The following is a 56708-nucleotide window of genomic DNA, read 5'->3' as shown; positions in this document are numbered from 1 at the left end:
AGATTGACCTTGAACTCGATGGTCAGCACGCCGGAATTTTCCGGCATCAGCGAGAACGCGGCGTAGCCGCAAGCCGAGTCCAGTGCGGTCGAAATCACGCCGGCATGCAGGAAACCATGCTGCTGCGTGAGTGCGGCCGAATAGGGCATTTCGATCTCGATGATGCCCGGCGTCACAAGCGTCAGTTCGGCGCCGATGGTCGCCATCGCCTGCTGGCGCGCGAACGACGCCCTGACGCGGTCCTCATAATCGGGTGCGGGTACGATCTTTGCTGCCATGGCCATCGCCCTGATTTATCTGCAAAGCTTATCGCAGACGCCTGAACGCCACGCAAATGCTTTTGCTGCACTGCAGCAAAGCACTCAGTTCAACAGGAGCAGCGACGCGTTGAGCAAGGTGGCGAAGGCTACCCACGCGGCATAGGGCGCAAACAGCCAGCCGGAAACCCGGTCGCGGTTCCACACCGTGGCTATGAACAGCGGAATGCTGGCGAGAAGAGCCAGGATCACGACCAGTGCCGGCCCCATCTGTTTGGCGCCGAAGAAAGTCGGCGACCACGCGAAGTTCAGAACAAGCTGGAGGGCCCAGATCTTCATCGCGGCGGCTGCTCGTTCCCGCTCCCATGTCCGCCAGCCGGCCACGGCGATCAGCACATAGAGGAGCGTCCAGGCCGGCGCGAAGACCCAGTTGGGCGGGTTGAAGGGCGGCTTGGCGAGCGAGGCATACCATTCACCCGGCAGCGTCGCATAGCCGATCAACAGGCCGCCGCCGAGCACCAGAAGGAGGAAAAGCGAAGCGACACATATCTTTGCAAGAATTCTACCCCGTCTGGCGGCCGACGCCGCGCATCTGCAACTGGAGCGCTATGTCAGCCTGTCAATCGCAGCGTCAATTCGCCCGACGCAGCGCACAGAAATAGAAGCCGTCGGTGCCGCTCAGAGCCGGCGACAGCGAGATATCGCTTGTCTTGCCGATCCGGGCGGCCGCTGCGTGACCGGGGAAGCTGGCATCCCAGAGCGCGCGATGATCGACCGGAACGAAGCCCTTGTGCCGTTCGCGAAAGGCGGCGATCTGCTCGCCATTCTCCTCGTCGAACACCGAACAGGTGATGTAGACCAGCAGGCCGCCGGGTTTGACATAGGCCTTGGCCGCGTCGAGGATCGCCGACTGCTCGCCCTTGCGGGCATCGAGCTGTCTCTGCGTCAGCCGCCATTTGGCGTCGGGACGGCGCCGCCAGGTGCCGCTGCCGGTGCAGGGCGCATCCACCAGCACGATGTCCATGTGGCCTGCGAGGGGGCTGAGCTCGGCCGGCTTGGTGACGACCTGGACGTTGCGGTTTTCCGAACGGCGGATGCGGTCGAAGATCGGTGCCAGCCGCGCCTTTTCGGCATCATGGGCGAAGACCTGGCCTTTGTTGGCCATCGCCGCCGACAGCGCCAGCGTCTTGCCGCCGGCGCCGGCGCAGAAATCGAGCACCTGCATCCCGGCTTGCGCGCCGGCAAGGGCGGCAACGATCTGCGAGCCTTCGTCCTGGACCTCGAACCAGCCTTTCTGGAAGGCCGGCTCGGCCTGTACGTTCGGGTGCCTGCCGTCGCCGTCGATGGGCGGGATGCGAATGCCTTGCAGAGCGATAGCGGCCGGTTTGGCGCCGGTGTCGGCCAATTCAACCAGCACCTTGGCGCGGTCGGACTGCAGCGTGTTGACCCTGATGTCGAGCGGCGGGCGGGTCGCCAGGGCCGCCCCTTCCGCAACCCAGTCTGCGCCAAAGGCTCGTTCGAACAACGGCGCGCACCAGTCGGGTATGTCCGCCCGCACCGCCTCCGGCGCGTCTTCAGGCCCGCGCTCGGCCAGCGCCTGCAACTCGGCGGCGCTGAGCAGCGGCGGCGCGAACTTGTCACCTTCGAGCGCATCGTTGAGCGATTGCGGCGTCTGGCCCCATTCGATAAGCAACGCGCCGAAGCCGATGGCGCGGGGCGTGTCTTCACCCAAAAGCCAGCCGGCGGAACGCTTGTGGCGCAGCGCGTCGTAGACGATGTTGCCGATCGCCGCGCGGTCGCCGCCGCCGGCAAAACGATGCGACAGGCCCCAATCCTTCAGCGCATCGGCCACCGGCCGGTGGCGCCGGCCAATGTCGTCCAGCACTTCAATGGCTGCCGCCAGCCGTCCGCCCAGTCGCATTCGTCATTCCATCTATCGAGCACAGTATCTTTCGGCCTGCTCTTAGAGCGTTTCGCGTCGAGATTGAACCCCGCTTGAATTTCGCGGCGACGAGGCCTTCCGCTCGCGGCCGACGATTTTCCCCGCCGGCAAATGTCCGCCCGCCGGCGATAACAAATCTCAAATATATGCAAGGTCTCTAATGTTGGTAACTGGCCGCCGTAAGCACGATCTGTGGCGCAATTGCTCAGCTTTCCAAGCTTTTGCGTTGGGAATACTCTTTGCGCCATGATTCGCGGCGCGGAAAAGCGGACCGACGGATCGATGCGAGGAGAGGGCAATGAAAACGTATCTTGCGGAAGTTCTAGGGACATTTCTATTGGTGTTTATCGGCACGGCGTCGGTGGCGACGGGTGGCTTTCTTGCCGACTTGCCGCTGGGCCAGGAAGCCATCGGCCTGGCGTTCGGCATCGGCCTGATTGCGGCGGCTTACGCGGTGGGTCCCATCTCAGGCGCACATCTCAACCCGGCCGTCACGCTCGGCGTCTTCCTTGCCGGCCGGCTGCCGGCCAAGGATGTGATTCCTTACTGGATCGCGCAGATCATCGGCGCCATTCTGGCCTCGCTGGCGCTGTGGATCATCGTCTCCGGCCAGACCGGCGGGCACACCACCGGTTTCGGCGCCAATGGCTGGGACGTGGCGAAATGGGGGACGAGTTCGGCCTTCCTGTGGGAGCTGATCGGCACCTTCACCTTCGTCACCGTCATCCTCGGCGTCACCGCCGAGAAGCACTCGACGGCGTTCGCCGGCCTGGTCATCGGCCTGACGCTGGCCGGACTGCACTTCGCAATGATCCCGGTGACCGGCACCTCGCTCAATCCGGCGCGTTCGATCGGCCCGGCGCTGTTTACCGGCGGCGCAGCCCTCAGCCAGCTTTGGCTGTTCATCGTTGCGCCGCTGATCGGCGGCGCAATCGCTGGCGTCGTCGCCAAGGCACGCATCTTCGAAAAGGTCTGATTTCGAAGCCTGCGAAAACGAAGGGCGCGGGCCTCGGCCCGCGCCCTTCGTTTGGGAGGTTGCATCAGGCAGCGATGTCGAAACGGTCGGCGTTCATCACCTTGGTCCACGCCTTGACGAAATCGCCAACGAATTTCTGCCCGGCATCCGCCGACCCGTAGACCTCGGCCAGCGCGCGCAGCTGCGCATGCGAGCCGAAGATCAGGTCGGCGCGTGTGGCGGTCCACCTGACTGCCCTGGTCTTGCGGTCGCGTGCTTCGTAGACCTCATGCGAGCCCGGCTCGGAGGCCGGATCCCAGATGGTGCTCATCGAGAGCAGGTTGACGAAGAAGTCGTTCGTCAGCGTGCCCGGCCTGTCGGTCAACACACCATGCTTCGAGCCGCCGGTGTTGGCGCCGAGCACGCGCAGGCCACCAACCAGCACCGTCATCTCCGGCGCCGTCAGGTTGAGCAGTTGCGCCCGGTCGACCAGCATGGCTTCGACCGACATGGGCGGTTTGCCACTGACATAGTTGCGGAAGCCGTCAATTTTCGGCTCGAGCGCCGCAAAGGAATGGACGTCCGTCTGCGCCTGCGAGGCGTCGGTGCGGCCGGGCGTGAAGGGAACCTTCACCGCATTGCCGCCATCCGTTGCGGCTTTCTCGACCGCGGCGACGCCGCCGAGCACGATGAGGTCGGCCAGCGAGACCTTCTTGCCGCCTGCGTTGAACTCGTTCTGGATGGCTTCGAGCTTCGCCAGCACGGTGGCCAGTTCGACAGGCTGGTTGACCTCCCAGTCCTTCTGCGGCGCCAGGCGAATGCGCGCGCCATTGGCGCCGCCGCGCTTGTCGGAGTTTCGGAAGGTCGAGGCCGAGGCCCAGGCGGTCGAGACCAATTGCGAAACGCTGAGGCCCGAAGCCAGGATCTTGGCCTTCAGCAATGCGATATCCTGGTCGCTGACCAGCTCATGGTCGACGGCCGGAACCGGATCCTGCCAGATCAGCTCTTCCTTCGGCACCAGCGGGCCGAGATACCGCACGACCGGCCCCATGTCGCGATGGGTGAGCTTGTACCAGGCACGGGCGAAGGCATCGGCGAACTGCTCCGGATGCTCATGGAAGCGGCGCGAGATCTTCTCATAGGCCGGGTCGGCCCGCAGCGCGAGGTCGGTGGTCAGCATTGCCGGCGCATGACGCTTCGAGGGATTGTGCGCGTCCGGCACCGTGACCGCGCCAGAGCCGCCCTTCGGTGTCCACTGATGGGCGCCGGCCGGGCTCTTGGTCAGCTCCCATTCGAAGTTGAACAGATTGTCGAAGAAGTTGTTGCTCCACTTGGTCGGCGTCGTCGTCCAGGTAACTTCGAGGCCGGATGTGATCGCATCGCCGGCAATGCCAGTGGCATGCTTGCTCGACCAGCCGAGGCCCTGCGCCTCGATGCCCGCGCCTTCCGGCTCGGCGCCGACCAGTGTTGCATCACCGGCGCCATGGGTCTTGCCGAATGTGTGGCCGCCGGCGATCAGTGCCACGGTTTCCTCATCGTTCATTGCCATGCGCGCGAAGGTCTCGCGGATGTCGCGGGCCGAGGCCAGCGGATCCGGCTTGCCGTTCGGCCCTTCCGGGTTGACGTAGATCAGGCCCATCTGCACCGCGCCGAGATGGCCGTGCAACTCACGGTCGCCGGAATAGCGCTTGTCGTCGAGCCACTTGGTTTCCGAACCCCAGTCGACATCCTGCTCGGGCTCCCAGACATCGGCGCGGCCACCGGCGAAGCCAAAGGTCTTGAAGCCCATCGATTCCAGCGCGACGTTGCCGGTGAGAATCAACAGGTCGGCCCAGGAGATCTTGCGGCCGTATTTCTGCTTGACCGGCCACAAAAGCCGGCGCGCCTTGTCGAGATTGGCGTTGTCCGGCCAGCTGTTCAGCGGCGCGAAACGCTGCTGGCCCGCACCGGCGCCACCCCGGCCGTCGCCGATGCGATAGGTGCCGGCGCTGTGCCAGGCCATGCGGATGAACAGCGGCCCGTAATGGCCGAAATCGGCCGGCCACCAATCCTGCGAATCCGTCATCACCTTGTGCAAATCCTCGATCACCGCGTCGAGGTCGAGCGTCTTGAACTCCGCGGCGTAGTCGAAAGCTTCGCCCATCGGGTCCGAAAGGCTCGACTGCTGGTGGAGAACGCCGATGTCGAGCTGGTTCGGCCACCAGTCGCGGTTGGTCCTGGCGGAGGTTCCATGCGCGACCGGGCATTTGCCGGCGCTGTTGTCGTCGGTCATCGCGTCCATCTTGGCCTCCGAATTGCTGATTTATGTGTTGTTTTTTCCGGGCCGGCCGGGAGCCGCGCCACTCTGGAATGGTTCCAGACTAAGCCGTCTCTTCGATAAAAACAAATTGCCTTTCCTGTTTGTTGCGATAGGCTTTCCTTATGATTGGCTTGACCGTGCGGCAGATGCAATACTTCGAGGCTTTGGCGCAAACGCTGCATTTCGGCCGCGCCGCAAAACTTGCCGGCGTCAGCCAGCCGGCGCTGTCCGCGCAGATCGCCGAGATGGAGCAAAGGCTGAACTGCCGGCTGTTCGAGCGCGGCGGCAAGACGGTGCGGATGACGGAAGAGGCGGAAGCGCTGCTGCCACGCATCGAGCGCATCCTGCGCGACATCAGTGATGTCGAGACGACGGCCCGGCGCGGCCGCCCGGCCATGGAAGGCCGCTTCCGGCTGGGCATCATCCCGACCGTGGCACCCTATCTGCTGCCGCATGTATTGCCGGAACTGAAACGGCATTTTCCGTCCCTGCAACTCGAACTGCGCGAAGCAGTCACCGCATCGCTAGTCGAGGACACGGCAACCGGACGGCTCGACGCCTTCATCGCCGCGCTGCCGCTCGACCAGCCCGGCCTGGTCACCGAAGAACTGTTCGCCGACCGCTTCTTCCTCGCCGTGCCAGCCGGAGATCCAGCCTTCGCCTCGCCACCGGTGCCGCCGGAAAGCCCGGCGCTGGAGCGGCTGATGCTTTTGGAGGAAGGCCACTGCCTGCGCGAACAGGCGCTCGCGCTCTGCGGCAGCGTGCGCCCGGTGGCAATGGCAAGCTATGGCGCCACCAGCCTGACGACGCTCTTGCAGATGGTAGCGCATGGTCTCGGCGTCACGCTCATCCCCGAAATGGCGGCAAGGCCGGCCAGCGCCATGCCGGACCTCAAGATCGTGCCGTTCCAGGAGCCAATGCCGCAACGCACGATCTGCCTGGCCTGGCGCCGCAATAAGGTGCGGCATGATGAGTGCGTCGAGTTGGCGAAGATCATTCGCGGGCTGGGTGGGGTGGTGATGGGGGTGTGAGTCGTTTGGGTCTTGGATGTCGCCTTGGGAACCCCGAAAAGCTCAAATCAGGCGCGTTCGAGAATACCCGCCTTGATGGCTGGTCGCCAGATCGCACCAAAGCCTCAAGGGATAAATACCAGAAAAACATACGTAAAAAATACAACGGCATGGACGATTCCGGTCAGGAAGGTCGTCCTTTCGTTGCTAAAGCTTACGCCGCATATGAAAAGCGCTAAAACCAAAAGTACTGCGTCAGCTTCCGGGAGCCCCAGGGTCAACCCTCGTCCCGTAAGCAGGCTGGCTGCTGCGACCGCAGGTATCGTCAAACCAATCGTGGCGCAAGCCGAACCCATTGCGACATTCAGGCCGCGCTGCAGCTCATTGTTGAGTGAAGCGCGAACCGCCGAAATGGCTTCCGGCATCAAAACCAGACCCGCGATCATTGCCCCCACAATGCTGTCAGCCTGGGTCACCTGGTAAGCAACGAGCGCATTTTCAACACTTGCGGCGACCTGCTCGGCGAGCATGACAATTCCGATCAGTCCGATTACCAGGAGCAGAGCGCTGGAAGAGATGCTTTTGTGAGGGGCGGTTCGCGCCGAAAGGTCGTGTGCCAGTCCTTCGATGAAATCGTCCCGATGCCGGATTGTCTGCGCGAACACAAAGCTTGCATAGAGCAGCACGGAAAGAACGCTTACCAGGCCAAGCTGAGCTGCCGAAAATGTGCCGGGATCGGTGGTCCGCGTGTAGGTCGGCAGGATAAGCGTCATGACGGTCAGTGCGGCCAGAACCGCCAGATATGCGCTGGTCCCTTGCCGGACAATTGCCTGCTTGCGATGCCGCCAGCCGCCAAACGTGAGACACGTCCCCACAACGCCGGTGGAGGCAATCATCACCGTCGAGAAGACGGACTCACGTGCAAGCGTGGGGTTGTTCTCTCCATGCAGCATCATGGAAACGATGATCGACACCTCGATTGCCGTTACGGCAAAAGTCAGCACCAATGTGCCGTAGGGTTCCCCCACACGGTGGGCCACCGCCTCGCGTGATCGAGCACCACGAAAATAGTGATGAACATGATCGCACTCGAGAGCGCTCCGACGAGAATCCTGACGCTCGGCGAACCTTCGTCCACCGGTAGCCCGCTGGCTCTGACCGCAACGGCCAGTGCCAGCGCGGCCAAAGGCATCGCATAGGAAGTCGCTGATCGTGCGAAACCAGTCATTCAAGCCCCAATGCGTTCGGCGAACCTTGCGGAAGCCTGTCGAGCACCCCAGTGTCGTTTCGAAGCCGGGCAGTCCCGTCCCCCGGCGTTCAACCCTCAAGCCGTCTTCTGCACCACCAGCCCCAGTTCCTCCACCATCGCCTCGCGCATCAGAAACTTCTGCGGTTTTCCCGTCACCGTCATCGGCAGTTCGGTGCGGAAGCGGATGTAGCGGGGGATTTTGTAGTGGGCGATCTGGCCGGCGCAGAAATTCTTGATCTCCTGCTCGGTGGCGATCTGGTTGGGCTTCAGCACGATCCAGGCGCACAGCTCCTCGCCATATTTGGCGTCGGGAATGCCGAACACCTGCACCTCCTTGACCTTGGGATGGCGGTAGAGGAATTCCTCGACCTCTCTGGGATAGACGTTTTCGCCGCCGCGGATAACCATGTCCTTGACCCGGCCGACGATGTTGCAATAGCCCTCGGCATCTATGGTGGCGAGGTCGCCGGTGTGCATCCAGCCATCGGCGTCGATCGCCTCGCGGGTTTTTTCCGCGTCGTCCCAATAACCCTTCATCACGGAATAGCCGCGTGTGCAAAGCTCCCCGGGCGTGCCGATTGCGACGGTGGCGCCATCGGCGTCGATGGCCTTGACCTCGACATGCGGGTGGATGCGGCCGACCGTGGAGACGCGCTTTTCCAGCGGGTCGTCGACGCTGCTCTGGAACGACACCGGGCTGGTCTCGGTCATGCCGTAGGCGATGGTCACCTCTTCCATATGCATCAGCGACACCACCTTCTTCATCACCTCGATCGGGCATGGTGAGCCCGCCATGATGCCGGTGCGCAGGCTGGAGAGATCGAAGCTGGCGAAATCCGCATGGTCGAGCATGGCGACGAACATGGTCGGTACGCCGTAGAGGCCGGTGCAGCGTTCCTGCGCCACCGCCTTCAGCGTGGCGCCGGCGTCAAAACCCTCGCCCGGGAAAACCATGGTCGCGCCCTTGGTGACGCAGCCCATCGTGCCCATCGACATGCCGAAGCAGTGATAGAGCGGCACCGGGATGCAGAGCCGGTCGTCGACGGTGAGCCTGATTGCCGCGGTGACGAAATTGCCGTTGTTGACGATGTTGGTGTGGGTCAGCGTCGCGCCCTTGGGCGCGCCCGTCGTGCCTGATGTGAACTGGATGTTGATGGCTTCGCCCGGCTTCAGCCCTTCGGAGATGCGGTCGAGGCTGTCATGCTCGTCACGGCCGGCCATCGACAGCACGTCGGCGAAATTGAACATGCCGGGCGAGTTGTCATCGCCCATGCGGATGACGATCTTCAGCGCCGGCAATTTCTGCGCCTTGAGCTTGCCGGGGGTGGCCTTGGCGAGCTCCGGCGCCAGCGTCTCGATCATGCCGAGATAGTCGGAGGTCTTGAAACTGGCGGCGGTGACCAGCGCCTTGCAGCCGACCTTGTTGAGGGCATATTCGAGCTCGGTCAGCCGGTAGGCCGGGTTGATGTTGACCAGGATCAGGCCGATGCGAGCGGTGGCGAATTGGGTGACCAGCCATTCCCAGCGGTTGGGCGACCAGATGCCGACACGGTCGCCTTTTTCGAGGCCGAGCGCCAGGAAGCCGGCGGCGAGCGTATCGACCGTGTCCGACAATTCGCTCCAGGTGAAGCGCTTGTCCTGGCCGACGAAGACGGCAGCATCCTGCGTGGCGTATCTGCCGACCGTGTCGGAGAAAAGCTGGGGGATCGTCTTGTCGAGCAGCGGCGGGGTGCGCTCGCCGGAGACATGCGCGCGGCCGTCGAGCGGGGCGATGAACGCCCTGCCGCGCCCGCGCAGATTGGTGGCGTTCTTGAGCTCGTCGAGATTGATCGCCATCGCCGTCTCCTCCCGATGAGTGAGCCTAGCAGCCTGATGGGATGGTGGAAAGTAGAGGCGGTTCCCCTCCCCCTCGCGGGGAGGGTGCCTCGCGAAGCGAGGCGGTGGGGTCCTCGGCGAAGTGCTCGACTTCCTTGCTCACGGTCGACCCGGCTTGGGTCGTCTCGCGTCGAGCACTGCCGGAGCGACCCCACCCGTCCATCCGCCTTTGGCGGCTGTCCACCCTCCCCTCAAGGGGGAGGGAGCGCGCTCATCTTCGCGGCTATTTCCCGCACTAGCGCCTCATCCGCAGCAGCACGATCTTTCCTGGCAGCCACGAGGCAGGCCTGCGACTTCAGCACAACCCCATCGGCCAGCACCTTGAGATGGTTGGCGCGTAGGGTCGAGCCGGTGGTGGTGATGTCGACGATGACATCGGCAAGGCCTGCCGCCGGCGCGCCTTCGGTAGCGCCGAGGCTTTCGACGATGCGGTAAACCTGGATGCCGTGCTTTTGCGAGAAGAATTGTTGCGTCAGCCGCCAGTATTTGGTTGCGATCCTCAGCCGCCTGCCGTGGCGCTGGCGGAAATCGGCGGCGACATCGTCGAGATCGGCCATGGTATCGACGTCGAGCCAGATGCCGGGCACCGCGACCACGACATCGGCATGGCCGAAGCCGAGGCGAGCGACGATTTCGGCGCGCGCTTCCCAGTCGGCGAGGTTTTCGCGCAGCAGATCCTCGCCGGTAATGCCGAGGTCGACCGAACCTTGCCCAATCTCGCCGGCGATTTCGGACGCCGACAGGAACGCGACCTCGATGCCCTCGGCGCCGTCGATGCGGGCGCGGTACTGGCGCTCATCGCCGGGCAGGCTGACGGCGAGTCCGGCTTTGGCCAACACTTCCAGCGCCTGCTCCTTGAGCCGGCCTTTCGATGGGATCGCCAGCGTGATCATTGCGGCTCTCCCCGCAGCGCTTCGATGCGGTCGAGCCAGACGGAGAAGCCGACGCCGGGGATCGGCGTCTTGGCGCCGAGCAGGGTCAGCAGCCGGTCGTAGCGACCGCCGCCGGCCAGCGGCCGCTCGCCACCAAGTGCTGCGATCTCGAAGACGATGCCGGTGTAGTAATCCAGCGGACGGCCGAAGGCAGCGTCGTAGCGGATCGTCTTTGCAGGCAGGCCATGTGCCTCGATGGCTTTGGCGCGGGCGGCGAATTTTTCCAGCGCCGCGCCCAGCGAAAGCCCGGCAGAGGCCGCAAAACTTTCGAGCGCAGCACTCGCGCCGTCGAGCGGCACGTCGATGGCGAGAAAATCCCTGAGCGCCGCAAACGCTTCGTTCGACAACCGCACGCTGCGCAGTTCGGCCTTTTCGATCAGCCGCCGGGCAATGTCCGCCGGCGCGCGCCCGCCGGAGCCCGACAGGCCGGCCTCTTCCATGCCGCCGGCGATGTGGGCGGAAAGCGCTTCGAGATCGCCATCGAGCACAAGGGCCGCGACATCGCCGTCAAGCTGACCGTTGCGCGGCGGGTTGGCGAGATCGGCGAGTGCTGCCTGCAGCATCGGCGCCGAGCCGAAGGCGCGCGCAAGCCGCATGCGCCAGCCGCGCGGCAAGCCGAGTGCTGCCAGCACCGCCTCGAAGATGGTCTGGTCGCCGAGCGTGATCGCAAGAGGTTGCGCCGGCAGCACCAGCTGCAGCAGCGCGTGCGCATCGGCCAGCGAACGCGCATCGGCCTCGGCCGTATCGCGGTCGCCGAGATCCTCGATGCCGGCCTGAAAGAACTCGTTGCCGCCCTCGCGGCGCTGGCGGAACACTTCGCCGAGATAGCAATAGCGGCGCGGCGTGCCGGCCTGCGAGGCGATGTGGTCGAGGCAGACGGGGATGGTGAATTCGGGCCGCAGACACAGCGTCTTGCCGGTCTCGCTTTCGGTGAGAAAGATGCGGCGGCGCAGATCCTCGCCGGCCATATCGAGGAATGGTTCGGCCGGCTGCAGCACCGCGACCTCAACCGCATGGGTGTTGCGGGTGGCGAAGAGCTTGGTGATTTCGGATGCGATGGCGGGATAGCAGGAGGTCATGCGTGGCGCGAGGCACCCCCCTCTGGCCTGCCGGCCATCTCCCCCTCAAGGGGGGAGATTGGCAGCTCGGAGCGCAGCGCCTCTTCTTCAACGCCGGAGATTGGCGAAACCATGCGCGACATCCAATCTCCCCCCTTGAGGGGGAGATGGCCGGCAGGCCAGAGGGGGGCGTTCAAGCGCCACCCTTCGCACGGTCAGCGGCCTGCACCGCCAAAATCTTCCTCACCTCGGCGACCAGCTCTCCCTCCGCCACCGTCACCTGCGCCGGGCGGGCAGCCCGCCATTCAGCGTTGTCGGCGATTTCAGCGGACATGCGCGCGCCTTCGATCAGATCCTTGATCTGCAACTCGCCCTTGGCGCGCTCATCGCCGCCCTGGATGATCGCGACCGGGCTACCGCGGCGGTCGGCGTATTTCAGCTGCGCCTTCATGCCGGCGCCGCCGAGATACATCTCTGAGCGGATGCCGGCCGCGCGCAGATCGGCCACCATCTTCTGGTAGCGACCGAGGCTTTCCGTATCCTTGTCCATCACCAGCACGACGACCGGCGCGATGACATCGGTGGTGTCCAGCTCGCCGAGGTTCTTCAGCGCCGTCATCAGGCGGGAGACGCCGATCGAAAAGCCGGTCGCCGGCACCGGCTCGCCACGGAAGCGCGAGACCAGCCCGTCATAGCGGCCGCCACCGCCGACCGAACCGAAGCGCACGATCTGGCCGTCTTCGTTGGGGATTTCGGCGAGCAATTCGGCTTCGAAGACCGGGCCGGTGTAGTATTCGAGGCCGCGCACGACGGAGCGGTCCATGGCGATGCGATCTTCGCCATATCCGGCCGCCCTGACCAGGGCTTCAATCGTCGCGAGCTCGCCGACGCCTTCTTGGTAAGTCGAGTTCGAGCTCACTATGGAAACCTGGTCGACCTGTGCGTTCCTTGCCGTGGCGAGAAGAACTGCTTCAGCTTGCCCGTCGTCCAAACCAGCGCCCTTGGCGAAGTCGCCCTCGCCTTCCTTGCCGCCATCCCATCGGCCCGGCCCAAGCAGAAGCTTCACGCTTTCCGGCCCGAGCTTGTCCAGCTTGTCGATGGCGCGCAGCACGGTCAGCCGGCGGCCGGCATTGTTGTCACCGCCAAGGCCGATCGCCTCCAGCACGCCGTCAAGCACCTTGCGGTTGTTGACGCGAATGACGTAGTCGCCGCGCTTGATGCCGAGCGCTTGCATCACGTCGGCCATCATCATGGCCATCTCGGCGTCGGCTGCGACGCCCGGCGTACCGATCGTGTCGGCGTCGAACTGCATGAACTGGCGGAAGCGGCCCGGGCCGGGCTTTTCGTTGCGGAACACCCAGCCGGAGCGGTAGCTGCGATAGGGTTTCGGCAGCTTCTCAAAATTCTCGGCGACGTAGCGCGCTGTCGGCGCAGTCAAATCGTAGCGCAGCGACAGCCACTGCTCGTCATCGTCCTGGAAAGAAAATACGCCCTCATTAGGCCGGTCCTGGTCGGGCAGGAACTTGCCGAGCGCATCGGTGTATTCGATCAGCGGCTGGTCGGCCGGCTCGAAACCGTAGAGCTCATAGACCGAACGGATCGTCGCCATCATCTTCTCGACGGCGCGGATATCGTCGGCGCTGCGGTCGGCAAAGCCGCGCGGCAGCCGCGCTTTCGTCTTTTCCGATTTGTCGGCCATGGGATGGGTCTTTTCGCTTAGTAATCGATGACTTGTTTGGAGTGGGCGTGTCCTAACCGAAGCGGCTTGGTGCGGCAAGGGTTTGCGCTCTTTCCTTCTCCTTCGAAACAAAACGCACCGAAAGGAAACAATTCCGCCATCGGCGCGGCATCGTGCCGACACAATCAGAGCCGATAAGCGCGCCGAAACAAAGGGTTGGGCCATGACTGCCGCACACAAGTTCGACATCAGAGACGACGGCTTGCATGAAGTCCGGTTGCGGCCGGCCGAGAACCGTGCGCCGGTGACGGCGAGCCCCGGTCCGTTTGAGGTCACCGCCGACGAGCGCAAGGGTTCCACCATACGCGAGGCGCTGATGACCGGATTGCTGGTGATTTATCCGGTATTTGCGGCACTGGCGGCGATTGTGGCGGGATTGTTCCTGACTGGCGCCAGCGGGACGTGAGTTCCTTACCCTCCCCCTTGTGGGGTGGGTCGACGCGTAGCGTCGGGGTGGGGGTGCGGCGCCAAGATACCCCCACCCGCGCCTTCGGCGCGACCTCCCCACAAGGGGGAGGTAGGGGGACAGCGCCCTACTTCGGCCTCTTAAAGGCCTTGCGTTCCTTCTCCACCTGCTCCCGGCAAACACACCCCTCGAGATGGTCGTTGACCAGACCCATCGCTTGCATGAAGGCATAGACCGTCGTCGGTCCGACAAAGCTCCAGCCGCGATTTTTCAACTCCTTCGAAATCCTGATCGAGACCCCTGTCGTCGGGTTGGCGCGTAGATGCGCCATGTCCACCACCGCCGGCCGCTCCTCCGGCCCCGGCTCGAACTTCCAGAACCAGGCGGCCAGCGAACCGAACTCGTCGACCATTTCGCACGCCCGTTTGGCGTTGTTGATGGTCGAGACGATCTTGCCGCGGTGACGGATGATGCCGGCATTGGCGACCAGGCGCTCGACATCCTCGTCGGTGAAGGCGGCGACCTTGTCGAAGTCGAAACCGGCGAAGGCCTCGCGGAAATTCTCGCGCTTGCGCAGAATGGTCAGCCAGGACAGGCCGGACTGAAAGCCTTCCAGGCAGATTTTTTCGAACAGCCTGCGGTCGTCGGCGACCGGCCGGCCCCATTCATGGTCGTGGTAGTGCAGATAGTCCGGCAGATTGCCGTGCCAGAAGCAGCGCGTGATCCCGTCGGAGCCGGTAAGCAGTCCGGTGTTGTCTTGCGCCATGGCCGATCCATCCGTTAACGCGCTTTCGCGCTGCATTTACCGCGGCTTTACCAGATTCCTGAACCCGGCGGTAACCACACCAAAAGGTTTACTGACAAAGCGGCATTTTACCCATTCCGATTCATGTTTCGGTTGCCGCTTCGCGCCAAGGATCGCGCAACCGGGGGCAAGTTCCGCCTCCGTCCGTTCGACGATCAAGGTGCGTTCCGATGAAGATCTTTTTGCGTTCCGTGCTCGGCGCCGTGGCCATTCTGGCCGCCGGCGTCACCTCGTCTGCCGCCAACGACCGCTATGCCGACAGGCCGCCGGTTATGGTGAGCCCCGACCTTTCAGCGCCCTGGGTGCTGCAGCTTGGCCGCGCGCCCGGCATCGTGCGGCAGAGCCGACAGGTGGTCCAACAGCCGCGCGTTCGCTATGCGCAGCCGGCGCGACCCGATCGGGTGCGCACTGCTTCCGTGCAGGCGCCGGCCAAGCGCGTGGTGATGCGGCCGCAGATCAATCCGCTCTACCTGCCGCAGGAAGTCGCCTATGACGGCCCGCAGAAGCCGGGCACGATCGTCATCGATACGACGCAGAACTTCCTGTTCCTGGTCGAGAAGAACGGCAAGGCGCGGCGCTATGGCGTCGGCACCGGCAAGCCTGGGTTCGAATGGTCTGGCACGCACAAGATCACCAACAAGCGCGTCTGGCCGGACTGGCGCCCGCCAGCGGAGATGATCAAGCGCGAGGCCGCCAAGGGCCGCTACCTCCCGACCTATCTGGCCGGTGGCGAAGAAAACCCGCTCGGCGCCCGCGCGCTCTATCTCGGCACGACGGAATACCGCATCCACGGCACCAACCAGCCATGGACCATCGGCGGCTCGGTGTCTTCCGGCTGTATCCGCATGCGCAACGAGGACGTGGTTGACCTTTACGAGAGGGTCAATGTTGGAACCACCGTGGTCGTGATATAGTCGCCTACCGAATCATCTGGTCCAGAAGGTTAGACCTTCAGGGTCGGGAAGAGTTTACGGGGGACGGGCCGTGTGGGGATGCGGCCAGTCAGGAAAGGGCAGCCTGGGAAACCGCGCTGCCCTTTCTCTTTGCGGCTATAGCTGAGCCAGGCTGCGCCAGAACGTCGCGCCAGGGGGATGACGGTTCGCTTTCACGCTGCCTTGCCGCATTTCCCCTGCTATAGGGACGGCCAAACTCCCCTGCGCCAAACTCCGCTGCAAAGGTTCAGCCATGTCTCCGCCAGACGATAGCCGCTATCTCCGGGGCGGCCCGGTCGCCCAGCGCATCATGGCATCCGTGCGCGAGGATGCCGCCATCGCCACCGCCGAAGGTTTTCCGCCCAAGCTGGTGTCGATCACCGTCGGCGATACCGCTGCCGTCGATGTCTATGTGCGCAACCAGCGCGCCAAGGCCGCGCTTGCCGGCATCGGTTTCGAGGAGCGGCGGTTCCCCGCCGACATCAGCGCCGGCGAACTCGAGGCGGCGATCCACGGCCTGAACGCCGACCCGCGCGTCACCGGCATCATCATCCAGCGGCCGGTGCCGGCGCATATCCCGATCAAGACGCTGCAAGCGGCGGTGCATCCACTGAAGGACGTCGAGGGCATGCATCCGGCGTCGATCGGCAATATCGTCTACAACCAGCTCGACCTCGCGCCTTGCACGGCTGCGGCCTCGGTCGAGCTGCTCAAGGAAACCGGCCTCGACCTCAAGGGGCTCGAAGTTGTCGTCGTCGGCCATTCCGAGATCGTCGGCAAGCCGATTGCCTTCCTGCTGATGAGCGAAGGCGCAACGGTGACGGTGTGCCATCACATGACGCGCTCGGTGGCGGCACATGCGCGCCGCGCCGATGCGCTGTTCGTCGCCGTCGGCAAGCCGCGGTTGATCAAGGCCGACATGGTGAAGCCCGGTGCGGCCGTCATCGACATCGGCATCAATTCCGAGATCGGCCCGGACGGCGCGAGCCGCATCGTCGGCGACGTCGACACCGAGAGCGTGAAGGAAGTCGCGTCCTGGATCACGCCGGTGCCGGGCGGCGTCGGCCCGATCACTGTGGCGATCCTCTTGCGCAACACAATGGTCGCGCTCAGCCGCCAGCGCGCGCGCTACCAGGCGACGTATGGCGTGGTGGACCGGCTGGCAGCGGAATAGCTGCTTACTCGGCGGCGACCAGGTTTCCTTCGGAGACGCCCTCCGGCTTCGGACCACCATAGGCCCAGTCGAGCAGCTTGATCGTGTGCATCACCGGCAGCTTTGCAGCCGAAGCGATCTGGGTGATGCAGCCGATATTGCCTGTGGCAACGATCTCCGCGCCGGTGGCCTCGATGTTTTTCACCTTTCGGTCGCGCAGCTTCTCCGAAATCTCCGGCTGCAGGATGTTGTAGGTGCCGGCCGAGCCGCAGCACAGATGTCCCTCGCGCGGATCGCGCACGACGAAGCCGGCCCTGGCGAGCAATTCCTTCGGCTGGCGGGTGATCTTCTGGCCGTGCTGCATCGAGCAGGCGGAGTGATAGGCGACGACGGTGCCGGGTTTGCGCACCGGCTCGGGCAGGTCGAGGCTTGCGAGATATTCGGTAATGTCCCTGGCCAGCGCCGAGACCCGCGCGGCCTTGTCGGCATAGGCCGGATCGAGGCGCAGCATGAAGCCGTAATCCTTGATGGTTGTGCCGCAGCCCGATGCGGTGATGACGATGGCGTCGAGCCCGCCCTGGTCGATGGCACGCGTCCAGGCATCGACATTCTGCCGTGCCGAGGCAAGGGCTGCTGCCTCGCGGCCCATATGATGGACCAGCGCGCCGCAGCAGGCTTCGCCCTGCGGCACCACGACCTCGACGCCCAGCCGTGTCAGCAATGCAATCGTCGTCTCATTGATGGCGGGGTCGAGTACCGATTGGGCGCAGCCGGTGAGGATGGCGACGCGGCCTCTCTTCGTCCCCTGCCCGGCATGAATGCCGGAAGAGGCCATTGGCGAGACCGTCGGGATCGAGGCCGGTGCCAGCTTCAGCATCGCGCTGAGCGGCTTCAGGGCCGACACCTTTTCGAACAGACGAATGAATGGCTTGCCGAGTCTCGCCAATCTCAGCGCGGCGCGAAAGCGCGCGGGATAGGGCAGCACAAAGGCCAGCATGGCGCGGGTGAGCCGGTCGAGCAGCGGCCGCTTGTAAGTTTCCTCGATATGGGCGCGGGCATGGTCGACCAGATGCATGTAATTGACGCCCGACGGGCAGGTGGTCATGCAGGCCAGGCAGGACAGGCAGCGGTCGATATGGGTGACGATCTGCTTGTCGGCCGGGCGGCCGTTCTCCAGCATGTCCTTGATGAGATAGATGCGCCCGCGTGGCGAATCCAGCTCGTTGCCCAATGTCACATAGGTCGGGCAAGTGGCGGTGCAGAAGCCGCAATGCACGCATTTGCGCAGGATCTTCTCCGATTCCGCGACATGGGGATCGGCGAGCTGGGCAAGGGAGAAGTTAGTTTGCATTATCTTAGCCTTGGGCCATGCGGCCGGGATTGAGGATGGACTTGGGATCGAACTCGGCCTTGAGCCGCGCCGACAATGCGGCCTTATGCGGTGCCTGCGGCTCGAACACCGGAACGGCGGTGCGATGCGAAGGGGTGGCGCGCACCAGCGTCGCGTGGCCGCCGCCGTGCTTTTTGATCAGCCCGCGCAGCAGGGCGGCCTCGGGATCGCCCTCCTCCATGCGCAGCCAGACCAGCCCACCCTGCCAGTCGTAGAAGGCACTGACGCCGATCTGCATGCGCAGCGTCAGCACCATCTGGTGAGCCTGAGACGGCGCCATCGAAACGCGCCAGACCGGCTTTTCGCTACGGTCGGCGAGTGGCGTGCAGTCCCTTATGTCACGCCAGAGGGTATGCGATGTCTCACCTGCGATCTCCTGCAGCGGGCCGGCATTTTTCAGCAGGGTCTTCAGCGCCTCAATGCGATAGGCGACCGATGGGCCAAACCCTTCAACGCGCAGCAGCGTTGCAGCGTCAGTGCCTAGACTGCCCCCGGCAACGCGCGCGGCGATGCGTTCGGGCAGATGGGCCGCGCTCGACACTTCGGCGCTGGAGCCGAGCGCCAGCGCCATGGCGGCAGAGGCGGCATCGTCGAGTAGGCCGCGCATGGCAAGCGTCACCTCGGTCTCGGCCGCCGGCAGCACCTTGAAGGTGACATCGGTGAACACGGCCAGCATGCCCCAGCTGTTGGCCATCAGCTTCGACAGATCGTAGCCGGTGACATTCTTGACGACGCGGCCGCCTGATTTGAACGCTTCGCCACGACCGGCAACCGCGTTGATGCCAAGGATATGGTCGCGCGCGGCGCCCGCCTTCAGCCGGCGCGGGCCGGACAGGTTGGCGGCAAGCACGCCGCCGATCGTGCCTCTTCCCTTGATACCGCCGAACAATGGGCCGTAGTCCATCGGCTCGAAAGCAAGTTGCTGGCCGTTTTCGGCGAGCAGGCTTTCTATATCGGAAAGCGGTGTGCCGGCCTTCGCCGACAGCACCAGTTCGGCCGGCTCGTAGAGGGTGACGCCGGTGAGCTTCGAAAGATCGAGCGTGTGTTCGCTCTGCTGTGGCCGGCCGATGCGGCGCTTGGAGCCGTGGCCGATGATTTCCAAAGGTGACTCTTCCGCGGCCGCCCATTGGACGATGGAGAGGGTCTCGGCCGATGTGGTGGGAGTGAAGGTCGTCATGGCGAAGATGGGTCGAGTTCCTTCGCGCCCCCCTCTGTCCTGCCGGACATCTCCCCCACTTGGGGGGAGATTAGCAGCTTTGGCGACCGCGCCTCTCTAGCAACGTCGAAGATTGGCGAAGGCAGAGATGACTGGTGATCTCCCCCCTTGTGGGGGAGATGTCCGGTAGGACAGAGGGGGGCGCGAAGGATCGCCGACGTGAGACATTCCGCCCCCATCAAAACCTCGGAATGTCCGGAAACGCCACCTGGCCGCGATGCACGTGCATGCGCCCAAGCTCCGCGCAGCGGCGCAGTTGTGGAAACACCTTGCCGGGGTTGAGCAAATGATTGGGGTCGAAGGCGCATTTGACGCGCATTTGCTGATCGAGGTCGATCTGGTTGAACATCTCCGGCATCAGGTCGCGCTTCTCGACGCCGACGCCGTGCTCACCAGTCAGGACGCCGCCGACCTTGACGCAGAGCCGCAAAATGTCGGCGCCGAAGCTTTCCGCCTTGTCGAGTTCGCCCGGCACGTTGGCGTCGTAGAGGATCAGCGGATGCAGATTGCCGTCGCCGGCGTGGAAGACATTGGCGACGCCAAGGCCGTATTTTCCCGACAGTTCGCGCATGCCGGCGAGCACACGCGGCAATTCCTTGCGCGGGATGGTGCCATCCATGCAGTAATAGTCGGGTGAGATGCGGCCGACCGCCGGGAAGGCCGCCTTGCGGCCGGCCCAGAAACTCAGCCGCTCCTGTTCGGATTGCGAGATGCGGCAGGTGGTGGAGCCGTTCCTGTAGGCGATCGCTTCGACGAGACCGATCAGGTGATCGACCTCGACGCCCGGCCCGTCGAGTTCGACGATCAGCAGCGCCTCGACATCAAGGGGATAGCCGGCGTGGACGAAATCTTCCGCGGCATGGATCGCCGGCCGGTCCATCATCTCCATGCCGCCAGGGATAATGCCGGCGCCGATGATGTCGGCGACGCATTGGCCGCCCTGCTCGCTGGTCGGAAAGCCGATCAGCAGAGCGCGCGCCGTCTCCGGCTTCTTCAGGATGCGTACCGTGACCTCGGTGACGACGCCGAGCAGGCCTTCGGACCCCGTCATGACGCCGAGGAGATCATAGCCTTCCGAGTCCAGATGATTGCCGCCCAGGCGCACCACCTCGCCGTTCATCAGCACCATCTCGATGCCCAGCACATTGTTGGCGGTCAGGCCGTATTTCAGGCAGTGCACGCCGCCGGAATTTTCCGCGACATTGCCGCCGATCGAGCACGCGATCTGGGAGGATGGGTCAGGGGCGTAGTAAAAGCCCTCCTGCTCGACGGCAATGGTGATGCCAAGATTGGTAACGCCTGGCTGAGCGACGACGATGCGGTCGGGATAGTCGATGGCAAGGATGCGGTTGAAGCGGCTCATGACCAGCAGCACGGCATCTTCAAGCGGCAACGCGCCCCCGGAGAGCGAGGTCCCGGAGCCTCGCGGCACGACACGGATGTTGCGGTCGTTGCAGTATTTCAGCACCCGCGACACCTGCATCACCGTCTCGGGCAGTACCACGACCAGCGGCAATTGCCGGTAGGCGGTGAGGCCGTCGCTTTCGAAGGCGCGCATTTCATTGGTGGCGTCGACGACGCCCTCGCCCGGCACGATGATGCGCATGTCGGCGACGATCTCCGCCCGCCTTCGCATCGTGGCGTCGTCTGGCTTGGGCATGACAAGGCCGGACATCGGCAGCGTCCTCCGCTTGGCTGGTAAAAATCTTTTACCAATTACATTCGGATGTTGCAAACACCGCGTCGGGCAAAGAGCGTACTGCCAGCCTTCCGCAGCGGCAATCTGCCGCTATTCACCCTCCCCCTTGTGGGGAGGGTCTCGAACGCAGTGAGCGGGGTGGGGGTCCACGCGACGAAAGCTCTTTACCAGCACCCCACCCCGATCCGCTATGCGGATCGACCCTCCCCACAAGGGGGAGGGTAAAGTGCGCTCCTACTCCCCCGGATGTTTCGCCGGCTCGGAGTGCATCCGCCTGACTCGCCGCACGCCCCACCAGACCAGCACGATGGCGACCGGCACCGCCGCGGCAGTGACGATTTCGGGTGCAAAGGCATGGCCGAAGATCGAGGCGCCCTTGGCGAGATAGGAGATCAGGCCGACGACATAGTAGGACACTGCCGCCACCGACAGGCCTTCCACCGTCTGTTGCAGCCGCAGTTGCAGCCGGGCGCGGTTGTTCATCGACGCCAGCAGATCGCGGTTCTGCTTCTCGACCTCGACATCGACCCAGGTGCGCAGCAGCGTGGTGGCGCGGGTTAGTTTGCGCGACAGGTTGGCCTGGCGCTCCTCGACCGAACGGCAGGTGCGCATGGCAGGCGCCACCCGCCGCTGCAGGAAGCCGCCCCAAGTGTCGTAGCCGGGCACGGCTTCTTCGTCCAGCGCTTCCAGCCGCTCGACAACGATGCCGTCATAGGCGCGGCTGGCGCCGAAGCGATAGAGGCTGGAGGCGGCATCAGCCTCGAGTTCAGCGGCAAGCTCGGTCAGGTCGGCGAGCAGCGTCTGGCTGTCGCGGGTTTCAGCGACCTTCATTTCCAGCGTGGTCTGCGCCAGCCGGTCCTCGATGCGGCGGGCGCGGCCCGACAGCGTCAGCGCCAGCGGCAGGCCGAGCATGGCAAGCGTGCGATACGTCTCGACGTCGATCAGCCGCTGCGACAGCGCGCCGGTCCGCGCCGGCGTCAGGCCGCGATCAAGCACCAGGATGCGGGTCAGGCCGTCGCCGTCCTGGCGGAAATCGGTGACGATGGCCGCATTGCCGCGCTCGACCAGCGAATAGCAGAGGCTCGTCGGGTCGAAGGCCGCAATCAGCTTCTCGCTTGCCGGCGTCCATTTGCGGATCTCCAGCCTTATGCCTGAGATCACCGTTCCCGGCGGCGAGAACCCGTTGCCGAAAGGAGAATCCTCCTGCGCCCTGCCGCTTTCGGCAAGCGGCCCTTCCCAAAGATAGGTCGAGAATTCCGTATGCCGCTCCCAGCGCAGCGTACCCTTGCCCCACTTCATGGCGTGGTGGCGGGCATGACGGTCGGGCGCCGCGATGCCGAGGCGCCGCGACAGTTCGGAGAGCACGGCCATGTCGACGCTGGAGCCGCCCTCGGTCATGAAGGCGAGTTGCACAAGCACGCGCGGCTTCTCGATCAGCGGATGCGGCCGGGCATGGACCTCGCCGATCGCGCCGGGCCGTCCCTCATGCGCGGGAAAGCCCATCACGCTGCCCTGGGCGCGCGGCTGGAATTCGAGGTTGGACGTCTCGTCCGACACGGTGGTCCCCCTGTTCTCGACCCTTCGTGTGATGGCGTCCTCTAAAGGCAATCCATGAGGCGCGTAAACACCAAAGTCTAGCATCGTAGGTCCTGCCGGCGCGACGCGCAGACCGACCCGATTGGGCAAATTGGATAAATAATTTGACCAGTTGGCGACGCTGGCTTTATCTTGCGCGACGCCGGTTCAATTTCCCAGGCCCCCGTTGAGCGATATTTTCTCCAGGATCGAGCATTCGCGCACCGCCGACGAGGTGGTGCAGCAGATCGAAAGCCTGATCCTTGAAGGCGTGCTGCGCACCGGCGACCGGCTGCCGGGCGAGCGCGAGCTGGCGCGCCAGTTCGACGTGTCGCGGCCGATCCTGCGCGATGCGCTGAAGGCGCTGGAAGGGCGCGGGCTGCTGATCACCAAGGCCGGCGGCGGCACCCATGTCGCCGACGTCATCGGCCAGTTGTTCACCAAGCCGGTGACCGACCTCATCTCGATGCACCGCAAGGCGGTGACCGACTATCTGGAATACCGCCGCGAGATCGAAGGTGTTGCGGCCGAATATGCGGCGCGGCGCGCGACAGCGGACGACATTGCGCTGCTCGACCGCATCGTGGCGCGCATGGACGAGGCGCACCGCACCGGCGATTTCGACGACGAGGCGGAAATCGACGTCGAGTTCCACCATGCTGTGTGCGAATGCGCGCACAACATCATCCTCTTGCACACGCTGCGCTCCTGCTACCGGCTGCTGTCTGAAGGCGTGTTCCAGAACCGGCTTCTGGTGTTCAGCGTGCCCGGAGCGCGCGAGGCGCTGCTGGCCCAGCACGGCGCGATCTACAAAGCCGTGAAGGCCGGCGATCCCTCAGCTGCCCGCCAAGCGGCGATGGACCATATCTCCTATGTCGAGCGCTCGATGCTCGAGGCCGAACGCAGCGGCGACTGGCAGCGCGTGTCGCGGCTCAGGCTTAAGCAGCGCTCCGACGCCGACGACGGCTTCAAGACGACTGGCTAACGAGGAACCACCATGAGCGACATCCTCACCATTGCCGATCTCAAGGACCTGGCGCGCCGGCGGGTGCCGAAGATGTTCTTCGACTATGCCGATTCCGGCGCCTGGACCGAAAGCACCTACCGCGCCAACGAAGAGGACTTCCAGAAGATAAAATTCCGTCAGCGCGTACTGGTCGACATGAGCAACCGCTCGCTGGAATCGACCATGATCGGCGAGAAAGTGGCGATGCCGGTGGCGCTTGCCCCAACTGGAATGACCGGCATGCAGCATGCCGATGGCGAGATGCTGGCCGCGCAGGCGGCAGAGGAATTCGGCGTGCCGTTCACGCTGTCGACGATGAGCATCTGCTCGATCGAGGATGTCGCGTCGGTGACCAAGAAGCCGTTCTGGTTCCAGCTCTACGTGCTTCGCGACAAGGATTTCGTGCTCGACCTGATCGACAGGGCGAAGGCTGCAAAATGCTCGGCGCTGGTGTTGACGCTCGACCTGCAGATCTTGGGGCAGCGCCACAAGGATGTCCGCAACGGGCTGTCGGCGCCGCCCAAGATGACGCTGGCCAACATTGCCAACATCGCCATGCGGCCACGCTGGCTGATGGGCATTGCCGGCACCAAGCGCCGCACCTTCCGCAACATTGTCGGCCATGCCAAGGGCGTCGGCGACGTCGCTTCGCTGACATCGTGGACGACGGAGCAGTTCGACCCGCATCTGTCGTGGAAGGATGTCGCCTGGATCAAGGAACGTTGGGGCGGCAAGCTGATCCTGAAAGGCATTCTCGACAAGGAGGACGCGCTGATGGCGGTCGAGACCGGCGCCGACGCCATCATCGTTTCCAACCATGGCGGGCGCCAGCTCGACGGCGCATCGTCGTCAATCATGGCGCTGGAAGAGATCGCCGATGCCGTCGGCGACAGGATCGAGGTGCATATGGACGGCGGCATCCGCTCGGGCCAGGACGTGCTGAAGGCGCTTTGCCTCGGCGCCAAGGGCACCTATATCGGCCGCCCGTTCCTGTACGGATTGGGCGCCATGGGCAAGCAAGGCGTGACCCTGGCGCTGGACATCATCCGCAAGGAGATGGACATCACGCTGGCACTGTGCGGCAAGCGGCTGGTGACCGACATGGGCAAGGACCAGTTGCGGCGCTAGGGTCTTGTTCACCGATTAGACCCTAGCCTCGCTGGATCACGGAGACGAAGCCGCCTTGACCGAGACCGGCATCCACTACCTCGACGCGCGCGCACCCGATGGCATGCGCCTCTATGCGATCGGCGACGTGCATGGCCGGCTCGATCTGCTCGCCGCCATGCATCGCCGCATCGAGAGCGAACTCGAATACAAGCCGACCAGCGATTGGCGCGTCATCCACCTCGGCGACTATGTCGACCGCGGACCAGAGTCCAAGGGCGTCATAGACTTCCTGATCGAGGCACAGAAACGCGATCCGCGGCATCTGATGCTCGCCGGCAACCACGATATCGGCTTCCTCGACTTTCTCGACGAGCCTGACCCGGAAGGGCTGTTCATCCGTTATGGCGGCGTGCAGACGGCACAATCCTATGGTGTCGACTTAGCGGGACACGCAAGCTGGTTCGGCAAGGCCGAGGCGTTACGGCGGGGACACCAGGCACTGGTCAATGCTGTACCGCAAGCCCATGTCGACTTCCTGCGGTCGCTGCAATTGTCACTGATATCAGGTGATTTCTTCTTATGCCATGCCGGCGTCAGGCCTGACGTGCCGCTGGCGAGCCAGAGCCCGCAGGATCTGGTCTGGATCCGCGACGTCTTCCACAACCATCCAGGGCTTTACCCGAAGGTGATCGTGCACGGCCACACACCGGTGCCGCAGGCGGAGGTGATGCCGAACCGCGTCAATGTCGACACACTCGCCTGGCAGTCAGGCATGCTCAGCGCGCTCGCCGTGGACGGCGCGGACAAGCGTATCCTGACTGTGCAGGGAAAAGCGTTTTAGCGAAGCGCGGCGGTGACGCCGTAGCCGTCGACGGCCTGATGGTTGTTGGCTGCATCGGCGGAATAAATGCCGAGACCGCACAAAACGATGGCAGACAGCATGACAAAGGACAGAAGCGCTGCTTTCACGGACGTCATCTCTAGTTGAGCTTCCTGCATCTGGGCACGAGGCGGTTACCAATGGGTTGAAACCGAGAATTCGTCTCAAAGTTTCGACGATTTCGCGCTTGTAGGTCGATTCTGTATCGGCGGTGTGTCGCGCGGATCACACAGAAGGTTCATCGCGGTTGCATTGCCGTTGCATAGCGCGCGCCTTGTAGGATAGCGTTCGGCCACAAACCAAGGACGAAAGAAGTTGTCCCCGGCAGATTCCCCGCCGCGTGCCAATTATGCAACGGATAGAGCGGTTCGCCGCTACGGCGAACCGCTCTATCTTTTTATCTGACGCAATTCCGGACGGAAAACCGCTTCACACTTTTCCTGGAATTGCTGACTGCGCGCGGCCAGTCTCAGATCGTCGCCACCCAGGCGCGGGCAATGGCCAAGCCCGCGGCGTCGGCCTCGGGGCCGTTGCGTGCCATTTCGCTGTCGAGGCGATCCTGCCAGTCGGGATGGCGATCGGCAATCAGCGGCGCGAAGGATGTGCTCCAGTCCCTCACCATCGGCTGGTCGGCCTCGAAATGGAACTGGAAGCCGTAGACAGCGCGGCCGATACGGAACGCCTGGTTCTCGGCAATTTCGCTGCCGGCAAGCCGCACCGCATTTGACGGCAGCGCGAAAGTGTCGTCGTGCCATTCGAAGATGGGGAAATCCTGGGGAAGTGCGCCAAGCACCGGATCGGTTCTGGCGTCCGGCGTCAGCGATACCTTGTGCCAGCCGAATTCCGAGGCGCCGCCGATCTGGTTCTCACCGCCGAAAGAGCGGGCAACCAACTGGCTGCCCAGGCAGATACCGAGAACCGAGCGATCCTTGGCGGCGAAATCGCGGGTCAGTTCGAGCAGCACCGGGAAATACGGGTAGTCATCGTCGGCCAGCGCATTCTGGCCGCCGCCCAGCATCACCATGGCATCGTGTCCGGTCGCGTCGTCCGGCAGCGCATCGCCCTTGTAGGGCCGGCGCAGGTCGAGATCGGCGCCGGCTTCGGCGAGCGCGGCACCAACCTGGCCAAGGCCGGTGTTGTCGTAGTTCTGGACCACCAGCACCCGCATCGCAAAACCCTGCTGACATGAAATGACGCGACGAGCGATATCATGTCGCCAGCATTGCAGCCAAGATGCGTATTCGGGAGAGAGCTATGCCACTGCAGAACCGGGTCGATCCGTTCGGCGCCATCCATGCCATATCCGAGCGCGGCCTGTTCACCGGCAATCGCGGCATCATCCACGATCCTGAGACCAAGACGCTGCTGAAAAAGCGTTGGGCCTTGCCGGCCTGGATCATCTGCGTCTGCCAATTCCGCAATGTGCGGCGCGAGCCGATGGGCAGGAATCGGCCGGGCGGCAGGGCCGGCTGGACCGAGTTGTTCTTCCTCGACGAGGTGACGGCGCTGGCCGCCGGGCACCGTCCCTGTTTCTATTGCCGGCGTGAGCGAGCCACGGATTTTGTCGGGCGTTTCGGCAAAGTCTTCGGTGTAAACGAACCGCGCGCGCCAATGGTGGACAAGCGGCTGCACAAGGAGCGGCTGGCTTCGGGCGGCAAGCCACCTGATGTCACCATGGGAGAGCTTGCCGAATTGCCGGACGGAGCGATGATCGCGGATGGCGGCTCGGCCTATGCGCTGCGCGGCGGCAACGCGCTGCCCTGGTCGTTCGCAGGCTATGGCGATGCGGCGGCCTTCGACAGCCTTGCCGGCCGTTCGCTGCGCCTGCTCACACCGGCCACGACCGTTTCGGTGCTGCGGCACGGTTTTGAACCGGTGTGGCATCGTTCCGCCGAGACTTGACGCCAGGCACCGCCTCGCCCATTCCTCGGCGATGCGCGCCAATTACAAGATGCAGCGGCTGTTCTTGGCCGACGATCTCGCAGCCGACATCGAATTCGATGCCGGCCAGCAGCAAAGCCATTACCTCATGCATGTGCTGCGGCTCGGCGAAGGCGCCGAGATTCTGGTCTTCAACGGCCGCGACGGCGAGTGGTCGGCGGCGATCGCTTCGAAGTCGAAGAAGGCGGTGCGGCTGAGAGTGCTCAGCCAACAGCGGCCGCAACCGCCTTTGCCCGATCTAGTTTATTGCTTCGCGCCGCTGAAGCAGGGGCGGCTCGACTATCTCGTGCAGAAGGCGGTGGAGATGGGCGCCGGCATCCTGCAGCCGGTGATCACCCAGCACACGCAATTGGCAAAACCCTCCATCGACCGGCTGCGCGCCAATGTCGTCGAGGCGGCCGAGCAATGCGGCATACTGGCGGTGCCGGAAGTGCGAGAAGCCGAGAAATTCGAGCGTCTGCTCTCCGGCTGGGACAAGGAGCGGCGACTGATCTTCTGCGACGAGGACGCCTCGACCAACAACCCGCTGCCGGCATTGCAGGCGGTGCCGGAGAAGAAGCTGGCGCTGCTGGTCGGACCGGAAGGCGGCTTTTCCGACGACGAACGCAAGATGCTGCGGGCGCTCCCCTTCGTCACTGCCATCCCGCTCGGACCGCGCATCCTGCGCGCTGACACAGCAGCTGTAGCGGCGCTTGCGGTGATGCAGGCGACGGTCGGAGACTGGTAAGAAGCGTAAAGATCAATTCCTGTTGACCTGTGGCTCAGGATTTTTCGCTTGATCGGCTGCTGACATTTCGTCCATTTAGCGCCGGCGGGCTCCGAGAGCCGCAGAGGGGGCCCCATGGCGCGCGACACAACCGATTTCCGGCCAATCGAAGACATCGACGAACTGGTCGAGCATCTGGCCGAAGGCAACAAGCCGCGCGACAAGTGGCGCATCGGGACCGAGCACGAGAAGTTCCCCTTCTATGTCGACGGCAACGCGCCGGTGCCTTATGGCGGCGAGCGCGGCATCCGCGCCATCCTCGAAGGCATGCAGCAAAAGCTCGGCTGGGACCCGATCATCGATGACGGCCGCATCATCGGCCTGGTCGAGCCGACCGGCCAGGGCGCGATCTCGCTCGAGCCGGGCGGCCAGTTCGAGCTGTCGGGCGCGCCGCTGGAAACGATCCACCAGACCTGTCGCGAGGGCAATGCGCATCTGGCGCAGGTACGCGAGATCGCCGAGCCGATGGGCATCCGCTTTCTCGGCCTCGGCGGCAGCCCGAAATGGTCGCTGGCCGAGACGCCGAAAATGCCGAAATCGCGCTACGAAATCATGACCCGCTACATGCCCAAGGTCGGCACCAAGGGTCTCGACATGATGTATCGCACCTGCACCATCCAGGTGAACCTCGACTTCGAAAGCGAAGCCGACATGCGCCGCAAGATGCAGGTGTCGCTGAAGCTGCAGCCACTGTCGACGGCGCTGTTTGCCAACTCGCCCTTCACCGACAGCCGGCCGAACGGACTGCAGAGCTGGCGCGGCGACATCTGGCGCGACACCGACAACCAGCGCTCGGGCCTGCTCGAATTCTGCTTCTCGCCCGAGTTCGGCTTTGCCGACTATGTCGAATGGGCGCTCGACGTGCCGATGTATTTCGTCATCCGCGACGGCCACTATCACGACATGACGCACATCACCTTCCGCCAGTTCATGGCCGGCGTTGCCCGCAATGAAGTACCGGACGGACTGCCCACCATGGGCGACTGGGCGAACCATCTGTCGACCCTGTTCCCTGACGTCAGGCTGAAGCGCTTCCTCGAAATGCGCGGCGCCGATGGCGGGCCGTGGCGCCGCATCTGCGCGCTGCCGGCCTTCTGGGTCGGGCTGCTCTATGACGAGGCCGCGCTCGACGCCGCCGAGGCGCTGACTTCGAGCTGGACCTATGAAGAAACGCTGGCGATGCGCAATGCGGTGCCGGAACAAGGCATTTCCGCGCCGTTCCGCAACACGACGCTGCGTGAGATCGGCCGCGATGTAATGACGATTTCGCGCCTTGGGCTGAAAAATCGCGGCAGGAAGAACCGCGACGGCTATGACGAGACCTCGTTCCTCAACACGCTGGACGAAGTCGTGGCGCGCGGTACCACCAGTGCCGAGGAAATGCTGTCGGCCTACCACACGCGCTGGGGCGGCTCGATCGAGCCGGTGTTCATGGAATATGCGTATTAGCGTCGCGCCTTGAGCAGCGGCAAAAGCCGCTTCAATCGAACATCGAAACGAACTAGGTTCTCCCTCGAGGATTTCCCGGAGGAGAAACCGATGCCTACCTTGTTCGGCATATTGGCGCAGGCGCAGAACGGCAACGGCATGCAGGCGCTTGCCCAGCAGTACGGGCTTTCCATGCAGCAGACGCAGGCGGCTGTCGCCGCTCTGCTGCCGGCCTTCTCGCAAGGGCTGCAACGCAACACCGCCGATCCCTATGGGCTAGGCGCCTTCATGACGGCGATGGCGAGCGGCCAGCACGCGAAATACTTCGAGGACGCGACCAGGGCTTTCTCACCGCAAGGCGTCAATGAGGGCAATGGCATTCTGGGTCATCTGTTCGGCTCGAAGGAGCTGTCGCGCGCGGTGGCCAGCCAGGCCGCGCAGGCGACCGGCGTCAGCCAGCAGATCCTGCAGCAGATGCTGCCGGCCATCGCTTCGATGGTGATGGGCGGATTGTTCAAGCAGACGACAAACCAGTTGACCGGGGGTCAGATGCAGGCCGCCGGTGGCTTCGGCGGCGGCAGCAATCCGCTCGGCGAGATCATCGAACAGATGATGCGGCAGGCGGGCGGCGGGGCACAGCCTGCGCCGCAGCCAGCACCCAATCCTTACGGTGAGAACCCGCTGGGCAAAGTGCTGCAGGACATGTTCGGCGGCGGCGCCCAACAGCCGCAAAGCCAGCCGCAACAGGCGCCCAACCCATATGGCGACAATCCGCTGGGCAAGGTGCTGCAGGATATGTTCGGCGGTGGCGCGGCACAGCAACCGCAGGGCCGGCCGCAGCAGCCAACACAGCCGCAACAGACGCAGAGCCCTTACGGCGACAACCCGCTGGGCAAGATTTTTGAAGAGATGATGCGGCAAGGCGGTGGTGGCGGCTTCGGCCTGCCCGGTGGGCAGCCGGCGCCGCAGCAGCCGCAAGCACCCCAGCCGCGACAGGCACCGCAGGAGCGCCAGGCGCCGCAACCGCAGGCCAATCCGAGCGGCAGGCCACGCAATCCGTTCGACGATATTTTCGGCAAGATGTTCGAGACCGGCGCCCAGCAGCGCGACGACTATCAGAAGGGCGTGGAAACGATCTTCGACCAGTTATGGACCGGCGGTAGTTGGCGGTAGTTGGGCGCTGACCTTCGCGGCTTCGGAGCAAGGAACGAAGCGACGCGGCGCAGACCGCACGATGACGACGGAGCTTTAAAAGAAAAGCCCGGTCCTGGAGGAGGACCGGGCCAGTGTGCAGGCTGGCCGGCGGGGAACCGGCAGGGAGTGGGGAGCCTGCTATACTCGTTGGTCGCAGCGAGCCTGAGAAAGGTTCACGGCAGCCGAAACAATGCGCCCGATATCACGCTATCTGGCGGGCGAGATCTTCGATCGTATCGGCACGATCGCTCGCAATCGCACGCAGCTTCACGGTCGGATCGGCACCGAACGGCACATCGACGGCGACATGGAGATCCGCGCGCGTCAGGCCGATATCGGCGAGTTCGGCGTCCGACATCTCGCCGAGGCGATAGAAGGCCCGGCGATTTTTCCAGGCCTGGTAGGCATTGAGAAGGGTGTTGGCCACGCGCGTCGCAACGGCCGGACGCGAGGTTATGCGCGAGGTCTCGGTAGCGAAATCAAACGTGGTCATGTCGGTCTCCTTCAGACTCGAACTGGACAAGACCAGGCGGTCGGCGCTGGGGACAGCGGCCGTTCCGGTCTCGATTCACATGCCTTCATGTGGACAATGTGAATTTGCCACGCACCGATTGATTAATCCAACGAATGTTTCTAATCTTTAGCATCAACGCTAGTGATGGATTGGACCGATGAAAGCGCCACTCGATCTCGACCAGTTGCAGACCTTCATCTCGATTGCCGATACCGGCAGCTTCACCCGTGCGGCCGAGGAAGTGCTGCGCACGCAATCGGCGGTGTCGATGCAGATGCGCCGGCTGGAAGAGCGGATCGGCAAGCCGCTGTTCGAAAAGGACGGCCGCACCAACAGGCTGACCGAGGAAGGCGACAAGCTGCTCTCCTACGCGCGCCGCCTGCTCTATCTCAACCGCGAAACGCTGGCCGCCTTCGATGATCAGCGGCTCGAAGGCACCATCCGTATCGGCACCCCCGACGACTATGCCGACCGGTTCCTGCCCGAAATCATGGCACGCTTCACACGGTCAAATCCGCGCGTCGAACTGACTGTCATCTGCGAGCCGACACCAGGCTTGGTCGAGCATATCAAGCGCGGCAATCTCGATCTTGCGCTGGTGACGCACAATGATACGCGCGGCCAGTCGGAAGTGGTGCGGCGCGAGCCGCTGCTATGGGTGACCTCGGCCAACCATGCCACGCACGAACAGGAAGTGCTGCCGATGGCCTTCGGCCGGCCGAACTGCATCTGGCGGCGCGCCGCCGTCGATGTGCTCGACCGGCAAAGCCGCGACTATCGCATCCTCTTCACCAGCTTCTCGGCGACCGTCATCACAGCCGCGGTACTGTCGGGGCTGGCGATCTCGGTGCTGCCGGAATGCGCGCTGCGGCCCGGCATGCGAGTGCTGGGCGAAGCCGACGGTTTTGGCGCGCTGCCCGACTGCCGCATCGGCATCATGCGCGGCCAGACCTCGCGGCCCGAAATCGTCGACGCGCTGGCCCGGCACATCTCGGAAAGCCTCGACAATATTTCCGTGCCGCTCGGCGAAGAAACGGGAAGCTTCGATTTCGCCTCGCTCGCCTTCGCCAAGATGAAGCGGAGCAAGCCGAACCAGATCCTGCCTGGCTGGTAGGAACGATCAGGCCGACGCTGCCGCCTCCGTCGTTGCGTTGGCCGACGACAGGCCGGGCAGCGCCACCAATTGCGCCGGCTCCAGCGGCGGCGACAAGAGGTAGCCCTGCAGCTGCTGGCAGCCCATGGCGACCAGCAGCGCCTTTTGCACCTCGGTCTCTACGCCCTCGGCGGTGACCTCGACCTTGAGCGCGCCGGCGAGATCGATCAGCGCCTTGACGATGGCGCCCGAATTGCCGTCGCCGTCGAGAAGCCGCACGAAGGAGCGGTCGATCTTGAGCTTGTCGATGGCATGGCGGCGCAGATAGCTCAGCGACGAATAGCCGGTGCCGAAATCGTCGAGCACAATGCCGACGCCCGACTGGCGCAAGGCTGCCAGAGCCGCTCTGGTGGTGTCGTTGTTTTCCAGGAGAACGTTTTCGGTGATCTCGAGCTGCAGGCGCTTCGGCGCCAGTCCCGTTTCGGCGAGGATCGAGGCAACCTCTTCGGCAAAGCCGGCGTCGCGCAATTGCAGCGGCGAGACATTGACGGCGAGCCACGGCAGTTTGGTCTTCACGGCGAAGCGGCAGGCTTCCAGCAGGGCCCATGCGCCGAGCTGCCCGATCATGCCGCGTTCCTCGGCGATGGCGATGAACTGCGCCGCCGGCAGTGCGCCATGGACCTCATGCGCCCAGCGGATCAGCGCCTCGGCGCCGACAATGGTCTTGCCGTCGCTGGCAAAGACCGGCTGGTAGGCGAGCTTGATACCGGTGCCGCCATTCAGCGCGCTGCGCAGCTCGCTCTCGACCTTGCGCTTGCGCAGCAAAAGGTCGTCCATGTCGCCGGCGAAGACCTGGTAGCGGCCACGGCCGTTCTTCTTGGCTTCGTAGAGCGCGATGTCGGCCTTGCGCAGCAGATCGTCTGCGTCGGCATCAGGGCCTGTCGACAAGGCTATGCCGATGCTGGCGCTGATAAAGACCTGATCGTCCATCAGCTTGAACGGCTCCTGCAGTTTCTGCAGCACCCTCTCGGAAATATCCTCGGCGTTCCTTACGTCGCGGACATCGATCAGGATCACCGCGAATTCGTCGCCACCCAGTCTTGCCACCGTGTCGACGTCGCGAACCGTATGCTGAAGCCTGGCCGCCGTCTGGCGCACGAGTTCGTCGCCTGCCGGGTGACCAAGCGTGTCGTTGACATGCTTGAAGCGATCTAGATCGAGATAAAGCAGCGCGACCTTGCTTTCATTGCCGGAGGTAAGCAAGGCACGCCGCAGCCTGTCCTCGAACAGTGCCCGGTTGGGCAGGCCGGTGAGCGTGTCGTGAAAGGCGAGATATTGCGCCTGGGCCTGGCTGGTCTGCAGCGCCGATGACGCACGGCGCAGACGCCGGAGCAGAAAGGCGAGCACGCTCGCCGCAACCAGCGCGGCCAGAGCCAGGGCCGGGCTGGCCTTGCCCACCAGCGTCAGGCCGGGCCGTTCCTGGTCCCAGGCAATATAGCCGAGGATGACACCCTGTTTGTCGATAAGCGGAATGGCAGCCGAGCCAAGCGGCTGAGCCATCGGCAGGAGATGCGCCCCCGCCAGCAGATATTTCTGCGCGATCTTGCCGATCACCGCGTCGTTGATGAACTCTATGGAGACATGCAGATATTCGCTGCCGGATGCCTGGGTGACGCGATCCGAACTCGGCACCAGAGGCATGACGCTGAGTATGGCAGGCTGACCGCCAAGCGAGACCAGATCGTCGGCAACGAATTTTGCGCCGGCCTGGCTTGCGTCCTTGCTCATCATCTGGCGCAACCTGGCGATGGTCGGCCGCAAAGCGGGTTCGTCCTCGCCAAAGACGGCAGGCGACACGACCTTGCCTTCGCGCATGGCGTGGACCGGCCGGTTGGCGTTGTCCAGCACATAGACCCGGTTGTGGCCGTAATACGAGTACATCCAGACGCTGAAATTCTCGGCCATCCAGGTCTGGTTGCCGGCCTTGGCGTTTATAACGGAATCATCCCAGACGGCGACGCTTTCCTGCTCGCGCTTTACCGCGGCGATCTGGTCCTGCAGGCCGTTGGCAAGGAAAACCTTCTCCCGCTCGAGCGAGACCCGGTCGGCCTGCATGGTGGCGTAAAGGCCGAAGCCGACAACGATGGCCAGTGCAAAAACGGCAAGCGTCAGCACCGTCAGGGTGACCTGGAACGTCAACGGGCTGCGTTGTTTGCGGGCGCTCATGCGTCCTCCTTGGCCCAGAGTCAATCAGGCCAGGCTTAAGATCAAGTTATGGAATCTTGACGCGGAGCGACAACAGCCGCTCAATCGGCCGATGAGCGACGCAGAATCCGAATCACGAACCAATGCCACCGAATACACGGTGAGCGAGATTTCCGGCGCGCTGAAGCGCACGGTCGAGGATGTCTTCGGCCATGTGCGGGTGCGCGGCGAAATTTCCGGCTATCGCGGGCCGCACTCTTCCGGCCATGCCTATTTCACCCTGAAGGACGACCGCGCGCGGCTCGATGCCGTGGTCTGGAAAGGCACGATGAGCCGGCTGAAATTCCGTCCCGAAGAGGGGATGGAGGTGATCGCCACCGGCAAACTCACCACCTATCCCGGCAAATCCAACTACCAGATCGTCATCGACAATCTAGAACCCGCCGGCGCCGGGGCGCTGATGGCGCTTTTGGAAGAGCGCAAGCGGCGACTGCAGGCCGAAGGACTTTTCGATGCCGGCCGCAAGCGGCGGCTGCCGTTCATGCCGCGCACCATCGGCGTCGTCACCTCGCCGACCGGATCGGTGATCCGTGACATCATCCATCGCATCAAGGACCGCTTTCCGCTGCATGTGCTGGTCTGGCCGGTAAGAGTCCAGGGCGAGACGGCGGGGGCGGAAGTGACGGCCGCCGTCAACGGCTTCAACGCGCTGGCCTGGGATGGCGCGATTGCCCAGCCCGACCTTCTGATCGTGGCGCGCGGCGGCGGCAGCCTCGAGGACCTCTGGGGGTTCAACGATGAAGGGCTGGCGCGCGCCGTCGCCGCCTCGCGCATTCCGGTGATTTCGGCCGTCGGGCACGAGACCGACTGGACCTTGATCGACCTCGTCGCCGACATGCGCGCACCGACGCCGACAGGTGCGGCGGAGATCGCGGTGCCGGTGAAAGCGGACCTCGAAGCGACACTAGCCAGTCTTGGCGCACGGCTCAAAGCAGCCACCTTGCGCAATTTCGAACGCAAGCGGCAGGCCTCGCGTGCGGCCGCCCGCGCGCTGCCCTCGCCCGACCAGTTGCTGGCGCTGCCGCGACGGCGGCTGGACGAGGCGGCCAGCCGGCTTAGCCGGGGGCTGATGGTCTCCACCGAAAGAAAGCAAGCTCGGTTCTTCGCCGTGAAGCTCACTCCGGCAACGCTGTCGCGGCGGATTGCCGAGGCGCGACGCACCAACGACCGCGACCTTTTGCGCGCCCAGGGGGCGCTGCGCGCATTGGCGAGAGCCCGGCGCGCGGAGTTGAATCGTGCGGCGGATCAGTTGCCAAAATGTGCGAAAGCATCCCTGCAACGGCACAGGCAGCAACTGGCTTTGCTGCAAGGCCGCATTACGATCGAGCCAACGGCACGGCGGCAAACCGTGCAGAGGGATCTTCTGACAGCTTTGACGAGACGAGGCACGCAAGCGGTACTGCTCAGGCTGGAGCGACTGCGCGGCCGCATCGTCCAATCCGAGAGGCTGATGGCAACGCTGTCGCACAAGGCTGTGCTGGCCCGCGGCTTCGCGCTGGTCAAGGATGCCGGCGGCGCGGTGATCAAACTGGCAGTTGATGTGGCGCCGGGCGCTGGCCTGCAGCTGGAGTTCGCCGACGGCATCGTAAATGCAGTCGCGACCGGCGACGCCGAGCGGGTGCAGGCCGTTGCCAAACCAGCGGCCACGCCGCCCGCCAGCAAACCCGCCGCAAAGCCGACGGCCAGCAAACCGAAAGAGCCGGGCAATCAGGGCTCGCTTTTTTAGAGGACCGCATGACCGGACATGACCCGCATCTTCAAACGCCGGCGGGCAAGCCGCGCGCGCGTGCTTTCGGCATTACCTTCGAGGGCACGCCGGGCGGCTTCAACGCCATCACCGATGTGCCCGGCGTATCGGTCGGCTATGCGACGCTGATTTCCGGCGAGGGTCTGCTCGAGGTTGGCACGGGGCCGGTGCGCACCGGCGTCACCGCCATCCTGCCGCGGCCGTCGGCTGAGCTCGCCACGCCGGTGTTTGCCGGTGTCTTCAGCCAGAACGGCAATGGCGAGTTGACGGGGTCGCACATTATCGAGGAAGTCGGCGCCTTCAACCTGCCGGTCACCATCACCAACACGCATTCCTGCGGCGTTACCCGCGACGGCACGCTGCGCTGGATGCAACGCGTGCTGCCGGCGGCGCTCGACAGCGGCTGGGGCCTGCCGGTTGCGGCGGAGACCTATGATGGTTTCCTCAACGACATCAACGGTCATCACGTCGGCTTCGAAGATGTCGAAGCCGCGCTCGACGGTGCCGCCGGTGGAGCGATCGAGGAAGGCAGTGTCGGCGGCGGCACCGGCATGATTGCCTTTGGCTTCAAGGCCGGCTCGGGCACGGCATCCCGCATCATCGAGTGGCAGGGCATCAGGCATACGGTCGGCGTATTCGTGCAGGCGAATTTCGGCAAGCGGCGCAATTTCACACTGCGCGGCGCCCGCGTCGGGCCCGATCTGGTAGAGCCGGCGATGCGCGAAGGCACGCCGCGTGCCGAAAAGGGCTCGATCATCGCCATCGTCGCCACCGATGCGCCATTTCTGCCGCACCAGATGAAGCGGCTGGCAAAGCGCGTGCCGCTCGGCATCGCCATGACAGGCGGCTTCGGCTACCACAGTTCGGGCGACATTTTTCTGGCCTTCACCACCGCCAATCCGCAAGCAGCACTTGCACCATCGGGACGAACCGCAAACGTCGCTTACATCCCGGACGTCGATATCGATCCGTTCTTCGATGCGGTGGCGCAAGGCGTAGAGGAGGCGATCCTCAATGCAATGGTCGCCAATGAGGATATGAGCGGACGCGACGGCAATTTCGTGCCGGCGCTGCCGAAGGCCTGGCTGAAAGATCGATTTGGATAGAGGACAAGGCCTGGCGGCGCCAGGCCTGTTGCGTCACGGCTTGGCCGCGTTGCTCTGGTCGGCCTCGGCCGCCTCTTCGAGCCGCGATGCGATCAGTTCCTGGATGTCGCCGACTTCTTCCTGGATATCTTCCAGCGGAATGCCGACCTCAGCGGCCTTGGCCGCGCACTCCTTGGCGAGGGTCTCGGCCTGCTTCTCGATCTTTACCGGCGAGTGCTGGCAGTGGACCTTTTCACCGATCCATCCGCGCAAGAACTCGATCGCATGTTCACTCATACTGCTTTTCCCTGGCGGCTATGCCGGTTGGTAACCGTAAACGTCCGCACCCGGTAAAGGATGCATGCTGCCATTCGAACCGAGTCGGCTTCGCCCGGCAAGTTGATCTTGTCGGAGGTCCGAAGAGCCGAATGAAGGGAAGGGTTCAATGAGCACGTTCTGATTGTTTGATAGAGCGGTACGTTGGCCGGGATCGGCTTCGGCTCTATGCTGTTGTTCTTACGATCTTTTCCTGCTGTCGACGGCCGATTTGTATCACAATAGGGATCACAACGCGTAACACATTTTCTGCTGCTTCGTGGTACACCGCCACAGCTACACGGTCGAAGCCGCCGCTATATAGTGACATCATTATGCGATGTCGACTCTATCAGCCATCCTGCTTCTTTCCGCCGCGCTGTGTCAAACGTCATCCCCGTCCAGTATGGAGATCGGATGGCCCCGGAGGGCGTATGAAGATGTTGATTTTATTGCGTTTCGTGGGCCAAAATCAGAAAGCTCTCGTCAGCGTCACCCCGCTCGACTGCCTCCGCCACACTCAGCGCCTCCGACGTCGATTCCTTGCACGTAAGGCGCGGGCCGGATGAACGACAACATTGGCGCTTTGGCAGCGCGCTCCTGCTAAGGACGATGTCTCGATGCAACAAGCTCTGCCTTTCGCTGCGCCGTCTCCAGACCGATTGAGATGAAGGCGCGCGCATGCCGGGCCAATTCCATATTGTCGGACCACAGATTGCGCCAGATCGCCGTCTTCCGTGACAGGTTCTCGTCGACGATCTTCGACGAGAAGGATTCAAAGCTGAGGTCGTCCCTATAGCCGATCGCGGTCAGCGCATCGAAGATGGCGGCAAAGTCGATATTGCCGGTGCCGAGGAAACCGCGATGGCTCTCGCCGATATGGACATAACCGATCTTGTCAGCGGCATGGCGGATAGCCAGTCCGACATCGGCCTCCTCGATGTTCATGTGGAAGGTATCGAGATGCAGGAAGATGTTGTCGGAGCCGGTGTCCGCGATGAAGGCCAGGCCTTGTGAAGCGGTGTTGAGAAGATTGCTTTCGAAGCGATTGACGATCTCCAGATTGAGCGTGACGCCGGCGGCCTTGGCCGTCTCCGCAACCTTCGCAAGTGTACCCGCGCTGCGGTTCCACTGATCGCGCGTCGGCGCCTGCGTCTGCAAGCCGTGGCTGGTACTGAGGATGCCGCCAATCTTCTGGCCGCCGAGATCGCGGGTGAGCGCGATCGTCTCGTTGAGGATCTCGACGCCGCGCGCGGCAACCGCCTTGTCGGCACTCGAAATGTCGCCGTCGGCCGGCAGGCCGATGCTGATCGCGACGCCAAGCTTGAGGTCGGCGATGCGCCTGGCCAGCCCGCCAACGTCGACATTGGCCGGGTCAAGATAGGAGAACTCGATCAGGTCGAAGCCGGCCTCTCTGGTGTTGGCCAGCGTGCGTTCGAGGTCGCCTTGCGCCGAACTCGCCGACCAGACGAAGGAATGAATCCCGATGCGCGACATGATCGTCTCCCGTTTCTGGAATTGAGATGCGGCCGGGTTGCCCCGGCCGCATCGGCCTTGGGAGGCTTAGCGGGCTGCGGTCCAGCCCTTGTAGTCTTTCAGGTTCTCGGCCGTGATCAGCTTCGGGTCGAGCAGCACGGTCGGCTCCGCCGGCTTCTTGCCGGCAAGCAGCTCAGCCGCCATCGTCAGCGACTGGCCAGCCATCACGTAGGGATCCTGCGAAGCCGAGGCCTTGATCAACGAGGTGCCGGAAGCGAGTTCCTTCTCGATATCGGGAGCGCCATCCACTGCGGTGAAGATGAACTCCGAGCGATTGAGCTGCTTGGCCGCAAGCTGGGCGCCGATCGCCGTCGGATCGTTGATGGCAAACACCGCATCGATCTTGTCGAAGCGGGTGAGCAGCGACTGGAAGACCTTCAGGCCGCCGTCGCGCGAGCCTTCGGCATTCTGGTCGTCGGAGAGGATCTTGATGTCGGGGTGTTTTGCAAGGACGTCCTTGCAGCCCTTCACCCGCTCCAGGATCGACGACGACGCCGGGCCGTTGAGGATAACGTAGTCGCCCTTGCCGCCGGTGTGGTCGACCAGATACTGGCAGGCCTCTTCGCCGGCCTTGACGTTGTTGGTCATGACGGTGACGTCGGCGCCTGGCGCCGAAACGTCGAAGGCGGCAACGACGATGCCCGCTGCTTGCGCCTTCTTCACCGCCGGGCCGATCGCCTTGGCATCGACCGCATTGAGCATGATGACGTCGACGCCGGCGGCGATGAAGGAATCGACCTGAGAGACCTGCTTGTTGAGGTCGTAGTCGGCCGACACTGACGTCACCTCGACCTTCGGGTTGATCTTCTTGGCCGCGTCCTCGATGCCCTTGATGGTGGCGACGAAGAAGGGGTTGCCGAGCAGGCCGACCGAGATGCCGACCTTGTTGAGGTCCTTGGCCGATGCGGGCGCGATGGCGGCAGCCGCGAGTGCGACGCCGCAGAGCAGTTTAGCGATGGTCTTCATTGCTTTCCTCCAATTGCCCCGCGCCTCTCACGGTGCGTTACACAAACCGGTCGTTTACGCCGGCGACCAAGGTCAATCACGTTCTCGCTCCTGCCTGGAGCCTGTAGCGGTCGAGGGCGACTGCCACGATGATGACCAATCCCTTGATGATGTACTGCCAGATGTCCGAGACACCGGCCAAGATAAGCCCATTGGAGAGCACCGCTATGATCAGGCCGCCGATCAGCGTGCCCCAGATCGAGCCGACGCCGCCGACGAAGCTGGTGCCGCCGAGAATGACCGCGGCGATGGCATCCAACTCGTAGGACTGGCCGAGTTGCAGCCCGTTGGCCGCATAAAGCCGGGCCGCTGACATGGCGCCGCCAAGGCCGGCCAGCAGGCCGGAAACGCCATAGACAAAGAGCAGCACCAGCGGCACCTTGATGCCGGTCAGCCGCGCCGCTTCGGCATTGCCGCCGACGGCATAGATCCAGGTGCCGAGCACGGTGCGCTTGAGCACCAGCCAGGACAGCACCACGACCGACAAGGCGATGATGACCAGCCAGGGAACGCCGAACAGCGTACCGTTGCCGATGAAGTCGAACGGCAGGTCCGAGTTGAACACCGTGGTGTCCTGGCCGAGCAGGCGGGCGACGCCGCGCACAGCGGTCAGCGACCCCAGCGTGACGATGAAGGGCGGCAGTCTGATATAGGCGATCAGCAGCCCGTTGATGACGCCGAAGCCGAGGCCGACGAGAATGGCCGCCGGCACGCCCAGCAGTCCCCAATCAGGCACCAGCGACACCATCACCGCCACCATCGCCGAGGCGGCAAGTATCGAGCCAACGGACAGGTCGATCCCGCCGGTCAGGATGACGAAGGTCATGCCCGCTGCCAGCACGATGTTGATCGACGATTGCTGCATGACGATCAGCAAATTGGTCTGGGTGAAGAAGCGCGCGTTCATCAACTGAAAGCCGACCGCCAGCAGGATCAGGATCGGCAGCATACCAAGGGCGGCGAAGGCGGTGCGCAACCGCCGGCTCCTGCCGACAACCTGGCCACTGATCTCGGTCGCCTTGTCGGTCATCCCTTGGCCGCTCCCGTTGCAAGTTCCATGATTGCTTCCTGGCGCAGCGGCTGGTCTTTGGACGCCGTAACCTCGCCGGCAATCGTGCCGTCGCGCATTACCAGCACGCGGTCGGCAACGCCGATCACCTCCGGCAGTTCGCTGGAGATCATCAGGATGGCGATGCCCTTTTTGGCGAGATTGTCGATCAGCCGGTAGATTTCCGACTTCGCTCCGACATCGACGCCGCGCGTCGGTTCATCCAGGATGACCACTTGCGGCTCGGTCTCGAGCAGGCGGGCAAGCAACACTTTCTGCTGGTTGCCGCCCGACAGCGAACCGGCATTGGCCTGTACCGACCTGGTGCGGATGGAGAGATCCGAAACGGCAGTGGCAGCACGTCTCTCGGCGGCTTTGAAATCGCGCAAGCCGCCGGGCCGCGCATCCCTGGCCAGCACGCCCATGCTGATGTTGTCGGAGATCGACATGTCGAGAAAGAGGCCGAGCTCCTTGCGGTCCTCGGTGAGATAGGCGATGCCGGCATTCAGTGCCTCGCTTGGCGAGCCGATGGTTACGGGCTTGCCGTCGAGTTCCAGCGTGCCGGCGATGCGTCTGTCGGCACCGAAGATCAGTCGCGCGAGTTCGGTGCGGCCCGAGCCGACAAGGCCAGCCAGAGCCAGCACCTCGCCCTTGTACAGTTCGAAGGAGCAGTTCTTCAGGAGATTGCCGTCCGCCATGCCGCGCACCGACAAGGCGACCGCGCGCTTGTTGTCCGGCGGGCGATGATCCTTCCTGTAAAAAGCGGACAGGTCGCGGCCAACCATCATCGAGACGAGGCGCGAGGCGTTCAGCTCGGCGCGCTCGAGTGTGCCGACATAGCCGCTGTCGCGCAGCACGCTGACACGATCGGCCAACTGGTAGACCTCTTCCATGCGGTGGCTGATGTAGATGATGGCGATGCCTTGCGACTTCAGCGTCGCGATGACCTCGAAGAGACGGTCGGTCTCGCGCGAGGTCAGCGAGGTGGTTGGCTCGTCCATGACGATGATGCGCGCGCTGGTCGAAAGCGCGCGGGCGATTTCGACCAGCTGACGCTCGCCGAGCGACAGGCTGGAAACCTGAGCCCGTGCGGAGAAGGACACGCCGAGACGCTTGATGATCTCATTGCTGCGCCGGTAGCACTGGTCGCGGTCGACGATGCCGAAACGCCTCGGCTCATTGCCGAGGAAGATGTTCTGCGCGACCGTCAGGTTGGGCGCCAGCGACAGTTCCTGATAGATAACCGCAATGCCGTGAGCCCGCGCCTTGATCGGGTCGCCGGTGACGACCGGCACGCCGTCGATCAGTATCTCGCCGCCGGCATCAGGCCGATAGGCGCCGGACAGCACCTTCATCAAAGTCGACTTGCCGGCACCGTTTTCACCCATCAGCGCATGGACTTCGCCGGAATGGACGGTCAGCGACACGTCCTGCAAGGCGCGGACTGACCCGAACGTCTTCGAGATGTGCCGCATTTCCAGCACTGGCTGGCGCGTGACTTCGGCCTGAGCAGCGACGATCACCGTGCGCCTCCCGCTGCCGCGCGGGGGATGCCCTGCTCGCCGATGAGGCCACGCCATGTGTCGCGATATCGGGCAAGTCCGGTGAAGCTTGCGGCACGCACGGGCTCCGGCACTTCCGCGGCAAATTCGCGGCCGACGGTCTCGAAGGCCAGCGCCGCCGCCCCGGTGGCGCTGCCCTCCAGTGTGGCCCCTTGCAGGAAGGCCTGGCTGGGACGCAGTTGCGCCACTAGCCCGGCGAGCAGGCCGCCAGCGTTCAGTCCGCCATCGACGATCACGGTGTTGTCCGAATGGATCTGGTCGAGGCAGAGGTCGACCATCAGCGCGACGTAGAGCAGCGCCACGGCTGCGCGTTCCTCGGCGCTTGGCATGCGGCCGACCAATTTGCCGGCGCGGCCGGGCATTGGGCCGCCCGGCGCGAAGCTCGGCAGCGCCATGCTGCCGGCGTTGATCACCCGCTGCACTGTCGCCGGCGCGATCGCGCCTTGCCAGCCGTCGCTGATCGTGGCGAATTCGCGCCCGCCCATAAAGCGGATGGTCGGCACAGGGCCGCCGTCGACATCGACATTGACCAGCATGTCGCGCTGGCCATCGAGCGCGTCGAGCAGGCAATCCGGATTAAGCACGACGACCCAGGTGCCGGTCGAGACGACGGTGACCGGGCCAAGCTCCTGCCGGCGATAGGCATGGAGCGCGGCGTTGCTGTCATGGACACCATTGTGGATGGAGATCCGCCGCTTCGTTTCGCCGAGGCGTTGCTCGCCGATAACCGAGCCCGCCCGCTCGAAAGCGGGCATCCGGTCGCGCCAGCCCTCGATGTCGACCAGCGAACTGAAGTCGCGCTTGCGCGGCGCCCATAAATGCGAGTGGCAGCCGAGATAGGACACTTCCGAGACCGCCCGGCCGCCAAACCGCCAGCTCCAGTATTGTGGATAGCCGAGGATCGATTTCGCGGCCGTGAATGCACCGGGTTGCACCGCCTGTAGCCACAGCATGTGGCGACCGTAGTTGAAGCCGAGCGGCAATCGCGGCGAGAAGGTCTCGGTGAAATCCGGAACGAGGCGATCGATTTGCGCGGCAATATCAGCCGGCGGCTCTTGCTCGTAGTCGAGTATCGGATGCGTCAGCGCCGCCTCATCGATCAGGGCAAAGGTGCAGCCATGGCCCGACACCATCACGCCCTCTACGCCATGGATGTCGGCGGCCTCGCTAACGGCGCGAACCGCCCAATCGTGAAGTGCTGCCTCATCAAGCACGCTGAAGCCATCTTTGCGCATCCAGTTCGGCCGGGTCCGGCGCTCGTCGACGATGCGCCCGTCCTGAGCGAAGACGAACAGCTTCGAATTGGTCTTGCCGAAATCGAGGACGGCCATCTTCACTGGATGGCTCCCGAAGCCGAAGCGATGCGCACCATGACGCCCGCGTCTTCCAGCATACGCGCGTCGACGTCGGACAGGCCGTCATCGGTCACCAGCGTGCCGATGCGCGACAAGGGCAGCGCGATGTTACGGGCGTGGATCGACAGTTTGCGGCTGTCGGCCAGCACCACGATCTGGTCGGCACACAGGCTGAGATCGGCGATGGAGCGGACCAGCAGCGGGTGCGATTCCAGCACGCCCTCCTGGCCAAGGCCTTGGGCGCCGAGAAAGAACTTCGATGCGTAGAACGGCTCCGCCTGGGTCGGTGAATGGATGATCCCCGGCTCACGATGCAGATCGCCGCCGGCAACGGTCAGGCTGCAATGGCCGTGGTCGCTCAGATAGGCCGCGAGCGGCATCGAATTCGTATAGAGACGGATGCTGCGCTCGGCGAGCTTGACCCCGAGGTGGAAGCAGGTCGAACCGCCATGCACGATGACCGCATCGCCGTCGCGCACCATCGTGGCCGCGAGAGCGGCGATCTGCCGCTTGGCCTCGACCGCGAGGTCGCGGTTCTCGTCATAGGGCCTGGCATAGGCAACACCCGCCTGTGAAGCACCGTCGAGCGCCGAGATGCCGCCATAGACCTTCCGTGCTTCACCGGCCTCGTCGATCTTGTCGATGTCGCGCCGCACTGTCGCCGCCGACACGCCGAGCTGCTCCTGCAGTTCGCGCACCGACGCGAAGGGGCGATCCCGCAGCAACTCCACGATCTGACGCTGGCGGCCGGAGTCGCTCAACCGTTTTTCCTCCCAGGAGCCGTTTTTGCCACGGCATTTGACGTAACTTACTCAACATCTTTCCGATTGCAAGAACCTTTGATGACATTAGATCACTATTGACGTAAGTCGCTCGCATCTGCGATACACATCAACATCCCACGACGGGTATCCGAAGCTGCGAGGCTGGCGGAGCTGATAGAGGAAATGCGCCATGGCGACCTATGCGGATGCGCAGGAAATGGCTGCCTTGCGGGCGCTTTCAGCCAGCATCGGGCGCAATCCAAATCTGACCCAGGCCGCCGGCGGCAACACCTCGTTGAAAGCCGGCGACACGCTGTGGATCAAGGCTTCCGGCACATGGCTGAAGGATGCGCTCTCCGAAGATATCATGGTGCCGGTGGCGATGACGCCGCTGCTCAGGGCTGTCGAACAGCGCGACAGCGCCGCCGACCAGCCGCAGATCTTCGCCATCGAGACACTCAACGCCCGGGGCCTGCGCCCTTCGATTGAAACTACCGTTCATGCTTTGATGCCGCAGCGCGTCGTTCTGCATGTCCATTGCGTCGAAACCATTTCGCTGGCGGTACAGGCCGATTGCGAGGTGGAAGGCGCCAGACGCCTTGATGGTCTCAAATGGGTGTATGTTCCTTATTTCCGGCCAGGCCTGCCGCTTGCCCAGGGTATTGCCGAGCGGCTTCGGGCTGGGGTCGACGTGCTGATCCTTGCCAATCACGGGCTGGTCGTCGCGGCCGATACCGTCGCCGAGGCCGAAGTGCTGCTGCGCCGCGTCACGCTGCTTCTGGCGCGGCCGGCGCGCCAAGTGGCGGAACCGGATGTTGCGGCATTGGCGGCGCTGGCCGGGAAAACCGGTTACAGGCTGCCGGCGGAAATCGAGGCGCATGCGGTCGCCCTCGATCCCGAAAGCCGCCGCATGGCGTCGGGGGGCAGCCTCTACCCCGATCACGTCATCTTTCTGGGTCGGGGGTCGGTGGTGGCAAAGCCCGGTGAGGATGTGCCGCGCGTCATCGAGCGGTGCGGTACAAACCCCGTGGCGATCCTGTTTCCCGGGCTGGGCGTGCTGATGCGCGGCGATGCCAGTGCGGGCGCCGACGCCATGCAACGCTGCCTTGCCGACGTGACGGCACGCATCGACATTGCAGCGCGGCTGAACTACCTCACCGCCGCCGAGAACGATGAACTGGTCAACTGGGACGCCGAGAAGTATCGCCAGAAACTCAATGCCGCCAGCCGCTGACACGCCGCTTGCCATAGGCATCGACATCGGCACGTCCGGCGCGCGCGCGGTCGCCATGCGTCCGGATTTTTCCATTGCCGCGCGTTCCGCCGTTTCGCTCGAGTTGTTTGGCCGGAATGCCCGCGACCCTGCAGTGTGGTGGTCAGCGGTCGGCGCAGCGCTGGCGGAGCTGCTTTCGGGCATCGACCGAACAGCGGTCCGATCGATCGCTGTTGACGGCACTTCAGGTACGTTGCTGCCGGTCGACGCCGCCGGGCGGCCGCTGGCCGAGCCGCTGATGTACAACGATACGGTCGCCGACAACGCCATTCTGGTCGCGATCGCTCGCGAAGCCCCAGCGACCAGTGCCGCACTTGGGGCGACGTCCGGTCTCGCCAAGGCGCTCTGGTTCCAGCGCACGCCCGGTGTTGCCGCGGTGCTGCATCAGGCGGACTGGATCGCGGGACAATTCTCCGGTCGCTTCGATGTCAGCGACGAGAACAATGCCTTGAAAACCGGTTACGACGCCACGGCCCGCTGCTGGCCGGACTGGATTGCGGCGACCGAAATGCGCATGGAGTTGCTGCCCGGTGTCGCCAGGCCGGGCGATGTCGTCGGCAAGCTCACCGCGGATGCCGCGGATATGTTCGGCTTACCGCGCGAAATCGCCGTCGTCGCCGGAACGACCGATGGCTGCGCCTCGTTCCTGGCGACAGGTGCTGCCGCAATAGGCGACGGCGTCACCGTGCTGGGGTCGTCGTTGACCGTCAAGATCCTGTCCGACCGGCCTATCTCGGCGCCACGCTTCGGCATCTACAGCCATCGGCTTGGAGATGTCTGGCTGGCGGGCGGCGCATCGAACTCCGGCGGCAAGGTGCTGACACAACATTTCCCTCTGGCGCGCATCGTCGAGCTGAGCATGGCGATCGACCCGATGACCGAGACCGGCCTCGACTACTATCCTCTTGCCACTGCAGGCGAACGCTTTCCGATCGCCGATCCGGCACTGCCGCCGCGTCTTGTGCCGCGACCGGTGGAGGACGCCGACTATCTGAAAGCCATGTTGGAGGGTATCGCCGCGATCGAGGCGCTCGGCTATGACAGGCTCGCAGAGCTCGGCGCGCCGCGGCTGACGTCGGTCAGAAGCGTCGGCGGCGGTGCGGCGAATGCCGCCTGGACGGCGATCCGGCAGCGCAGACTTGGTGTTGATTTCCTGCCGGCGCTTTCGGACGAAGCCGCCGCCGGCACAGCGCGGCTGGCGCTGATGGGCGCAAGCGCGGCGGGGCTTCTATGAGCGCGGAAACAGTCGAACACCTCAACGGCGTCAACCAGCTGGCCGAGCGCTATGATTTTTTCCTGCTCGATCAGTTCGGCGTGCTGCATGACGGCGCCAGCCCCTATCCAGGGGCAGTGGAAGCACTGTCGGCGCTGAAGCGCGCCGGCAAGACCATTGTGCTGATCTCGAACTCCGGCAAGCGGGCGGGGCCTAACGAGAGCCGGCTGCTAAAGCTCGGCTTCGAACCGGGAAGCTGGGACCATTTTGTTTCTTCCGGCGAGGTCGCGTGGGAGTTCTTCCACGACATGGCGGTATCCGGAAAGCTACTGCCAAACACGAAATGCCTGTTGATAAGCCGCGACGATGACCGCTCGGCGATCGAAGGTCTGCCGTTCGCATTGACTAAGGACGGTGACGATGCCGGGCTGGTGCTGATTTCGGCCAGCGAGGGCGACCGCTATGATCTTGAGCACTATCGCCGACTTCTTGCGCCGGCTGCGGTGCGGCAGGTGCCATGCTTCTGCACCAACCCTGACAAGATCATGCTGACGGCAGTGGGGCCGCGCTTCGGCGCCGGCCAGCTGGCGGATCTCTACGAGGACCTCGGTGGTAGCGTCACGCGTATCGGCAAGCCTTACCCCACTATATTCGGCGCCGCACTAGCGCTGGCAGGCAATCCAGACCGCGGCACTGTGGTCTGCGTCGGCGACAGTGTCGAACACGACATCGCTGGCGGACTTGCTGCCGGCGTGGCCACGGTGCTGGTTCTGTCAGGAATATTGGCGGACACACCTGACCTGTTCGACCTGTTCGACACGATGGACGCATACCCGGATTACACCATGGATGGCTTCAGGTTTCGCTGATTTGATTCACCCCGCAGCGCTCGCGCCCGAATCCGGCCTCAACGCCTCGTGGCCGGCGAGCATTGGCCGGCTGGCTCAAGGCTGCCGAACAGCGCGGATCCAGTCGAGCCGCGCGGCTGGAATGAGGCCGTAATTGTAGAAATTGATGCCGTCAACACCGGGCGCCAGCGCCGGCTTCACCTTGGCCGCCAGGATGTCGGGGCGGGCCATTTCCGGATAGAACAGCCGGTAGCCGGCGCCGAGGAATTTGTCCGCGCCCAGTGCCGCACGGCCGGCCGCCATCAGGCTGGCGACATCGCCGGCCTGCATGTCGTAGGCGCACAGGATCGCCCCGTCGCAGACCTTGCCCAGCGCTGCCAGATCGCAACCGCCAAGCCAGCCGTCTTTCAGATCGATAATAACGACCCGCGTCGTGGGATCGGCTACCTCGCGCAGTTCGGCGACCAGGCTGGTCACTGGCTCGAATCGCCACAAGAGATAGGCATGGAGTTCCGGCCATGGGGCAAAGGCGTCGAGCCCGCAGGCGGGAAAATTGGGAAAGCGCCACTCAGGCACCGCACGCTCGCAGGTCTCGACGATCCATTGCCTGGTGAGCTTGCTCGCCGCCTCGGCATCGATGCCGGCTTTTGCCGCACGGGAGACGCAGGACGGACAGAAGCACAGAGACAAAAGAAAATCGTCTTCCAGCGTCAGCCCGACACCGTCCTTCTCGTGATGGTATTCATGGGCAAAGCCCATGAAGGACGGGCTTTCAAGTTCTATGCGGTCCGGCCGGTAGCTGTGCGAGATGTCGGCGATCAGCGCGCGGACATAGGCGCGCGCATCGGGATGGGACGGGCAGAGATTGTAGTAATTGGCATCGCCGAAGGCGTTGCGGGTGACGGCCTGCGGATGCAGCATGCCCAGGCGGGTGTTGTGCAGGCAGACCGTCCAGCACGAAACGCCTAGTCCGCCCGCGTCGCGACGGCGGATGAGCTGACCGAGCACGTCGCCGCCCTCGGTGATCACGTCAGCCACCTTGGGCTGGATGGCTAGACTTCCCCAGCGCGCTGCGGTCGGCTTGAAATAGATGGTGCCGTCCTCAGGGAAATAGGCCTTGCGGCGCGGACTGCGCGGCTGCAGGAAGCGCCCGGCATGATAGGATGTCGCCAGGCTGATCATGTTGAGCCCGGCGCGCTCGACAAGATCACGTTCGACCGTCTCCAGGCCGAGATCCTGGATGTCCCAGGGATAGGTCCACATGGACAGTTGCTGCATGGAATATCCTCTGCCTTTGGCTCAGCCGTCGACCGGCTCTGCGACCTGCATTAGGCAGTCGCCCGCCTCACACATCGTGTGCAGCCGGCGCGACAGCACCAGGCCGCTTTCGGCGAAATGCAGGGCCTCCTCGGCAACATCGAGCCGCTCGAGATCGTGGTACCAGCCGGCCAATTGTCCTGAAGTGACACTGTCGCCGAGCCTGGCGGCGGGCTCGAACCAGCCGCGGCGGGTGGCATAGAGGCCCTGGCTGTGCCTGGACAGGGACAGCAGCCTTGTCGGCGCCGAAGGCTTTTCGCCCGCGCCAAGAACCGGCGCGTCGACCACACCCATTGCTATCATCAGACGGTCGAGCGCGCGGGCCGTGATCGCCATCGAATCGACCGTTGCGGTGCCACCGCCGCCGAACTCACCGCTGACGCCGATGGCGCCGGCGCGGCGCGCTGCGCCCATCGAGGTCGGCGAGGCCTGGCCGTTGTCAGCGATAAAGCCGTAGGGCATGCCGAGCGTGCGCATCAGCTCGACGCCACGCCGGTGGCGCTCGGGATCGGCGTTGCGTTCGACCAGCGCGGTCGGCAGATGCTCCATCGACGTGCCGCCCGAATGGATATCGAAGACGACGTCGTGACGAGGAAACAGCTCCGTCTCAAGGAAATTGGCGAGCCGGCTTGTCGGCGTTCCCGAGGGATCGCCGGGAAACGCCCGGTTGAGATTGCCGCCGTCGAGCGGCGAGCAGCGCTTGGCGGCCATCACCGCAGGGGCGTTGGCCATCGGCATGATGGTGATGCGGCCCTTGATCCGCTTCGGATCGAGCCGGCGCGCCAGTTTTGCCAGCGACAGCTCGCCCTCATATTCGTCGCCGTGATTGCCGGCCATCAAAAGCAGTGACGGGCCGTCGCCATTGCGGATGAGGCAGATCGGCACCTTGACCTGAAAGTAGGGCGAGCGATCGATCGAGAACGGAATGCTTAGATGGCTGAGCGTCTTGCCGTGGCGGTCGAAATCGAGCGTGTGGGCGAGGCCGGTGTGCATGGTCAGACCGCCGCGACGGCGGTGATTTCGATGCGCAGATCAGGGTCGGCAAGCCGCGCCTCGACGCAGGCCCGCGCCGGCAGGCGGGCAGGATCGACCCAGGCATCGTAGATGCTGTTCATGGCCTCGAAATCACCGATCTGCGGCAGGAAGATGTTGACCGCCACCAGCTTCGACTTGCTGCTGCCGGCCTCGACCAGCAGCGCCTCGACTTTGGCCAGCACGTCGCTGGTCTGGCCTTCGATGCCGGCCTTGCGATCGTTGGCCACCTGGCCGGCTATGTGAACGAGGCCGCCATAGACGACTGCCTGCGACATGCGCGAGCCGGACTGAAAATACTTGATCATATCGGATCCTTTCGAGGTTCTCTTTTTGGGGGATCTGGTCAGCCGAACCAGGTGGGGAAAGCGTGGCGGACGTGGCCGGTCGCGTCGACGCCGAAGATCACGCGATAACGGTCGAGGCAGGTGCAGGGATGCGAGATGCCGAATTCGACGACGTCGCCGACGGCGATGTCGTCGCTCGGCGCAATCGACAGGAAGGAATGCTGGTCGTTGAGCTTGACCACCTCGGCGCGCGCCGCCGGCATCGGCAGTGGCTTGCAGGCACGAAAGACGGTGAGCGGCGTTGGAAAGCCCTGGTCGAACGACACGTCGCGCATGCCCATGCCGCAGATGACAAGGCCCGGCTCCGGACGCGACAGCACTTCGGCCCAAAGGCGTAGCGCAGGGCGAAAGGAATGCCGCGCCGAAGCGCTGATGCCGCCTATGGCAAAACCCTTGCGGGTATCGAGGGCGCCGAGCGAACGGTCATAGGTGCCGTGGTCGTGGAAGAAGATGGCGCCGCTGCGCAGCACCAGCGTTGCGTTGCCGTCGCTGGAAACGAGGGGTGCAAGCGCCGCGACCACCTGGTCGAAGAAGGCGGAGCCGCCGGCTGTGACGATCAGCGGTGCGTCGCCGCCGACGCGGGCACGCAGCCGCAGGAACATGTCGGCGGTCATTGCCAGCAGGCCGGATATCACCTCATCGGTGCGACCGGGCTCGGGTTGCGCCGCCGCCCCTTCATAGGTCGCAACGCCGGCGATCAGCAGCCGCCCGCCGGCAGCCGTGATCGCATCGGCGATGGCCTCGGCTTGCGCGGTGGTGCGGGCGCCCGCCCTGCCCGCACCAAGTTCGACCAGCACATGCAAAGGCGGCAGTGCCGCATTGGCGCGCCAAGCCTCGGAAAGCGCGTTCACGGCGTCGACCGAGTCGGCAAAGACATAGAGCTCGGCATCCGGCCAGGCACCAGCAAGCACGGCCAGCCGGTTGGCGCCGCCGGCTCCGCCAACCTCATTGGCGATGATCAGCCGTGTCAAGCCGGCCTTCAGCATCACTGTCGCTTGCCTGATGTCGGCGACCGTCGTGCCCCATGCGCCGGCCTCGACCAGCGACCGGGCAAGGTCGGGCGCCATCGGCGTCTTGGCATGCGGAGCGATCGCGACATTGTGTTCGCGCGCATAGCGCAGGAACAGGTCGCGATTGGCGGAGAAGGCCGCCTCGTCGAGGGTCAGCACCGGAAGCGCCATGCGTCCATCGGCCGGATGCCAGCGCTCGGCCGCGACAAGGCTGCTGTCAAGCCCGGTTGTGCCGGGAGGCACGCCGCGGATGCGGTCGTCGAGCCGAAAATTTTCGTGCACCGAAAGGGCTGGAACCGGTGAGTTTTCAGTCATCCGATGCTAACCCTTTCACCGTCGCAACGAAGCCAGATCGATCGCCGGTCACAGCCTGAGAGAGATACGTGCCAGAACCTTACGCCGGACCGATCATCGACGCCCATCATCATCTTTGGGATCTCAGCCTGGGACGGCATCCCTGGCTCGCCGCAACGGCCGGCGAGCGCGGCGGCCTGGGCGAGCTTGGCCCCTTGCGGCGGAACTATCTGCCTGGGGATTATGCGCGCGATGCCATAGGGCATAAAGTCCTCGCCACCATCCATGTCGAAGCCGGCTGGGCGAGTGGCGACTGCATCGGAGAAACGCGCTGGCTTGAAACACTCGACAAATCGCGCGGCGTCGCCGCTCGCTATGTCGTTCACGTGCCGCTCGCCGATCGCCAGGCGCCGGCGCTGATCGAAGCGCAAGCCGCGTTCGAGCGTGTCGTCGGCGTGCGCGACATATTGAGCTGGGATCCCGACCCTGCCCGCCGTTTTGCGACCCGTGACGGCATCATGGAGGAGCCGGCCTGGCGTGCCGGGCTTGCCTTGCTTGGCCAGCATCGGCTGGCCTTCGACCTGATGGTGTTTCCGAGCCAGCTCGCCGGCGCGGCTCGCCTTGCGGCTGCCTTCCCCGATCAGCAATTCGTGCTCAACCATTGCGGTAGCCCGATCGACCGCGACGCCGATGGCATGCAGGTGTGGCGCGACGGGCTGCGGCTTCTGTCGCAATGCGACAACGTCGCCATCAAAATATCGGATCTGGTCGCCTACGATCATGACTGGACGCTCGACAGCCTGAAGCCCGTCGTCCTGCATTGCATCGATTGTTTCGGCACCGGTCGCGCCATGTTCGGCAGCGACTTTCCGGTCGCCGGCCTGCATGCCTCGTTCGATGACATATATGACGGCTTCAAAACCATCACAGCGGACTTTTCCGCCGACGAGCAGACGGCGCTGTTCTTCGGCAACGCAAGGCGCATCTATCGGCTCGACGATGTGTCATCGGCGCGCCTGCTCCCGGCCTGAGAGCAGCAGCAGGCCGAGGATCAGCGAGCCGAACAGGATGCTGCGCCAGCCGGGCGATGCGTTGACGACGGTGATCAGCGCGGTGATGGTGACCAGCAGGATGGCGCCGGGGATGGTGCCGGCATAGGTGCCGAGCCCGCCGAGGATCGAGGTGCCACCGAGGACCACGGCGGCAATCGAGGCGAGCAGATAGGGATCGCCGATGCCGACATAGCCCTGTCCGTTCATGCCCAACACGAGCACGCCGGCAAGTCCCGAGCAGAAGCCGCTGATGCCGTAGACCGCAAGCGTTGTGGACGTGACCGGAACACCGGACAGCGCCGCGGCAAGCGGGTTGGCGCCCATGGCGAAAATCCGGGCGCCGAGCGATGTCGCATGCATCGTGGTCAGCACGATCACCGAGACGACCACCCACAACAATACGCCAGCGGGAATGCCGGCCGGCCGGCCATTGCCGAGCCAGTGGACCAGCGGGTTCTCGGCGGTCACGGCGCTGCCGCCGGCGATGATGATCAACAGACCCTGCAGGAATGTCGCCATGGCCAATGTCATGATCATCGGGTGGACGCGCAGTAAAGCGACGCCGAGCCCGTTGACCAGGCCGATTGCCGTGGTCAGCACCAGAACGGCAAGAATGGCGGTGATGCCGGTCGGATCCACCTGCCACGACAGCAGCGGCAGGCTGACGGCGCTGACCGTGACGATGGCCGCGACGGAAAGGTCGATGCCGCCGGCGATCACCACAAAAGTCTGGCCCGCGGCAACCAGGCCGATGACGGCGCCGAGCTCCACCAGATAGCGCAGATGGCCATAAGCGCCGAAGCCGCGCGAAACGAAGCTCGCCACGATCCAGACCGCGGCAACGATGGCAACGGTGAGAAACGGCCGGCTGCGCAGGACCGTCAGGGCGCGTTTGCCGCCCGCGCTGTCATTCCATGCTGTCATTGCTGTGCCTTGCGGAATTGCGGGATGGCGACCGCGCCGATGATGATCAGGCCCTGGGCCACATATTGTGCGACCGGCGTGAAGCCGAGGAAGAACATGACGCTGATCATCAGGCTGAGCAGCAGGCTGCCGGCAAGCGCGCCGCGCATCGTGCCCTGGCCGCCGAGGAAGCCGATGCCGCCGAGCACCGCAGCGGCAATCGAGTTCAGGGTAAAGGCGGCGCCGATGACCGGGTCGCCCGAACCGGTCTGTGCGGCGACGAACAAGCCGGCGCCGGTGGAGAGCAGACCGCTGATCGCATAGGCTGCAATGCGCGCGCCGTCGACCGGCACGCCGGAGCGATAGGCGCCGACCGGATTCTCGCCGGCGGCATAGAGGCTCAAGCCAAGCGGCGTGGCGAGATAGAGCTTCCACAGGAGAATGATGACCACCAGCAGCACGAATGCCGCCGGTGTGTTGCCGGCAAGCAGGTCGGACAGCCACGCCGGGATTGCGCCGCCGGGCCGCGGCAGGATCAGCAGGGCGGCGCCGCCGATGATGAAGGACCCGGCAAGCGTCACCACGATCGCCGGCAGGCGAAGCCGTACCACGACGAAGCCGGTCGCCGCCCCGATGCCGAGGCCCGTCAGCGCCACCGCGGCAGTGCCCCCGGCGACGCCCAGCGGCCCGGCCATCGTCGTCGCGGCGATGACCGCGCCCAAGCTGACCGTCGCGCCGATGGCCAGGCTGATGCCGCCGGTGAGCATCAGGATCGCCTGCGCCATGGCGACCAGAGCCAATGGAAACCAGCTCTGCGTGAATTTGGCGAAGCCGGACGCCGTGAACAGACCCGGAAAGAGGACGCCATAGGCGATGAGAAACACCAGGACGACGGCAAACAGGCTGCGCACGCCGACATTGCGACGCAGTTGCACCGGCCAGTAGAGCGCGCCGGTCTGCCGGGCGGAGGAAGATGTGTTCATGCCGCAACCTTCCGCTGTTCGGCGCCCATCGCCGCGGAGACGATGGCTTCCTCGCTCAGCGCCCCACGCGCCAGCATGGCGACGATGCGGCCTTCGCGGACGATGGCTACACGGTCGCAAAGGTGCACCAGTTCGGGCGTGTCGGAACTGAGCAGCACGACCGCCTTGCCGGCGGCGGCGAAATTGCGAAGCATCATGTAGATCTCACGTTTTGTTTCGACGTCGACGCCGCGCGTCGGATCGTTGAGCAGAAGCACCAGCGGGTCGTGCGGCATCCATTTCGCCAGCGCCACCTTCTGCTGGTTGCCGCCCGATAGAGCCTGCGCCGCCCGGCCGAGGTGACCCTTGATGCCGAGTTGGGCGGCAAGGCTTTTGGCCGTCTCGCGCTCTGCGCGGCGGCTGCGCAGCTTCAGCGCCGGCAGCCTGGCAAAGGCGGGCAGCATCATGTTGGTGATGATGGGATGGATCAGGTGCAGGCCCTCGCGCTTGCGATCCGCGGGCACATAGGCCAACCCCAGCGCGTTGGCATTCGGCACGCCGCCGGGCAGGCCGGAGGCGCCGTTGACGGTCGCCGATGCCGTTCGTGCCGGAATGGCGCCGTAGAGACCGAGCAGCAGATCTTCCTGCCCTTGCCCGACCAGACCGCCAATGCCAAGCACTTCGCCCGTTTTGATATCCAGATCGACGTCGCGCATCAGGCCGGCCGAAAGATTTCGGACGGAGATAGCGTCGGCAGGCAAACTGGAAGGCTGCCATTGCGGAAAAAGATCACCGGGATCGCGGCCGACCATCAGCCGAACCAACCCGGCGGCGTCGGTGCCTTCCAGGGTGCGGTCGGCCGTGCAGGTGCCGTCCTTCAGCACGGTGACGTGCTGGCATAGCGCCATGACTTCGTTCAGTCGGTGCGAGATGTAGAGAATGGCGATGCCTTCGCCGCGCAACCGCTGCAGCAGATCGGTGAGGATTTTGGTTTCGGTTGCCGATAGCGACGATGTCGGTTCGTCGAGAATGAGCACGCGCGGCCGGCGGTAGAGCGCCTTGGCGATCTCCACCATTTGGCGGCGGCCGAGCGACAGATTCCCGACCGGCGTCGACAGCGGCTCGTGCAGACCGACAAGTTCGCATGCGGCCCTCGCCCGCGCAGCGAGTTCGCGGTAGTCGATCAGGCCGAACCGTTTGGGATAGGCGCCGAGACCAATATTTTCGGCGATGGAAAGACTGGCCGTCAGGCTGAGTTCCTGCTGGACGACGGCGATGCCGGCCTGCCGCGCAACAGCCGGCGTCATGCGTGAGACCGCGCGTCCATCGACCTCGATCGTCCCGCCATCCGG

The 56708-nt window shown here is 64.3% G+C and carries 51 protein-coding genes (2 of these 51 only partly in view); 19 read left to right on the top strand and 32 right to left on the bottom strand.

Annotated elements, in window-relative coordinates; all coding sequences use genetic code 11:
* The 3 genes from ACYG9V_RS09610 to ACYG9V_RS09600 all read right to left on the bottom strand — a co-directional run.
* Nucleotides 1–278: the 5' portion of a PaaI family thioesterase gene (locus ACYG9V_RS09610; protein ID WP_023686843.1), read on the bottom strand. 181 nt of this gene lie to the left of the window's left edge; only the first 278 of its 459 coding nucleotides appear in the window; it begins with the start codon at nucleotides 276–278; its stop codon lies beyond the left edge, outside the window.
* Nucleotides 279–362: 84 nt separating this feature from the next.
* Nucleotides 363–758, bottom strand: coding sequence for a TspO/MBR family protein (locus ACYG9V_RS09605; protein ID WP_352762936.1), 396 nt, complete (start codon nucleotides 756–758; stop codon nucleotides 363–365).
* A gap of 130 nt (nucleotides 759–888) precedes the next feature.
* Nucleotides 889–2178 carry an RsmB/NOP family class I SAM-dependent RNA methyltransferase gene (locus ACYG9V_RS09600; protein ID WP_352762937.1) on the bottom strand — a complete coding sequence of 430 codons (1290 nt, stop codon included), beginning with the start codon at nucleotides 2176–2178 and terminating at the stop codon, nucleotides 889–891.
* 319 nt (nucleotides 2179–2497) lie between these two features.
* On the opposite strand from ACYG9V_RS09600, the gene ACYG9V_RS09595 reads away from it, so the two are divergent.
* Nucleotides 2498–3175, top strand: a complete 678-nt coding sequence (locus ACYG9V_RS09595) for an MIP family channel protein (protein WP_352596972.1) — start codon at nucleotides 2498–2500, stop codon at nucleotides 3173–3175.
* Between the two features lie 64 nt (nucleotides 3176–3239).
* Here ACYG9V_RS09595 and katG read toward each other — a convergent pair whose 3' ends face one another.
* Nucleotides 3240–5435 (bottom strand): catalase/peroxidase HPI, encoded by a 2196-nt coding sequence (gene katG / locus ACYG9V_RS09590; protein WP_352499502.1) that lies wholly within the window; start codon nucleotides 5433–5435, stop codon nucleotides 3240–3242.
* Nucleotides 5436–5575: 140 nt separating this feature from the next.
* On the opposite strand from katG, the gene ACYG9V_RS09585 reads away from it, so the two are divergent.
* Complete coding sequence (locus ACYG9V_RS09585; protein WP_023823630.1) at nucleotides 5576–6484, top strand: hydrogen peroxide-inducible genes activator; 909 nt, start codon at nucleotides 5576–5578, stop codon at nucleotides 6482–6484.
* Between the two features lie 104 nt (nucleotides 6485–6588).
* Here the strand turns inward: ACYG9V_RS09585 and ACYG9V_RS09580 are convergent, their stop codons facing one another.
* The 5 genes from ACYG9V_RS09580 to hisS all read right to left on the bottom strand — a co-directional run bounded on the left by ACYG9V_RS09580 (nucleotide 6589) and on the right by hisS (nucleotide 13276).
* Nucleotides 6589–7467 carry a calcium:cation antiporter gene (locus ACYG9V_RS09580; protein ID WP_352765754.1) on the bottom strand — a complete coding sequence of 293 codons (879 nt, stop codon included), beginning with the start codon at nucleotides 7465–7467 and terminating at the stop codon, nucleotides 6589–6591.
* Between the two features lie 320 nt (nucleotides 7468–7787).
* A complete protein-coding gene (locus ACYG9V_RS09575) occupies nucleotides 7788–9548 on the bottom strand; it encodes an AMP-binding protein (protein ID WP_352765709.1) in 1761 nt (586 codons plus the stop codon).
* 230 nt (nucleotides 9549–9778) lie between these two features.
* Nucleotides 9779–10480 (bottom strand): ATP phosphoribosyltransferase, encoded by a 702-nt coding sequence (hisG, locus tag ACYG9V_RS09570; protein WP_352765711.1) that lies wholly within the window; start codon nucleotides 10478–10480, stop codon nucleotides 9779–9781.
* Nucleotides 10477–11598 carry an ATP phosphoribosyltransferase regulatory subunit gene (locus ACYG9V_RS09565; RefSeq protein WP_352765713.1) on the bottom strand — a complete coding sequence of 374 codons (1122 nt, stop codon included), beginning with the start codon at nucleotides 11596–11598 and terminating at the stop codon, nucleotides 10477–10479. The genes hisG and ACYG9V_RS09565 overlap by 4 nt, the downstream gene beginning before the upstream one ends.
* A 172-nt stretch (nucleotides 11599–11770) precedes the next feature.
* Nucleotides 11771–13276 carry a histidine--tRNA ligase gene (hisS, locus tag ACYG9V_RS09560; RefSeq protein WP_352765715.1) on the bottom strand — a complete coding sequence of 502 codons (1506 nt, stop codon included), beginning with the start codon at nucleotides 13274–13276 and terminating at the stop codon, nucleotides 11771–11773.
* A gap of 202 nt (nucleotides 13277–13478) precedes the next feature.
* Between hisS and ACYG9V_RS09555 the strand changes: the two genes are divergently transcribed.
* Nucleotides 13479–13721, top strand: a complete 243-nt coding sequence (locus ACYG9V_RS09555; RefSeq protein ID WP_352519445.1) for a hypothetical protein — start codon at nucleotides 13479–13481, stop codon at nucleotides 13719–13721.
* A 127-nt stretch (nucleotides 13722–13848) separates the two neighbouring features.
* Here ACYG9V_RS09555 and ACYG9V_RS09550 read toward each other — a convergent pair whose 3' ends face one another.
* Nucleotides 13849–14487: a DNA-3-methyladenine glycosylase I gene (locus ACYG9V_RS09550; RefSeq protein ID WP_352765716.1), complete on the bottom strand. Its 639-nt coding sequence runs from the start codon at nucleotides 14485–14487 to the stop codon at nucleotides 13849–13851.
* A gap of 209 nt (nucleotides 14488–14696) precedes the next feature.
* On the opposite strand from ACYG9V_RS09550, the gene ACYG9V_RS09545 reads away from it, so the two are divergent.
* Together ACYG9V_RS09545 and ACYG9V_RS09540 are read left to right on the top strand one after the other, a co-directional pair.
* Nucleotides 14697–15440, top strand: a complete 744-nt coding sequence (locus ACYG9V_RS09545) for a L,D-transpeptidase (RefSeq protein ID WP_023692344.1) — start codon at nucleotides 14697–14699, stop codon at nucleotides 15438–15440.
* 271 nt (nucleotides 15441–15711) lie between these two features.
* Nucleotides 15712–16632, top strand: coding sequence for a bifunctional 5,10-methylenetetrahydrofolate dehydrogenase/5,10-methenyltetrahydrofolate cyclohydrolase (locus ACYG9V_RS09540; RefSeq protein WP_023804489.1), 921 nt, complete (start codon nucleotides 15712–15714; stop codon nucleotides 16630–16632).
* 4 nt (nucleotides 16633–16636) lie between these two features.
* Here the strand turns inward: ACYG9V_RS09540 and glcF are convergent, their stop codons facing one another.
* The 4 genes from glcF to ACYG9V_RS09520 all read right to left on the bottom strand — a co-directional run bounded on the left by glcF (nucleotide 16637) and on the right by ACYG9V_RS09520 (nucleotide 22473).
* Nucleotides 16637–17962, bottom strand: a complete 1326-nt coding sequence (gene glcF, locus ACYG9V_RS09535) for a glycolate oxidase subunit GlcF (protein ID WP_023670548.1) — start codon at nucleotides 17960–17962, stop codon at nucleotides 16637–16639.
* A 4-nt stretch (nucleotides 17963–17966) separates the two neighbouring features.
* On the bottom strand, nucleotides 17967–19178 hold the full coding sequence (locus ACYG9V_RS09530) for an FAD-binding protein (protein WP_352765718.1): 1212 nt from the start codon (nucleotides 19176–19178) through the stop codon (nucleotides 17967–17969).
* 217 nt (nucleotides 19179–19395) lie between these two features.
* On the bottom strand, nucleotides 19396–20892 hold the full coding sequence (locus tag ACYG9V_RS09525) for an FAD-linked oxidase C-terminal domain-containing protein (protein WP_352765720.1): 1497 nt from the start codon (nucleotides 20890–20892) through the stop codon (nucleotides 19396–19398).
* 258 nt (nucleotides 20893–21150) lie between these two features.
* A complete protein-coding gene (locus ACYG9V_RS09520; RefSeq protein ID WP_352765721.1) occupies nucleotides 21151–22473 on the bottom strand; it encodes a DUF3422 family protein in 1323 nt (440 codons plus the stop codon).
* Between the two features lie 205 nt (nucleotides 22474–22678).
* Between ACYG9V_RS09520 and ACYG9V_RS09515 the strand changes: the two genes are divergently transcribed.
* From ACYG9V_RS09515 to ACYG9V_RS09505, 3 genes are read left to right on the top strand one after another with little or no spacing between them, the layout of a single operon-like run.
* Entirely contained in the window at nucleotides 22679–23476 is a 798-nt protein-coding gene (locus tag ACYG9V_RS09515; protein WP_023692349.1) for an FCD domain-containing protein, read from the top strand.
* A gap of 12 nt (nucleotides 23477–23488) precedes the next feature.
* Complete coding sequence (locus ACYG9V_RS09510) at nucleotides 23489–24625, top strand: alpha-hydroxy acid oxidase (protein ID WP_023745710.1); 1137 nt, start codon at nucleotides 23489–23491, stop codon at nucleotides 24623–24625.
* A gap of 55 nt (nucleotides 24626–24680) precedes the next feature.
* Nucleotides 24681–25448 (top strand): metallophosphoesterase family protein, encoded by a 768-nt coding sequence (locus tag ACYG9V_RS09505; protein WP_023681837.1) that lies wholly within the window; start codon nucleotides 24681–24683, stop codon nucleotides 25446–25448.
* On the opposite strand, the gene ACYG9V_RS09500 is transcribed toward ACYG9V_RS09505, so the two are convergent.
* Both ACYG9V_RS09500 and ACYG9V_RS09495 read right to left on the bottom strand, forming a co-directional pair.
* Complete coding sequence (locus ACYG9V_RS09500) at nucleotides 25445–25585, bottom strand: hypothetical protein (RefSeq protein WP_006206855.1); 141 nt, start codon at nucleotides 25583–25585, stop codon at nucleotides 25445–25447. The two genes, ACYG9V_RS09505 and ACYG9V_RS09500, sit on opposite strands and share 4 nt — an antisense overlap.
* Before the next feature lie 371 nt (nucleotides 25586–25956).
* On the bottom strand, nucleotides 25957–26655 hold the full coding sequence (locus ACYG9V_RS09495; RefSeq protein WP_023681838.1) for a type 1 glutamine amidotransferase: 699 nt from the start codon (nucleotides 26653–26655) through the stop codon (nucleotides 25957–25959).
* A gap of 86 nt (nucleotides 26656–26741) precedes the next feature.
* Here ACYG9V_RS09495 and ACYG9V_RS09490 point away from each other — a divergent pair, with 86 nt between their 5' ends.
* The 4 genes from ACYG9V_RS09490 (at nucleotide 26742) to ACYG9V_RS09475 (ending at nucleotide 30795) form a co-directional block, all read left to right on the top strand.
* A complete protein-coding gene (locus ACYG9V_RS09490; protein ID WP_023692351.1) occupies nucleotides 26742–27389 on the top strand; it encodes a hypothetical protein in 648 nt (215 codons plus the stop codon).
* Between the two features lie 31 nt (nucleotides 27390–27420).
* Complete coding sequence (locus ACYG9V_RS09485; RefSeq protein ID WP_023827914.1) at nucleotides 27421–28155, top strand: 16S rRNA (uracil(1498)-N(3))-methyltransferase; 735 nt, start codon at nucleotides 27421–27423, stop codon at nucleotides 28153–28155.
* 114 nt (nucleotides 28156–28269) lie between these two features.
* Nucleotides 28270–29643 (top strand): glutamate--cysteine ligase, encoded by a 1374-nt coding sequence (locus tag ACYG9V_RS09480; RefSeq protein ID WP_023681841.1) that lies wholly within the window; start codon nucleotides 28270–28272, stop codon nucleotides 29641–29643.
* 90 nt (nucleotides 29644–29733) lie between these two features.
* Nucleotides 29734–30795 (top strand): DUF937 domain-containing protein, encoded by a 1062-nt coding sequence (locus ACYG9V_RS09475; RefSeq protein WP_352765724.1) that lies wholly within the window; start codon nucleotides 29734–29736, stop codon nucleotides 30793–30795.
* Nucleotides 30796–31018: 223 nt separating this feature from the next.
* Here the strand turns inward: ACYG9V_RS09475 and ACYG9V_RS09470 are convergent, their stop codons facing one another.
* Nucleotides 31019–31309, bottom strand: a complete 291-nt coding sequence (locus ACYG9V_RS09470; protein ID WP_352765726.1) for a DUF1127 domain-containing protein — start codon at nucleotides 31307–31309, stop codon at nucleotides 31019–31021.
* A gap of 178 nt (nucleotides 31310–31487) precedes the next feature.
* On the opposite strand from ACYG9V_RS09470, the gene ACYG9V_RS09465 reads away from it, so the two are divergent.
* Nucleotides 31488–32444, top strand: coding sequence for a LysR substrate-binding domain-containing protein (locus ACYG9V_RS09465; RefSeq protein WP_023670561.1), 957 nt, complete (start codon nucleotides 31488–31490; stop codon nucleotides 32442–32444).
* A gap of 6 nt (nucleotides 32445–32450) precedes the next feature.
* Here ACYG9V_RS09465 and ACYG9V_RS09460 read toward each other — a convergent pair whose 3' ends face one another.
* Nucleotides 32451–34649 (bottom strand): bifunctional diguanylate cyclase/phosphodiesterase, encoded by a 2199-nt coding sequence (locus tag ACYG9V_RS09460; RefSeq protein WP_023723354.1) that lies wholly within the window; start codon nucleotides 34647–34649, stop codon nucleotides 32451–32453.
* 91 nt (nucleotides 34650–34740) lie between these two features.
* Here ACYG9V_RS09460 and xseA point away from each other — a divergent pair, with 91 nt between their 5' ends.
* Complete coding sequence (xseA, locus tag ACYG9V_RS09455; protein WP_352765728.1) at nucleotides 34741–36414, top strand: exodeoxyribonuclease VII large subunit; 1674 nt, start codon at nucleotides 34741–34743, stop codon at nucleotides 36412–36414.
* A gap of 8 nt (nucleotides 36415–36422) precedes the next feature.
* A complete protein-coding gene (locus tag ACYG9V_RS09450) occupies nucleotides 36423–37541 on the top strand; it encodes a DmpA family aminopeptidase (RefSeq protein WP_352765730.1) in 1119 nt (372 codons plus the stop codon).
* Between the two features lie 33 nt (nucleotides 37542–37574).
* Here ACYG9V_RS09450 and ACYG9V_RS09445 read toward each other — a convergent pair whose 3' ends face one another.
* From ACYG9V_RS09445 to ACYG9V_RS09415, 7 genes are all read right to left on the bottom strand, one after another.
* Entirely contained in the window at nucleotides 37575–37817 is a 243-nt protein-coding gene (locus ACYG9V_RS09445) for a DUF768 domain-containing protein (protein ID WP_023670565.1), read from the bottom strand.
* A 621-nt stretch (nucleotides 37818–38438) separates the two neighbouring features.
* Complete coding sequence (locus tag ACYG9V_RS09440; RefSeq protein WP_023670566.1) at nucleotides 38439–39332, bottom strand: sugar phosphate isomerase/epimerase family protein; 894 nt, start codon at nucleotides 39330–39332, stop codon at nucleotides 38439–38441.
* Nucleotides 39333–39398: 66 nt separating this feature from the next.
* Entirely contained in the window at nucleotides 39399–40337 is a 939-nt protein-coding gene (locus tag ACYG9V_RS09435; RefSeq protein WP_023753907.1) for an ABC transporter substrate-binding protein, read from the bottom strand.
* A gap of 76 nt (nucleotides 40338–40413) precedes the next feature.
* Nucleotides 40414–41406 carry an ABC transporter permease subunit gene (locus ACYG9V_RS09430; RefSeq protein WP_023738261.1) on the bottom strand — a complete coding sequence of 331 codons (993 nt, stop codon included), beginning with the start codon at nucleotides 41404–41406 and terminating at the stop codon, nucleotides 40414–40416.
* Nucleotides 41403–42899 (bottom strand): sugar ABC transporter ATP-binding protein, encoded by a 1497-nt coding sequence (locus ACYG9V_RS09425; RefSeq protein ID WP_352463253.1) that lies wholly within the window; start codon nucleotides 42897–42899, stop codon nucleotides 41403–41405. The genes ACYG9V_RS09430 and ACYG9V_RS09425 overlap by 4 nt, the downstream gene beginning before the upstream one ends.
* 44 nt (nucleotides 42900–42943) lie before the next feature.
* The gene (locus tag ACYG9V_RS09420) at nucleotides 42944–44323 is read right to left on the bottom strand and encodes an FGGY-family carbohydrate kinase (protein ID WP_352765732.1); all 1380 of its coding nucleotides are present in this window, start codon (nucleotides 44321–44323) and stop codon (nucleotides 42944–42946) included.
* A complete protein-coding gene (locus tag ACYG9V_RS09415; protein WP_023701285.1) occupies nucleotides 44320–45102 on the bottom strand; it encodes a DeoR/GlpR family DNA-binding transcription regulator in 783 nt (260 codons plus the stop codon). Before ACYG9V_RS09415 ends, ACYG9V_RS09420 begins: the two co-directional genes overlap by 4 nt.
* A 193-nt stretch (nucleotides 45103–45295) precedes the next feature.
* On the opposite strand from ACYG9V_RS09415, the gene ACYG9V_RS09410 reads away from it, so the two are divergent.
* From ACYG9V_RS09410 to ACYG9V_RS09400, 3 genes are read left to right on the top strand one after another with little or no spacing between them, the layout of a single operon-like run.
* Complete coding sequence (locus tag ACYG9V_RS09410) at nucleotides 45296–46339, top strand: class II aldolase/adducin family protein (RefSeq protein ID WP_023834036.1); 1044 nt, start codon at nucleotides 45296–45298, stop codon at nucleotides 46337–46339.
* On the top strand, nucleotides 46323–47612 hold the full coding sequence (locus ACYG9V_RS09405) for an FGGY-family carbohydrate kinase (protein ID WP_352765734.1): 1290 nt from the start codon (nucleotides 46323–46325) through the stop codon (nucleotides 47610–47612). The genes ACYG9V_RS09410 and ACYG9V_RS09405 overlap by 17 nt, the downstream gene beginning before the upstream one ends.
* Nucleotides 47609–48460, top strand: coding sequence for a TIGR01459 family HAD-type hydrolase (locus ACYG9V_RS09400; protein ID WP_352765736.1), 852 nt, complete (start codon nucleotides 47609–47611; stop codon nucleotides 48458–48460). Before ACYG9V_RS09405 ends, ACYG9V_RS09400 begins: the two co-directional genes overlap by 4 nt.
* 75 nt (nucleotides 48461–48535) lie before the next feature.
* Here the strand turns inward: ACYG9V_RS09400 and ACYG9V_RS09395 are convergent, their stop codons facing one another.
* The 4 genes from ACYG9V_RS09395 to ACYG9V_RS09380 are packed head-to-tail and all read right to left on the bottom strand — an operon-like array spanning nucleotide 48536 to nucleotide 52460.
* Nucleotides 48536–49717: a hypothetical protein gene (locus ACYG9V_RS09395; RefSeq protein ID WP_352765737.1), complete on the bottom strand. Its 1182-nt coding sequence runs from the start codon at nucleotides 49715–49717 to the stop codon at nucleotides 48536–48538.
* A gap of 21 nt (nucleotides 49718–49738) precedes the next feature.
* Nucleotides 49739–50749 (bottom strand): succinylglutamate desuccinylase/aspartoacylase family protein, encoded by a 1011-nt coding sequence (locus ACYG9V_RS09390; protein WP_023804500.1) that lies wholly within the window; start codon nucleotides 50747–50749, stop codon nucleotides 49739–49741.
* 2 nt (nucleotides 50750–50751) lie between these two features.
* Complete coding sequence (locus ACYG9V_RS09385; RefSeq protein WP_023804501.1) at nucleotides 50752–51096, bottom strand: RidA family protein; 345 nt, start codon at nucleotides 51094–51096, stop codon at nucleotides 50752–50754.
* A 38-nt stretch (nucleotides 51097–51134) separates the two neighbouring features.
* On the bottom strand, nucleotides 51135–52460 hold the full coding sequence (locus tag ACYG9V_RS09380) for an alanine racemase (protein ID WP_031201232.1): 1326 nt from the start codon (nucleotides 52458–52460) through the stop codon (nucleotides 51135–51137).
* A gap of 68 nt (nucleotides 52461–52528) precedes the next feature.
* On the opposite strand from ACYG9V_RS09380, the gene ACYG9V_RS09375 reads away from it, so the two are divergent.
* Nucleotides 52529–53470 carry an amidohydrolase family protein gene (locus ACYG9V_RS09375; RefSeq protein WP_023804503.1) on the top strand — a complete coding sequence of 314 codons (942 nt, stop codon included), beginning with the start codon at nucleotides 52529–52531 and terminating at the stop codon, nucleotides 53468–53470.
* Here the strand turns inward: ACYG9V_RS09375 and ACYG9V_RS09370 are convergent.
* The 3 genes in view from ACYG9V_RS09370 to ACYG9V_RS09360 are tightly spaced (each overlapping or abutting the next) and all read right to left on the bottom strand, a layout consistent with a single transcriptional unit that may run on beyond the window.
* Nucleotides 53444–54415 carry an ABC transporter permease gene (locus ACYG9V_RS09370; protein WP_023748645.1) on the bottom strand — a complete coding sequence of 324 codons (972 nt, stop codon included), beginning with the start codon at nucleotides 54413–54415 and terminating at the stop codon, nucleotides 53444–53446. The genes ACYG9V_RS09375 and ACYG9V_RS09370 overlap by 27 nt on opposite strands.
* Entirely contained in the window at nucleotides 54412–55377 is a 966-nt protein-coding gene (locus ACYG9V_RS09365) for an ABC transporter permease (RefSeq protein ID WP_352765740.1), read from the bottom strand. Before ACYG9V_RS09365 ends, ACYG9V_RS09370 begins: the two co-directional genes overlap by 4 nt.
* Nucleotides 55374–56708 carry the 3' portion of a sugar ABC transporter ATP-binding protein gene (locus tag ACYG9V_RS09360; protein WP_198028928.1) on the bottom strand. Its footprint extends 165 nt past the window's final position, so only the last 1335 of its 1500 coding nucleotides appear in the window; the start codon falls outside the window, past its right edge; its stop codon occupies nucleotides 55374–55376. Before ACYG9V_RS09360 ends, ACYG9V_RS09365 begins: the two co-directional genes overlap by 4 nt.

The sequence above is a fragment of the Mesorhizobium sp. W016 genome (assembly GCF_054719485.1).
This window is presented reverse-complemented; position numbering and strand designations above follow the sequence as displayed.

Coding starts and splice junctions, on each gene's coding strand:
- ACYG9V_RS09600 (WP_352762937.1), bottom strand. CDS start 2,178: ATGCGACTGGGCGGACGGCTGGCGGCAGCCATTGAAGTGCTGGACGAC.
- ACYG9V_RS09595 (WP_352596972.1), top strand. CDS start 2,498: ATGAAAACGTATCTTGCGGAAGTTCTAGGGACATTTCTATTGGTGTTT.
- katG (WP_352499502.1), bottom strand. CDS start 5,435: ATGGACGCGATGACCGACGACAACAGCGCCGGCAAATGCCCGGTCGCG.
- ACYG9V_RS09585 (WP_023823630.1), top strand. CDS start 5,576: ATGATTGGCTTGACCGTGCGGCAGATGCAATACTTCGAGGCTTTGGCG.
- ACYG9V_RS09575 (WP_352765709.1), bottom strand. CDS start 9,548: ATGGCGATCAATCTCGACGAGCTCAAGAACGCCACCAATCTGCGCGGG.
- hisG (WP_352765711.1), bottom strand. CDS start 10,480: ATGATCACGCTGGCGATCCCATCGAAAGGCCGGCTCAAGGAGCAGGCG.
- ACYG9V_RS09565 (WP_352765713.1), bottom strand. CDS start 11,598: ATGACCTCCTGCTATCCCGCCATCGCATCCGAAATCACCAAGCTCTTC.
- hisS (WP_352765715.1), bottom strand. CDS start 13,276: ATGGCCGACAAATCGGAAAAGACGAAAGCGCGGCTGCCGCGCGGCTTT.
- ACYG9V_RS09555 (WP_352519445.1), top strand. CDS start 13,479: ATGACTGCCGCACACAAGTTCGACATCAGAGACGACGGCTTGCATGAA.
- ACYG9V_RS09550 (WP_352765716.1), bottom strand. CDS start 14,487: ATGGCGCAAGACAACACCGGACTGCTTACCGGCTCCGACGGGATCACG.
- ACYG9V_RS09545 (WP_023692344.1), top strand. CDS start 14,697: ATGAAGATCTTTTTGCGTTCCGTGCTCGGCGCCGTGGCCATTCTGGCC.
- ACYG9V_RS09540 (WP_023804489.1), top strand. CDS start 15,712: ATGTCTCCGCCAGACGATAGCCGCTATCTCCGGGGCGGCCCGGTCGCC.
- glcF (WP_023670548.1), bottom strand. CDS start 17,962: ATGCAAACTAACTTCTCCCTTGCCCAGCTCGCCGATCCCCATGTCGCG.
- ACYG9V_RS09530 (WP_352765718.1), bottom strand. CDS start 19,178: ATGACGACCTTCACTCCCACCACATCGGCCGAGACCCTCTCCATCGTC.
- ACYG9V_RS09525 (WP_352765720.1), bottom strand. CDS start 20,892: ATGTCCGGCCTTGTCATGCCCAAGCCAGACGACGCCACGATGCGAAGG.
- ACYG9V_RS09510 (WP_023745710.1), top strand. CDS start 23,489: ATGAGCGACATCCTCACCATTGCCGATCTCAAGGACCTGGCGCGCCGG.
- ACYG9V_RS09500 (WP_006206855.1), bottom strand. CDS start 25,585: ATGACGTCCGTGAAAGCAGCGCTTCTGTCCTTTGTCATGCTGTCTGCC.
- ACYG9V_RS09495 (WP_023681838.1), bottom strand. CDS start 26,655: ATGCGGGTGCTGGTGGTCCAGAACTACGACAACACCGGCCTTGGCCAG.
- ACYG9V_RS09490 (WP_023692351.1), top strand. CDS start 26,742: ATGCCACTGCAGAACCGGGTCGATCCGTTCGGCGCCATCCATGCCATA.
- ACYG9V_RS09485 (WP_023827914.1), top strand. CDS start 27,421: ATGCGCGCCAATTACAAGATGCAGCGGCTGTTCTTGGCCGACGATCTC.
- ACYG9V_RS09480 (WP_023681841.1), top strand. CDS start 28,270: ATGGCGCGCGACACAACCGATTTCCGGCCAATCGAAGACATCGACGAA.
- ACYG9V_RS09475 (WP_352765724.1), top strand. CDS start 29,734: ATGCCTACCTTGTTCGGCATATTGGCGCAGGCGCAGAACGGCAACGGC.
- ACYG9V_RS09470 (WP_352765726.1), bottom strand. CDS start 31,309: ATGACCACGTTTGATTTCGCTACCGAGACCTCGCGCATAACCTCGCGT.
- ACYG9V_RS09465 (WP_023670561.1), top strand. CDS start 31,488: ATGAAAGCGCCACTCGATCTCGACCAGTTGCAGACCTTCATCTCGATT.
- ACYG9V_RS09460 (WP_023723354.1), bottom strand. CDS start 34,649: ATGAGCGCCCGCAAACAACGCAGCCCGTTGACGTTCCAGGTCACCCTG.
- xseA (WP_352765728.1), top strand. CDS start 34,741: ATGAGCGACGCAGAATCCGAATCACGAACCAATGCCACCGAATACACG.
- ACYG9V_RS09450 (WP_352765730.1), top strand. CDS start 36,423: ATGACCGGACATGACCCGCATCTTCAAACGCCGGCGGGCAAGCCGCGC.
- ACYG9V_RS09445 (WP_023670565.1), bottom strand. CDS start 37,817: ATGAGTGAACATGCGATCGAGTTCTTGCGCGGATGGATCGGTGAAAAG.
- ACYG9V_RS09440 (WP_023670566.1), bottom strand. CDS start 39,332: ATGTCGCGCATCGGGATTCATTCCTTCGTCTGGTCGGCGAGTTCGGCG.
- ACYG9V_RS09435 (WP_023753907.1), bottom strand. CDS start 40,337: ATGAAGACCATCGCTAAACTGCTCTGCGGCGTCGCACTCGCGGCTGCC.
- ACYG9V_RS09430 (WP_023738261.1), bottom strand. CDS start 41,406: ATGACCGACAAGGCGACCGAGATCAGTGGCCAGGTTGTCGGCAGGAGC.
- ACYG9V_RS09425 (WP_352463253.1), bottom strand. CDS start 42,899: ATGCGGCACATCTCGAAGACGTTCGGGTCAGTCCGCGCCTTGCAGGAC.
- ACYG9V_RS09410 (WP_023834036.1), top strand. CDS start 45,296: ATGGCGACCTATGCGGATGCGCAGGAAATGGCTGCCTTGCGGGCGCTT.
- ACYG9V_RS09405 (WP_352765734.1), top strand. CDS start 46,323: ATGCCGCCAGCCGCTGACACGCCGCTTGCCATAGGCATCGACATCGGC.
- ACYG9V_RS09400 (WP_352765736.1), top strand. CDS start 47,609: ATGAGCGCGGAAACAGTCGAACACCTCAACGGCGTCAACCAGCTGGCC.
- ACYG9V_RS09395 (WP_352765737.1), bottom strand. CDS start 49,717: ATGCAGCAACTGTCCATGTGGACCTATCCCTGGGACATCCAGGATCTC.
- ACYG9V_RS09390 (WP_023804500.1), bottom strand. CDS start 50,749: ATGCACACCGGCCTCGCCCACACGCTCGATTTCGACCGCCACGGCAAG.
- ACYG9V_RS09385 (WP_023804501.1), bottom strand. CDS start 51,096: ATGATCAAGTATTTTCAGTCCGGCTCGCGCATGTCGCAGGCAGTCGTC.
- ACYG9V_RS09380 (WP_031201232.1), bottom strand. CDS start 52,460: ATGACTGAAAACTCACCGGTTCCAGCCCTTTCGGTGCACGAAAATTTT.
- ACYG9V_RS09370 (WP_023748645.1), bottom strand. CDS start 54,415: ATGACAGCATGGAATGACAGCGCGGGCGGCAAACGCGCCCTGACGGTC.
- ACYG9V_RS09365 (WP_352765740.1), bottom strand. CDS start 55,377: ATGAACACATCTTCCTCCGCCCGGCAGACCGGCGCGCTCTACTGGCCG.